General features: G+C 71.5%; 56 protein-coding genes and 2 pseudogenes. 27 read left to right on the top strand and 31 right to left on the bottom strand.

The window, feature by feature from the left end:
• Positions 1 to 77 precede the first annotated feature (77 nt).
• The gene (locus ACZ6ZT_RS22905) at positions 78 to 500 is read left to right on the top strand and encodes a nuclear transport factor 2 family protein (RefSeq protein WP_469721654.1); all 423 of its coding nucleotides are present in this window, start codon (positions 78 to 80) and stop codon (positions 498 to 500) included.
• Positions 501 to 517: 17 nt separating this feature from the next.
• Here ACZ6ZT_RS22905 and ACZ6ZT_RS22900 read toward each other — a convergent pair whose 3' ends face one another.
• Entirely contained in the window at positions 518 to 715 is a 198-nt protein-coding gene (locus ACZ6ZT_RS22900; RefSeq protein ID WP_469721653.1) for a hypothetical protein, read from the bottom strand.
• Positions 716 to 726: 11 nt separating this feature from the next.
• Positions 727 to 1,575, bottom strand: coding sequence for a helix-turn-helix domain-containing protein (locus ACZ6ZT_RS22895; RefSeq protein ID WP_469721651.1), 849 nt, complete (start codon positions 1,573 to 1,575; stop codon positions 727 to 729).
• A 219-nt stretch (positions 1,576 to 1,794) separates the two neighbouring features.
• Between ACZ6ZT_RS22895 and ACZ6ZT_RS22890 the strand changes: the two genes are divergently transcribed.
• Positions 1,795 to 2,295 carry an ATP-binding protein gene (locus ACZ6ZT_RS22890; protein ID WP_469721650.1) on the top strand — a complete coding sequence of 167 codons (501 nt, stop codon included), beginning with the start codon at positions 1,795 to 1,797 and terminating at the stop codon, positions 2,293 to 2,295.
• A gap of 15 nt (positions 2,296 to 2,310) precedes the next feature.
• On the opposite strand, the gene ACZ6ZT_RS22885 is transcribed toward ACZ6ZT_RS22890, so the two are convergent.
• Positions 2,311 to 2,901, bottom strand: a complete 591-nt coding sequence (locus tag ACZ6ZT_RS22885) for a TetR/AcrR family transcriptional regulator (RefSeq protein WP_469721649.1) — start codon at positions 2,899 to 2,901, stop codon at positions 2,311 to 2,313.
• Between the two features lie 132 nt (positions 2,902 to 3,033).
• Here ACZ6ZT_RS22885 and ACZ6ZT_RS22880 point away from each other — a divergent pair, with 132 nt between their 5' ends.
• From ACZ6ZT_RS22880 to ACZ6ZT_RS22870, 3 genes are all read left to right on the top strand, one after another.
• A complete protein-coding gene (locus tag ACZ6ZT_RS22880; RefSeq protein ID WP_469721648.1) occupies positions 3,034 to 4,614 on the top strand; it encodes an MDR family MFS transporter in 1,581 nt (526 codons plus the stop codon).
• A gap of 289 nt (positions 4,615 to 4,903) precedes the next feature.
• Complete coding sequence (locus ACZ6ZT_RS22875; RefSeq protein WP_469721647.1) at positions 4,904 to 5,737, top strand: polysaccharide deacetylase family protein; 834 nt, start codon at positions 4,904 to 4,906, stop codon at positions 5,735 to 5,737.
• Positions 5,738 to 5,900: 163 nt separating this feature from the next.
• On the top strand, positions 5,901 to 6,224 hold the full coding sequence (locus tag ACZ6ZT_RS22870; protein ID WP_469721646.1) for a nuclear transport factor 2 family protein: 324 nt from the start codon (positions 5,901 to 5,903) through the stop codon (positions 6,222 to 6,224).
• 107 nt (positions 6,225 to 6,331) lie between these two features.
• On the opposite strand, the gene ACZ6ZT_RS22865 is transcribed toward ACZ6ZT_RS22870, so the two are convergent.
• Both ACZ6ZT_RS22865 and ACZ6ZT_RS22860 read right to left on the bottom strand, forming a co-directional pair.
• Positions 6,332 to 6,649 carry a serine hydrolase gene (locus ACZ6ZT_RS22865; RefSeq protein WP_469721645.1) on the bottom strand — a complete coding sequence of 106 codons (318 nt, stop codon included), beginning with the start codon at positions 6,647 to 6,649 and terminating at the stop codon, positions 6,332 to 6,334.
• Positions 6,604 to 6,873: a hypothetical protein gene (locus ACZ6ZT_RS22860; protein ID WP_469721644.1), complete on the bottom strand. Its 270-nt coding sequence runs from the start codon at positions 6,871 to 6,873 to the stop codon at positions 6,604 to 6,606. Before ACZ6ZT_RS22860 ends, ACZ6ZT_RS22865 begins: the two co-directional genes overlap by 46 nt.
• Positions 6,874 to 7,057: 184 nt before the next feature.
• Between ACZ6ZT_RS22860 and ACZ6ZT_RS22855 the strand changes: the two genes are divergently transcribed.
• Entirely contained in the window at positions 7,058 to 7,687 is a 630-nt protein-coding gene (locus ACZ6ZT_RS22855; protein WP_469721642.1) for a hypothetical protein, read from the top strand.
• A gap of 164 nt (positions 7,688 to 7,851) precedes the next feature.
• Here the strand turns inward: ACZ6ZT_RS22855 and ACZ6ZT_RS22850 are convergent, their stop codons facing one another.
• The 3 genes from ACZ6ZT_RS22850 to ACZ6ZT_RS22840 all read right to left on the bottom strand — a co-directional run bounded on the left by ACZ6ZT_RS22850 (position 7,852) and on the right by ACZ6ZT_RS22840 (position 10,494).
• Positions 7,852 to 9,135, bottom strand: coding sequence for an extracellular solute-binding protein (locus ACZ6ZT_RS22850; RefSeq protein WP_469721641.1), 1,284 nt, complete (start codon positions 9,133 to 9,135; stop codon positions 7,852 to 7,854).
• Positions 9,136 to 9,423: 288 nt separating this feature from the next.
• Positions 9,424 to 10,041 carry an SMI1/KNR4 family protein gene (locus ACZ6ZT_RS22845; protein WP_469721640.1) on the bottom strand — a complete coding sequence of 206 codons (618 nt, stop codon included), beginning with the start codon at positions 10,039 to 10,041 and terminating at the stop codon, positions 9,424 to 9,426.
• 99 nt (positions 10,042 to 10,140) lie between these two features.
• The gene (locus ACZ6ZT_RS22840) at positions 10,141 to 10,494 is read right to left on the bottom strand and encodes a DUF192 domain-containing protein (protein ID WP_469721639.1); all 354 of its coding nucleotides are present in this window, start codon (positions 10,492 to 10,494) and stop codon (positions 10,141 to 10,143) included.
• A gap of 98 nt (positions 10,495 to 10,592) precedes the next feature.
• On the opposite strand from ACZ6ZT_RS22840, the gene ACZ6ZT_RS22835 reads away from it, so the two are divergent.
• A complete protein-coding gene (locus ACZ6ZT_RS22835) occupies positions 10,593 to 11,309 on the top strand; it encodes a prepilin peptidase (RefSeq protein WP_469721638.1) in 717 nt (238 codons plus the stop codon).
• A 131-nt stretch (positions 11,310 to 11,440) separates the two neighbouring features.
• Here the strand turns inward: ACZ6ZT_RS22835 and mgrA are convergent, their stop codons facing one another.
• The gene (gene mgrA, locus ACZ6ZT_RS22830; RefSeq protein WP_469721637.1) at positions 11,441 to 12,478 is read right to left on the bottom strand and encodes an L-glyceraldehyde 3-phosphate reductase; all 1,038 of its coding nucleotides are present in this window, start codon (positions 12,476 to 12,478) and stop codon (positions 11,441 to 11,443) included.
• A gap of 127 nt (positions 12,479 to 12,605) precedes the next feature.
• Here mgrA and ACZ6ZT_RS22825 point away from each other — a divergent pair, with 127 nt between their 5' ends.
• The 5 genes from ACZ6ZT_RS22825 to ACZ6ZT_RS22805 all read left to right on the top strand — a co-directional run bounded on the left by ACZ6ZT_RS22825 (position 12,606) and on the right by ACZ6ZT_RS22805 (position 18,318).
• Entirely contained in the window at positions 12,606 to 13,367 is a 762-nt protein-coding gene (locus ACZ6ZT_RS22825; protein WP_469721635.1) for an isoprenyl transferase, read from the top strand.
• Between the two features lie 327 nt (positions 13,368 to 13,694).
• Complete coding sequence (locus tag ACZ6ZT_RS22820; protein ID WP_469721634.1) at positions 13,695 to 15,011, top strand: PhoH family protein; 1,317 nt, start codon at positions 13,695 to 13,697, stop codon at positions 15,009 to 15,011.
• Between the two features lie 461 nt (positions 15,012 to 15,472).
• Positions 15,473 to 16,195: an aggregation-promoting factor C-terminal-like domain-containing protein gene (locus ACZ6ZT_RS22815; RefSeq protein ID WP_469721633.1), complete on the top strand. Its 723-nt coding sequence runs from the start codon at positions 15,473 to 15,475 to the stop codon at positions 16,193 to 16,195.
• Positions 16,196 to 16,316: 121 nt separating this feature from the next.
• Complete coding sequence (locus ACZ6ZT_RS22810) at positions 16,317 to 17,654, top strand: AI-2E family transporter (RefSeq protein WP_469721631.1); 1,338 nt, start codon at positions 16,317 to 16,319, stop codon at positions 17,652 to 17,654.
• A complete protein-coding gene (locus tag ACZ6ZT_RS22805; protein ID WP_469721629.1) occupies positions 17,638 to 18,318 on the top strand; it encodes a hypothetical protein in 681 nt (226 codons plus the stop codon). The genes ACZ6ZT_RS22810 and ACZ6ZT_RS22805 overlap by 17 nt, the downstream gene beginning before the upstream one ends.
• A 210-nt stretch (positions 18,319 to 18,528) precedes the next feature.
• On the opposite strand, the gene ACZ6ZT_RS22800 is transcribed toward ACZ6ZT_RS22805, so the two are convergent.
• Positions 18,529 to 19,068, bottom strand: coding sequence for an alkyl hydroperoxide reductase (locus tag ACZ6ZT_RS22800; RefSeq protein WP_469721628.1), 540 nt, complete (start codon positions 19,066 to 19,068; stop codon positions 18,529 to 18,531).
• 3 nt (positions 19,069 to 19,071) lie between these two features.
• Positions 19,072 to 19,626 carry a peroxiredoxin gene (locus tag ACZ6ZT_RS22795; protein WP_469721627.1) on the bottom strand — a complete coding sequence of 185 codons (555 nt, stop codon included), beginning with the start codon at positions 19,624 to 19,626 and terminating at the stop codon, positions 19,072 to 19,074.
• Between the two features lie 159 nt (positions 19,627 to 19,785).
• On the opposite strand from ACZ6ZT_RS22795, the gene ACZ6ZT_RS22790 reads away from it, so the two are divergent.
• Positions 19,786 to 20,736: a hydrogen peroxide-inducible genes activator gene (locus ACZ6ZT_RS22790; protein WP_469721625.1), complete on the top strand. Its 951-nt coding sequence runs from the start codon at positions 19,786 to 19,788 to the stop codon at positions 20,734 to 20,736.
• A gap of 63 nt (positions 20,737 to 20,799) precedes the next feature.
• On the opposite strand, the gene ACZ6ZT_RS22785 is transcribed toward ACZ6ZT_RS22790, so the two are convergent.
• Both ACZ6ZT_RS22785 and ACZ6ZT_RS22780 read right to left on the bottom strand, forming a co-directional pair.
• Positions 20,800 to 21,063 carry a type II toxin-antitoxin system antitoxin gene (locus tag ACZ6ZT_RS22785; RefSeq protein ID WP_469721623.1) on the bottom strand — a complete coding sequence of 88 codons (264 nt, stop codon included), beginning with the start codon at positions 21,061 to 21,063 and terminating at the stop codon, positions 20,800 to 20,802.
• The gene (locus ACZ6ZT_RS22780) at positions 21,060 to 21,971 is read right to left on the bottom strand and encodes an SPFH domain-containing protein (protein WP_469721622.1); all 912 of its coding nucleotides are present in this window, start codon (positions 21,969 to 21,971) and stop codon (positions 21,060 to 21,062) included. Before ACZ6ZT_RS22780 ends, ACZ6ZT_RS22785 begins: the two co-directional genes overlap by 4 nt.
• 243 nt (positions 21,972 to 22,214) lie before the next feature.
• Between ACZ6ZT_RS22780 and ACZ6ZT_RS22775 the strand changes: the two genes are divergently transcribed.
• Positions 22,215 to 24,488 (top strand): transglycosylase domain-containing protein, encoded by a 2,274-nt coding sequence (locus tag ACZ6ZT_RS22775; protein WP_469721620.1) that lies wholly within the window; start codon positions 22,215 to 22,217, stop codon positions 24,486 to 24,488.
• Between the two features lie 76 nt (positions 24,489 to 24,564).
• Here ACZ6ZT_RS22775 and ACZ6ZT_RS22770 read toward each other — a convergent pair whose 3' ends face one another.
• The 3 genes from ACZ6ZT_RS22770 to ACZ6ZT_RS22760 form a co-directional block, all read right to left on the bottom strand.
• Positions 24,565 to 26,787: a SpoIIE family protein phosphatase gene (locus ACZ6ZT_RS22770; protein ID WP_469721619.1), complete on the bottom strand. Its 2,223-nt coding sequence runs from the start codon at positions 26,785 to 26,787 to the stop codon at positions 24,565 to 24,567.
• A 254-nt stretch (positions 26,788 to 27,041) separates the two neighbouring features.
• Positions 27,042 to 27,749 carry a cytidylyl-2-hydroxypropylphosphonate hydrolase gene (fomD, locus tag ACZ6ZT_RS22765; protein ID WP_469721617.1) on the bottom strand — a complete coding sequence of 236 codons (708 nt, stop codon included), beginning with the start codon at positions 27,747 to 27,749 and terminating at the stop codon, positions 27,042 to 27,044.
• A gap of 102 nt (positions 27,750 to 27,851) precedes the next feature.
• On the bottom strand, positions 27,852 to 29,255 hold the full coding sequence (locus ACZ6ZT_RS22760) for a class II fumarate hydratase (RefSeq protein ID WP_469721616.1): 1,404 nt from the start codon (positions 29,253 to 29,255) through the stop codon (positions 27,852 to 27,854).
• Between the two features lie 107 nt (positions 29,256 to 29,362).
• Here ACZ6ZT_RS22760 and ACZ6ZT_RS22755 point away from each other — a divergent pair, with 107 nt between their 5' ends.
• Complete coding sequence (locus ACZ6ZT_RS22755) at positions 29,363 to 30,910, top strand: ricin-type beta-trefoil lectin domain protein (RefSeq protein WP_469721614.1); 1,548 nt, start codon at positions 29,363 to 29,365, stop codon at positions 30,908 to 30,910.
• Between the two features lie 53 nt (positions 30,911 to 30,963).
• On the opposite strand, the gene ACZ6ZT_RS22750 is transcribed toward ACZ6ZT_RS22755, so the two are convergent.
• Together ACZ6ZT_RS22750 and ACZ6ZT_RS22745 are read right to left on the bottom strand one after the other, a co-directional pair.
• Positions 30,964 to 31,731, bottom strand: coding sequence for a glycerophosphodiester phosphodiesterase (locus tag ACZ6ZT_RS22750; protein WP_469721612.1), 768 nt, complete (start codon positions 31,729 to 31,731; stop codon positions 30,964 to 30,966).
• Between the two features lie 85 nt (positions 31,732 to 31,816).
• Complete coding sequence (locus tag ACZ6ZT_RS22745) at positions 31,817 to 33,484, bottom strand: fumarate hydratase (protein ID WP_469721611.1); 1,668 nt, start codon at positions 33,482 to 33,484, stop codon at positions 31,817 to 31,819.
• A 251-nt stretch (positions 33,485 to 33,735) separates the two neighbouring features.
• Between ACZ6ZT_RS22745 and ACZ6ZT_RS22740 the strand changes: the two genes are divergently transcribed.
• Together ACZ6ZT_RS22740 and ACZ6ZT_RS22735 are read left to right on the top strand one after the other, a co-directional pair.
• Positions 33,736 to 34,413, top strand: a complete 678-nt coding sequence (locus ACZ6ZT_RS22740) for a DUF1707 SHOCT-like domain-containing protein (RefSeq protein WP_469721610.1) — start codon at positions 33,736 to 33,738, stop codon at positions 34,411 to 34,413.
• 197 nt (positions 34,414 to 34,610) lie between these two features.
• Complete coding sequence (locus ACZ6ZT_RS22735; RefSeq protein WP_469721609.1) at positions 34,611 to 35,003, top strand: WhiB family transcriptional regulator; 393 nt, start codon at positions 34,611 to 34,613, stop codon at positions 35,001 to 35,003.
• Between the two features lie 179 nt (positions 35,004 to 35,182).
• On the opposite strand, the gene glpX is transcribed toward ACZ6ZT_RS22735, so the two are convergent.
• The gene (glpX, locus tag ACZ6ZT_RS22730; protein WP_469721608.1) at positions 35,183 to 36,214 is read right to left on the bottom strand and encodes a class II fructose-bisphosphatase; all 1,032 of its coding nucleotides are present in this window, start codon (positions 36,212 to 36,214) and stop codon (positions 35,183 to 35,185) included.
• A 237-nt stretch (positions 36,215 to 36,451) separates the two neighbouring features.
• Here glpX and ACZ6ZT_RS22725 point away from each other — a divergent pair, with 237 nt between their 5' ends.
• Positions 36,452 to 36,979, top strand: coding sequence for a DUF4245 domain-containing protein (locus ACZ6ZT_RS22725; protein ID WP_469721815.1), 528 nt, complete (start codon positions 36,452 to 36,454; stop codon positions 36,977 to 36,979).
• Between the two features lie 109 nt (positions 36,980 to 37,088).
• Here ACZ6ZT_RS22725 and ACZ6ZT_RS22720 read toward each other — a convergent pair whose 3' ends face one another.
• The 4 genes from ACZ6ZT_RS22720 to ACZ6ZT_RS22705 all read right to left on the bottom strand — a co-directional run bounded on the left by ACZ6ZT_RS22720 (position 37,089) and on the right by ACZ6ZT_RS22705 (position 40,824).
• The gene (locus ACZ6ZT_RS22720) at positions 37,089 to 37,679 is read right to left on the bottom strand and encodes a malonic semialdehyde reductase (protein ID WP_469721607.1); all 591 of its coding nucleotides are present in this window, start codon (positions 37,677 to 37,679) and stop codon (positions 37,089 to 37,091) included.
• Positions 37,680 to 37,776: 97 nt separating this feature from the next.
• Positions 37,777 to 38,013, bottom strand: a complete 237-nt coding sequence (locus ACZ6ZT_RS22715) for an exodeoxyribonuclease VII small subunit (protein WP_469721606.1) — start codon at positions 38,011 to 38,013, stop codon at positions 37,777 to 37,779.
• A 99-nt stretch (positions 38,014 to 38,112) separates the two neighbouring features.
• Positions 38,113 to 39,417: an exodeoxyribonuclease VII large subunit gene (gene xseA / locus ACZ6ZT_RS22710; RefSeq protein WP_469721605.1), complete on the bottom strand. Its 1,305-nt coding sequence runs from the start codon at positions 39,415 to 39,417 to the stop codon at positions 38,113 to 38,115.
• A gap of 9 nt (positions 39,418 to 39,426) precedes the next feature.
• The gene (locus ACZ6ZT_RS22705) at positions 39,427 to 40,824 is read right to left on the bottom strand and encodes an APC family permease (RefSeq protein WP_469721603.1); all 1,398 of its coding nucleotides are present in this window, start codon (positions 40,822 to 40,824) and stop codon (positions 39,427 to 39,429) included.
• 86 nt (positions 40,825 to 40,910) lie between these two features.
• On the opposite strand from ACZ6ZT_RS22705, the gene ACZ6ZT_RS22700 reads away from it, so the two are divergent.
• Positions 40,911 to 41,924: a 4-hydroxy-3-methylbut-2-enyl diphosphate reductase gene (locus tag ACZ6ZT_RS22700; protein ID WP_469721602.1), complete on the top strand. Its 1,014-nt coding sequence runs from the start codon at positions 40,911 to 40,913 to the stop codon at positions 41,922 to 41,924.
• A 32-nt stretch (positions 41,925 to 41,956) separates the two neighbouring features.
• Positions 41,957 to 42,706, top strand: a complete 750-nt coding sequence (ppgK, locus tag ACZ6ZT_RS22695) for a polyphosphate--glucose phosphotransferase (RefSeq protein ID WP_469721601.1) — start codon at positions 41,957 to 41,959, stop codon at positions 42,704 to 42,706.
• Between the two features lie 38 nt (positions 42,707 to 42,744).
• On the opposite strand, the gene ACZ6ZT_RS22690 is transcribed toward ppgK, so the two are convergent.
• Positions 42,745 to 43,206 (bottom strand): DUF6542 domain-containing protein, encoded by a 462-nt coding sequence (locus ACZ6ZT_RS22690; RefSeq protein WP_469721600.1) that lies wholly within the window; start codon positions 43,204 to 43,206, stop codon positions 42,745 to 42,747.
• Positions 43,207 to 43,355: 149 nt separating this feature from the next.
• Between ACZ6ZT_RS22690 and ychF the strand changes: the two genes are divergently transcribed.
• The 3 genes from ychF (at position 43,356) to ACZ6ZT_RS22675 (ending at position 45,132) form a co-directional block, all read left to right on the top strand.
• Positions 43,356 to 44,444 (top strand): redox-regulated ATPase YchF, encoded by a 1,089-nt coding sequence (gene ychF / locus ACZ6ZT_RS22685; RefSeq protein WP_469721599.1) that lies wholly within the window; start codon positions 43,356 to 43,358, stop codon positions 44,442 to 44,444.
• 155 nt (positions 44,445 to 44,599) lie between these two features.
• On the top strand, positions 44,600 to 44,881 hold the full coding sequence (locus tag ACZ6ZT_RS22680; RefSeq protein ID WP_073443651.1) for a type II toxin-antitoxin system Phd/YefM family antitoxin: 282 nt from the start codon (positions 44,600 to 44,602) through the stop codon (positions 44,879 to 44,881).
• Positions 44,878 to 45,132 (top strand): Txe/YoeB family addiction module toxin, encoded by a 255-nt coding sequence (locus ACZ6ZT_RS22675; RefSeq protein ID WP_469721597.1) that lies wholly within the window; start codon positions 44,878 to 44,880, stop codon positions 45,130 to 45,132. The genes ACZ6ZT_RS22680 and ACZ6ZT_RS22675 overlap by 4 nt, the downstream gene beginning before the upstream one ends.
• A 72-nt stretch (positions 45,133 to 45,204) precedes the next feature.
• Here the strand turns inward: ACZ6ZT_RS22675 and ACZ6ZT_RS22670 are convergent.
• From ACZ6ZT_RS22670 to ACZ6ZT_RS22650, 5 genes and pseudogenes are all read right to left on the bottom strand, one after another.
• Positions 45,205 to 45,476: pseudogene (locus ACZ6ZT_RS22670) on the bottom strand (type II toxin-antitoxin system RelE family toxin).
• Positions 45,469 to 45,738, bottom strand: a complete 270-nt coding sequence (locus tag ACZ6ZT_RS22665; RefSeq protein WP_030744248.1) for a type II toxin-antitoxin system Phd/YefM family antitoxin — start codon at positions 45,736 to 45,738, stop codon at positions 45,469 to 45,471. Before ACZ6ZT_RS22665 ends, ACZ6ZT_RS22670 begins: the two are co-directional and overlap by 8 nt.
• Positions 45,739 to 45,893: 155 nt before the next feature.
• Positions 45,894 to 46,604, bottom strand: coding sequence for a hypothetical protein (locus ACZ6ZT_RS22660; RefSeq protein WP_469721596.1), 711 nt, complete (start codon positions 46,602 to 46,604; stop codon positions 45,894 to 45,896).
• Positions 46,605 to 46,793: 189 nt separating this feature from the next.
• Entirely contained in the window at positions 46,794 to 47,375 is a 582-nt protein-coding gene (locus ACZ6ZT_RS22655) for a Uma2 family endonuclease (protein WP_469721595.1), read from the bottom strand.
• Between the two features lie 17 nt (positions 47,376 to 47,392).
• The gene (locus tag ACZ6ZT_RS22650) at positions 47,393 to 48,367 is read right to left on the bottom strand and encodes an SMP-30/gluconolactonase/LRE family protein (RefSeq protein ID WP_469721593.1); all 975 of its coding nucleotides are present in this window, start codon (positions 48,365 to 48,367) and stop codon (positions 47,393 to 47,395) included.
• A gap of 77 nt (positions 48,368 to 48,444) precedes the next feature.
• On the opposite strand from ACZ6ZT_RS22650, the gene ACZ6ZT_RS22645 reads away from it, so the two are divergent.
• From ACZ6ZT_RS22645 to ACZ6ZT_RS22630, 4 genes are all read left to right on the top strand, one after another.
• Positions 48,445 to 48,882 carry a MarR family winged helix-turn-helix transcriptional regulator gene (locus ACZ6ZT_RS22645; protein WP_469721591.1) on the top strand — a complete coding sequence of 146 codons (438 nt, stop codon included), beginning with the start codon at positions 48,445 to 48,447 and terminating at the stop codon, positions 48,880 to 48,882.
• Positions 48,883 to 48,998: 116 nt separating this feature from the next.
• Positions 48,999 to 50,147, top strand: coding sequence for an alpha/beta hydrolase (locus ACZ6ZT_RS22640; RefSeq protein ID WP_469721589.1), 1,149 nt, complete (start codon positions 48,999 to 49,001; stop codon positions 50,145 to 50,147).
• Between the two features lie 167 nt (positions 50,148 to 50,314).
• Positions 50,315 to 51,397 (top strand): alpha/beta hydrolase, encoded by a 1,083-nt coding sequence (locus tag ACZ6ZT_RS22635; protein WP_469721587.1) that lies wholly within the window; start codon positions 50,315 to 50,317, stop codon positions 51,395 to 51,397.
• Positions 51,398 to 51,405: 8 nt separating this feature from the next.
• Complete coding sequence (locus tag ACZ6ZT_RS22630; RefSeq protein ID WP_469721586.1) at positions 51,406 to 52,182, top strand: trypsin-like serine peptidase; 777 nt, start codon at positions 51,406 to 51,408, stop codon at positions 52,180 to 52,182.
• A gap of 52 nt (positions 52,183 to 52,234) precedes the next feature.
• Here the strand turns inward: ACZ6ZT_RS22630 and ACZ6ZT_RS22625 are convergent, their stop codons facing one another.
• The gene (locus tag ACZ6ZT_RS22625) at positions 52,235 to 53,173 is read right to left on the bottom strand and encodes an EamA family transporter (protein ID WP_469721584.1); all 939 of its coding nucleotides are present in this window, start codon (positions 53,171 to 53,173) and stop codon (positions 52,235 to 52,237) included.
• Between the two features lie 44 nt (positions 53,174 to 53,217).
• Positions 53,218 to 53,424, bottom strand: a pseudogene (locus ACZ6ZT_RS22620) (hypothetical protein); the annotation flags it as partial.

Genomic DNA, 53,424 nt, shown 5'->3' with positions numbered 1-53,424 from the left:
TTGCCGTGAGAACGGTCGTTCTCTAGGGTGGAGAACGACCGTTCTCTGCACCCGCCGACCCCGACGATGGGACGCGCATGCCCGCCACCGAACTCCGCCCGCCCCTGCCCCCCTTCACCGAGGAGTCCGCCCGCGCCAAGGTGCGGGCGGCCGAGGACGCCTGGAACAGCCGCGACCCCGACCGGGTCGCCCTCGCGTACACGGAGGATTCCGTCTGGCGCAACCGCGACCAGTTCCTCACCGGCCGCGCCGAGATCCGCGCCTTCCTCGCCGAAAAGTGGCGCCGCGAGCTGGACTACCGGCTCCGCAAGGAACTCTGGGCGTACACCGGCAACCGCATCTCCGTACGCTTCGAGTACGAGTGGCACGACGCCGCCGGCCAGTGGTGGCGCAGCCACGGCAACGAACAGTGGGAGTTCGACGCGGCCGGCCTGATGCGGCGCCGTGAGGCCAGCATCAACGACGTGCCGATCACCCCCGGGGAGCGCCGGCTCACCTGACCCCGGCCGCGGGTGCCTCAGCCCTCCAGGAGGTGGTCGGCCTTGCCGGCCTTGATGTCGCGGATCAGCTGACGCAGCGATTCCGCCGAGTCGGTGAGGTGGGCCGCCTCTGCTCCCGCGAGGGCGATGTAGCTGTTGCCGTCCCCGTCCATCCCGATCCGGTAGCAGGAGTTTCCTTCACCGCAGAACGGCTCTTCCCAGGTCACGTCCGGCATGGTGCCCTCCCTCACAGCTGGCTTGCGATGGTGTGGATGAATCCCCTGGATTCCCCGGGGGACAGGGCCATTTTCTCCAGCAGCTCGAAGTGGGCCCGGTATTTTTCCAGTTGCCCTTCCGCGTACAGGAAGTCAGGGCCGTGCGAGTTGTCCACCTGTACGGTGTCGAGCTGCCTGGTCGGGCCCTCCGCGTAGAGCACGGTCTGACCGGCCCCCGGGAAGCCGCCGCCGTCGAACGGCAGAACCCGCACGGTCACGTTCTCCTGCTGCGACCGGTCCAGCAGGTGTTCGAGCTGGGCGCGAAGGACCGCGGGTCCGCCGAACTGCATGTGCAGGGCCGCCTCATGCACGATGGCCACGAACTCTCCCGCGCCCGGGCCGTCCAGGACCTGCTGGCGAGCGGCCCGGAAGGCCAGGCGCAGGGCGACCTCGTCTTCCGGCAGAGCGGGGATGACCATGCGGAACACGGCGAGCGCGTGGTCGGAGGTCTGGAGCAGCCCCGGCATGTGGACCGAGAACGCACCGCGCATGCGCGTGCTGTACGCCTCCAGCTCCGCGATGTCCAGGAATCCCTGCGGAAGCTGGCCGCGGTAGCGGTCCCACCAGCCCCGGCGCGCGGCGGCCAGCTCCATGAGGCCCGCGATGTGCTTCTCGTCGGTGACCGAACAGTTGCAGGCCAGGGTGCGCAGTCGCTCGCTGGAAATGGCGCGGGTGCCCGACTCCATCGCCGAGATGGCGCCCCGGTCCACGCCCAGGAGTCCGGCGGCGTATTCGGCCGAGACCCCGGCCGACGTGCGCATTCGGCGCAGTTCGTAGCCCAGTCTCTTCTGGCGTTCCGTCGGTGTGGTCCTCGCGGTCATGGCCAGCAGTCTGGCCTGTCGCGGCCCGCATGACCACGGACGGGTGAATTCGTCCGCGACGCGGGCCAAATTTGGCCCGGCGCCCCTAAGTTGGAGAACGAACCGCTTACGCAACGGAGTTGAAGTGCATCGCCGCAGCATGCCTCGGCCTCGGCGACGAGCCACGCTCCCCGGACCGCGTAAGTCGTCGCTATCCGTGCCGACTTCAGGGAGCCCGTCATGCCCGTCCCCCATTCCTCCTGCCCGCCGCCCCGGGTCGCCACCGGTCCGGCCGAGCCGCCGCCGTACGACGCGCTCGCGTGCAGCCTCACCGTGCCCGGGGCCCCGTACAGCGCGCAGATCGCGCGCGGCGCCGTACGGTCCGTGCTGCACGCCTACCGGCTCGACCCCCTCTGGCCCGCCGCCGTCCAGCTGGTCGGGGAACTCGTCGCCGCAACCTGGCACCTGGAGCCCGGGCGGAGTCTCTACCTCTGCCTGCGCTACCGCGACGACGCGCTGCGGATCAGCGTCTACGACGGCCATGCCGCGCACTCCCACCCCCGGCTGGCGGCCCACTGTGAGGCCCGGCGGCGGTCGGGGCTGCGGGTGATGGCGGCCGTGGTGCGGGACTGCGTCGGATCGTGGGGCTTCGCGGAGTCGCGGGAGCCCGGGGGCGGGACGCGGACCTGGGCGCACCTGCCCCACGCCGGAGCCCTCCGATACCTCCCGGGCCGGGGGTGACGGCGCCCCTGACGCTTACGCCGTCTGGTGGGCCCGGGTGATGAGGTCGGTGGCGACCTCCAGGGCGGCCTGCCGGGTCTCCTCCGGGTTGCCCTCGACGTGCTGGAGGAACATCATCCCCGCGTGCAGCGTGAACAGCGCGCTCACGCACCGCACCTGGTCCGCGAGCGGCCCCTCCTCCGTACGCAGGAGTTCCACCAGGGTGAAGAGCCGCTTCTTGACGGTCTCGCCGATGCTGAGCTCCCGCATCGTCGCCTGGTTCTCCTGCATGAAGCGGTACAGCTGGGCGCCGCCCGCCATCGCCTCGCTGTAGCGGCGCAGCACCTCGCGCTTGGTGTCCAGCGTCCGGGGCTGCCCCTGCGCCCACTCGATCAGCTCGTCGATCGGCCGCGTCGAGTCCTCGAAGACGCTGATGATGATGTCTTCCTTGGTCTTGAAGTGGTAGTAGAGCGCCGCCTTCGTGACGTCCAGCCGTTCCGCGATCTCACGCAGCGACGTCTTCTCGTATCCCTGCTCGGCGAAGAGCTCCAGCGCGACCTCCTGAATGCGCTGGCGCGTGTTTCCGCGCTTGGCCTGCGGGCCGCTGCCGCTGGAGTTGCTGGACATGACTCTCCCCACAAGAACTTACTTGACGCCCGGCTAGTGGCAGGGCTACCTTCCCCAGTGTAGTGAACTAGCCGGGCGGCAAGTAAGTGCCCGGCCGGATGAAGATGAATGGCCGGTGCCAGGGGAGTGGACATGAGCGACACAGTCAAGCAGGACAGGACGTCGGGGGAGGTGAAGCCGCGCAGCGTGCGCGTCGTCCTCATGGCCCTCATGATCGCCATGCTGCTGGCCATGCTCGACAACATGATCATCGGCACCGCGATGCCCACCATCGTCGGCGAGCTCGGTGGTCTGGAGCACCTGTCCTGGGTGGTCACCGCCTACACGCTGGCGACCGCGGCCTCCACCCCGATCTGGGGCAAGATCGGTGACATGTACGGGCGCAAGGGCTCGTTCCTCACCTCGATCGTCATCTTCCTCATCGGCTCCGTCCTCAGCGGCATGGCCCAGGACATGGGCCAGCTCATCGGCTTCCGCGCGATCCAGGGCCTGGGCGCCGGCGGTCTGATGGTCGGCGTCATGGCGATCATCGGCGACCTGATCCCGCCCCGCGAGCGCGGCAAGTACCAGGGCATGATGGCCGGCGTGATGGCCCTCGCCATGATCGGCGGCCCGCTCGTCGGCGGCACCATCACCGACCACCTCGGCTGGCGCTGGGCCTTCTACATCAACCTCCCGCTCGGCGCCGTCGCCCTCGCGATGGTCACCGCGGTGCTGCACCTGCCCAAGAAGAAGGCACAGGGGAAGATCGACTACCTGGGCGCCGCCCTGCTCACCGTCGCGATCATCTCGACCGTCCTCGTCACCACCTGGGGCGGCACCGAGTACGCCTGGGGCTCCGGCGAGGTCATCGGCCTGATCGTCCTCGGCGTGGTCTCCCTCGCCGCCTTCCTCTACGTGGAGACCAAGGCCGCCGAGCCGGTCATGCCGCTGCACATCTTCCGCAGCCGCAACTTCACCCTGATGTCCGTGATCGGCTTCCTCGTCGGCTTCGCGATGTTCGGCGGCGTGCTCTACCTGCCGCTCTTCCAGCAGTCGGTGCAGGGCGCCTCCGCCACCAACTCGGGTCTGCTGCTCCTGCCGATGCTGCTCTCGATGATGGTCGTCTCGCTCATCGCGGGCCGCATCACCACCAGCACCGGCAAGTACAAGATGTTCCCGATCCTCGGCGGCGCGCTGATGGTCATCGGACTCTTCCTGCTCGCCTCCATGGACACCGGCACCACCCGCCTGGTCTCCGGCCTCTACATGGCCGTCCTCGGCGCCGGTCTCGGCTTCCTGATGCAGATCACCATGCTCGTCGCGCAGAACAGCGTCGAGATGCGGGACATGGGCGTCGCCTCCTCCTCGGCCACCCTCTTCCGGACCCTCGGCGGTTCCTTCGGCGTGGCCCTGATGGGTTCGCTGTTCACCTCCCAGGTGACGGACACCATGTCGGACCGGCTCGGTCCGCAGGCCGCCAAGGCCGCCGGTTCCGCCCAGCTGGACGCGGCGAGCCTGGAGAAGCTGCCCGAGGCCGTCCGCGACGCCTACCAGCACGCGGTGGCCGCCGGTACGCACTCGGCGTTCCTGCTCGGCGCGTCCATCGCCGTCCTGGGCTTCGTACTCGCCTGGTTCGTCAAGGAGGTCCCGCTGCGGGGCGCCGGACCGGCCCCGGCCGGCGGCGAGGGCGCCAAGGCCGCCCCGGCGGTGGCGGACTCGCTCGCGCACTGAGTTCCGTACCGTACGAGGTCGTAGGAAGTCGTACGGGGACAGCGGAAGGGCCCGGCCCGGGGAGAGATCCCCGGCCGGGCCCTTCTCGTGTGTCCGCACCCCCGAGGTGCGTGCGGGGTGGGGGAGCCGAGGGGGATGAGGCACCGCGCATGGGGTACGCGGGGCCATTAGGGACCAAAGTCCTTAATCCTTCATGCCCGGCGCATGCGGGGCAATTCAGCGGAACTTCACCCGGCCCGAAGGCGTCCTGTCCGTCAGAGGGCCGCACAACGGGATGGGGAGTGGACACATGACGCGTACGCAGAAGCAGAGCCTGCGGGGCCGGTTGGCGGTCGGCGCCTCGGCCGTGGCGGTCGCGGCGACGCTCTGGGGGGCGACGGCCCTGGTGGCGGCGGACGACGGCCGCGGCCCCGGGCAGGAGAACGCGGCCCTCGGGGCGGAGGGGGAGGGCGGCACCGGGAGCGACACCAAGGGCGACGACGGGAAGCCCGGCGCCGCTCCGGCGGGACTGCCCGACACCATCGCCCACGCCTCCGAGGCCGGCGGGACCGCCGTCGACATCACCATCGACGACGGCCCCGACCCCCGCTGGACCCCCAGGGTCCTCGGCGTCCTGGCCCGGCACGACGTGAAGGCCACCTTCTGCATGATCGGCCCGCAGGCCGCCGCCCACCCCGACCTGGTCAAGCAGGTCGTCGCGGCCGGACACCGGCTCTGCGACCACACCGCCGCCCACGACACGGCCATGGACAAGAAGCCCGTCGCGTACCAGGAGGCGCAGATACTCGACGCGCAACGGCAGATAGAGGAGGCGGCGGGCGGGGGCGCGAAGGTCGCGTACTACCGGGCGCCCGGCGGAGCGTTCACCCCGGACAGCCGCCGGGTCGCCGCCGCCCACGGCATGCGCCCGCTCGGCTGGAACGTCGACACCAAGGACTTCACCAAGCCGGGCACCGCCGCCATCGTCGCCGCCGTCAAGCGCGAGATCGGCAACGGCCCGACGGTGCTCTTCCACGACGGGGGCGGCGACCGCACCCAGACCGTCGCCGCCCTCGACCAGGTGCTGTCCTGGCTGAAGGACCAGGGCCGCCCGACCGGCTTCCCGGTCCGCACGGCCCCCTGACGACCCGTCCGCCGACCGGCGGGGCCGGTGCGGGGGTGGAGTCCGGGGCGGTCCGGTGCGGTCCGGTGCGGGCGAACGGGTGAAGGCCGGTTGCCGCGGCCCGGCCCCCGGTGTTCGCTGGTCGCGCACGCAGCACCGTACGCACGCCTCCCGAGGAGCCCCCGTGATCGACCCGGCCCAGCTCGCCGACCCAGCCGTCCGCGCCTTCGTCACCGCCGTCAACGCCGGGGACCAGGCCGCCTTCCAGGCGGTCCTGGCTCCCGGCGCGACCATGTCCGACGACGGCTCCGACCGCGACGTCGCCCAGTGGGCCGACCGGGAGATCTTCTCCTCCGGCGGCCACATGGCGGTCGCCTCCGAGGCCGACGGGGGCCGCTCCCTGGTCGTCGACTACCGCAACGACACTTGGGGCGAGATGCGCACCGCCTGGCGCTTCGACGTCACCCCCGACGGCCACGTCAGCCGCTTCGAAACCGGCCAGGCCTGAGCCGCCCCCCGGCCCGGCCCGCGCACCGACCCGGCCGGGCCGAGCCGTCGACCCGGCCGGGCCGGAGCCCCGCTACAGCCCCCGCGCGACCTTCAGCACCGCCGCCGTCAGGCGGCCGTTCTCCGGGGCCGTGCCGCCCGGGAAGCCGAAGCGGCGGCGGGTATAGCCGTACGCGATCCCCGTGACCGGGTCCGCGAAGCCCAGCGCGCCCGCCGCCCCGCAGTGCCCGAACGCCTCCGGACCGACCGCGTGCGGCTGGCCCAGGGCTCCGCCTGCGCCAGCCGCGCCGCGATGAGGGCGTCGTCCGCGATCTCCTCGTAGGAGAAGCCCTCCGGCACGTTGACGAGGCCGGAGCCGTGGGCGACCAGCTGCCGCACCGTCAGCCGCTCCTTGCCGTGGCCCGTGAACCGGGGCCAGTACTCCACCACCGGGCGGTCCAGCTCCAGCAGCCCGTCCTGCGCCAGCTCAGCGTGTCCCCTTCGGTGTCCTCGCCGCCCCACAGGTCGACCACCGTCCGGCCGTGGTGACGTACCGCCAGCTGGGCCTCCGGCGGGTTGGGTTCGGCGGCCACGAAGGCCTCGAACTCGTCCCGGACCGTCTCCCAGCCCGCCGCCACGGTGCCGTTCACCCGCACGTCCATGCCGCCCATGTCATGTCCCCCGTCGTCATATCCGTCGGTCGTGCTCTGCTTCGTGGAGAACGAACCCGCCGTGCGGGAGCCGTATTCCTGCCCCTCCGCGCGTTCGTCACCTGGGCGCGCCGGGTGCCTCCCGTACGGGTGAACGCGCGCGCGACGTCGTTCCGGTGCGCCGTGGGGGCCCGTTGGGCCGGGCATGAACCGCACCCGTACCCTCACGCTCGCCCTCGGCCTCGCCGCCGCGGCCCTCGCCCCGGCCCTCGGACAGACGGCCGCCACCGCCGCCCAGGGCACGGCGTACCTCCAGGACCCGTCCGGGGACGAGAAGGCCATGAAGTCGATGTGGACCAAGGACGACATGCACAAGGTGCAGGGGCAGCTCCGCTTCCACCCGGGCATCCAGTACAAGACGGTGACCCGGCCCGGTCCGCAGGGTGCCCCCGAGTGGGAGCGGCAGGCTCCCGATCCGAAGACGCTGGCGTGGGAGCCCTCGTACGAGTTCGCCTGGGCGGTCTCCGACTCGACGCTGGTGAAGAAGGCCCTGACCACCAAGGACGGGCAGCACCCGATCGTCGTGCACGCGGTGCTGCGCGACCGCAGGGGGGCCAAGGCGGGGGAGGTGCGCGAGGAGCTGTCCGGGCAGCCGGCGACGGGACGCCAGAAGGTCGCGGGCGGCAAGCGGATCGCGTGTGACACCGGTGCTTACACGGTGGAGTGGTCGCTCACCCGGACCGGTTACGGGACGCTGACGGGCTCGCTGCGCTGGGACTCCAGCTGCGAGGAGTACCGGACGGCGTTCTCCTCCGACCACGGCAAGCAGGGCTAGCCGGGGGAGGTCAGGGAGGGGGGAGGGAGGCCTGTCGCCGGCGGGCACCTTGTGGGTGCTCGGCGGGCGACCGGGCCGGGGCCTCGGATCGAGGCCGTCACGGTCATTCTGCCGTACGGGATGGGGCGCGGCAGGGAGGTGAAGGTCCCGGAACGGGAGGGCCTTCAGTGCTTTTTCTTGGCGGCGCCGGCCTTCTCGGCGATGTCCTCCAGGACGGCCTTCGGGTCGCCGCCCGGCTCCACCGCCCGGCCGATGCCGCGCTTGATGGTGTCGCTGACCGTCACCCACGACGGGTCGTTGACGGGGTAGAGCTGGGCGCCGCGCAAGGCCGTCAGGAACAGCTCGTCGTTCCGGTCGATGCCGCCGCCCGACGGGGAGCGGGTGGCCGAGACCGTCGCGGGCAGCAGGTGGTAGCGGCTCGCGAAGTCCGACAGGTTCTTGTCCGAGTAGACGAAGTCGAGGAACGTGCCGATCTCGGCGCGCTTGCCGTTCTGCCTGAAGGCCATCATCCAGTCGGCGACGCCCACGGTCGGCGGCACGTCGCCCGCGCCGAGGTCGTCGGAGACCGGCATCGACACGGTGCCGACCGGTATGCCCTTGGCGCGCGCCTCGTGGGCGAGCGAGGGGTAGCCGTTGAGCATGCCGACCTCGCCGCGCAGGAAGGCGGCGAAGGCGTCCGCGCGGTTGAACCGCGAGGGCGGTGTCGGGCCCGTCAGGCCGGGGGCGACCAGCTGGTCCTTGAGCCAGCGGAAGGTCGCGATGTTCTGGTCGGAGGCCAGGGCGTAGTTGCCGCTGCTGTCGGCGTAGCCGCCGCCGTTGCTGAGCTCCCAGATCAGCGCCTCCGCGTGCGCCTCCTCCGGGCCCAGCGGCAGGGCGTAGGGGTACTTGACGCCCTTGTCCTTGAGGGCTTTGGCGGCGGTCTTCAGGTCGGACCAGGTCTTCGGGGCGCCGACGCCGGCCTGCTTGAGGAGGTTCTCGTTGTAGAAGAGGAGGCGGCTGCTGGCCACGAAGGGCAGCCCGTACAACGTGTTGCCGACGGAACCGGCCTCCGCGAGGGGCTGGAGGAAGTTCGACTCGGCGGTGATGGTGAGCAGCTCGTCCGCGGAATACAACTCGCCCCGTGCCGCGAAGTCGGAGTAGGAGCCCATGAGGGCCATGTCGGGCGCTTTGCCGTCCTTCACCATGCGGGAGACCTCACGGTCGATGTCGGCCCACGGGAGCAGCTGGACCTCGACCTTGATGCCGGGATGGGCGGCGGTGAAATCCTTCGTCACCTTGTCCCAGAAAGCCTTGGAGCTGTTGCCCGCACTGTCCCCGTATTCGGCCGCGACCAGGCGCAGCGTGCCGCTGTCGGCCGACGCCGCCCCGGAACTGCCGCAGCCGGACAGTGGTATCAGCAGGCCGAACGCGGCAGCCGCGGCGGCCGCGCCGAACATTCTTCGTCGCACGGGTGGATACCCCTGATTTTCTTTTGAGACCGGATATTACTTATGGGTTGCTCCGGGCCGGGGTGTCCCACCGTGGGCCCGTTGGCCGGAATTCTCTCCTGACCGGGACGGGTTTGACGGCATGGGGGTGGAAGGTGTGTTCAATGCTCCAAGTGCGGCTTTTCGGACTGGTGTTTTCCGATATGCGGTCCGTGTGCCGGACGCGCGTAGACATGCCGGAAAACCCGTTTCCGGGCAGGAAACGGGCTGACGGGACGTGCGCGTTCCGGGGGAGTCCCGCAGGGTTTTTCAGTCGGCGAACTCGCCCGCGTAGGGGTCGGGCTCGCCCGTCTCGGGGTTGCGGCCCTCCTGCCAGCGGCGCTGGGCCTTGCGCCAGTGCACGAAGCTGAGGTGGCCGCCGTCCCAGAAGGTGATGCCGACCGGGCTCACGTCGAACTCGTCGGAGCACAGCAGCAGCAGGAATTCGGCCATGCCGTACGGGTACACCGCGAAGGAGTCGGCGGTGTGCCGCCCGACGACCAGGACGGGCCAGCGGTCGGGGTCCGGGTCGGTGGTGAGCCAGCACAGGATGTCGGAGCCGCCGGTGACGCCCCAGGCGACGATGGCCTCCGGGTCCACGTCGAAGGCGGCCCGGCCGCCCTCGGCCTCCCACACCTGGCGGGCATTGGCCGTCTCCTCGGCCATCTCCGCCGGGTCCCACTGGAGCCCGGGCTTCGGCAGCGGCAGCAGGATGCTGGCCTCGCCGTTGATGGACCCGGCGCCGAAGCGCCCCATGAACGCCACGAAGTCGGCCGGGAAGCGGGTGCCCCAGACGGCCTCGGCCGCCTGCCAGTCGATGTCCTCGTCGGCGCCGTGCGTCGCCGGCATGATCTGCTCCAGCGCCTTGACCCGCGCGTTCTCCGTCATGCCGCTCCCCTGCGCGCCCCAGCTCAACCGCCCCAACCTACCGCCCGCGCGCTCCGGTACCTAGGCGGAGCCGAGACGCTCTGCGGACGGCGGCCCCCGCTACGGCCCGGCCCGGACCTCGACGCGGATCCCCGGGCGCAGCCCCCAGCCGGCCATCGCGCCCGCCTCCGCCTCCAGGACGTGCCGGGACAGCGGGCGGGGCAGCCCCAGCCGGCCCGGGGGCATCGTCACCACGGCGCGCACCCGCAGCCCCCGGTCCAGGTAGGCCACGTCGATCGGGAAGCGCATCCGGAAGGTGTGCACGCTCGCCGCAGGGGTCAGCAGCAGCGCCCCCTCGATGCCGTCCCGCCCGAGGAGGCCGCGCGTACGGGCCCGGTAGGAGGCGGCGACCTCCAGCGGCACCGCCAGCGCGCCGACCCCGAGGATCCCGTGCCCGTCCTGCCACCGCGTCATGGCGGCCACCCTAGGGCGCGCTCCCGGCCCGCCGTAACCCCGGCGCAGCCCCGCCGGAACCCCGGCGGGCGCCGGGTCGCGGGGTCTACCTTCGGCGGATGGGCCACGCCGTGATCGTCCTCCTCGCCGTCGCGTACGGCGCCGCCGCCGGGCTGCTCGGGCTGCCGCGCGCCGCGTACCGGCTGTCCGTGGCGCCGGGGGAGCCGTGGCGGGAGCGGTGTCCCGAGGGTCATCCGCTCGCCGGGTGGTTCGGGCCCGCCCGCTGCCGGGGCCGCCGCTACGGGCCCGCCGGGGTCTGGGCGGCCTCGGGGGCCGTCTGCGGGGCCCTCGCCGCCGCCGTCGGACCGCGCCCGGAGGCGGCGGCGTACGTCGTGCTCGCCCCGGCCCTGGTGCTGCTGGCCCTCGTCGACCTCGCGGTGCACCGGCTGCCCGACGTGGTGACCCTGCCGCTGGCCGCCGCCACCGCCGCGCTCCTCGGCGCGGCCGCGCTGCTGCCGGGCGCCGCCGGGTCCTGGCGGGCCGCGCTGCTGGGCGGCGGCGCGCTCGGGGCGGCGTACCTGGTGCTGTTCCTCGTCAACCCCGCCGGGATGGGCCTCGGCGACGTCAAGCTGGCGCTTCCGCTCGGGGTCGCTCTTGGGTGGTACGGGTGGGGGGTATGGGCGGCCGGGGCCTTCCTGGGCCTGCTCTACGGGGCCCTGTACGGCCTCGGCCTGCTGCTTCGAGGCCGCGCGACCCGCACGACGGGCTTCGCGTTCGGCCCCTTCATGGCCGCCGGCGCCCTCACCGGAGTGCTGCTGGGCGGATTCGGAGCGTAATCGTTTCGCGGCGATGCACGCAGCACGCTTTACGAAGGGTTATGGTGGAACCCCCCCCTCGGGCCGGTCCGTATCCCCCCCACGGACCGGCCCGTTTTTTGCTTTCCGCCCCCCTCGGCCAAAAGCGCAGGTCAGTCGCGCTGGGCCCAGATGTTGGTGCCGGGGGTGGAGACGGCGAAGGAGTCGATCTCCTTCAGCTCCTCCGCGGACAGCGGCGCTCCGGCCAGCGCGGCCACGTTCTCCTCCAGCTGCTTCACGCTCGACGCGCCGACCAGCGCCGACGTCATCCGCTCGTCGCGCAGCACCCAGGTCAGCGCCAGCTGCGCCAGCGACTGCCCGCGCCGGGCGGCGATCTCGTTCAGGCCGGCCAGCCGGCGCAGCACGTCGTCGGAGAGCAGACCGGGGTCGAGGGACTTGCCCTGGCTGGCCCGCGAGCCCTCCGGGATGCCCTTGAGGTACTTGCCGGTCAGCAGGCCCTGCGCGAGCGGCGCGAAGGAGATGCAGCCCATGCCGGCCTCCTCCAGGGTGTCCAGCAGCCCGTCCTCCTCCGTCCAGCGGTTGATCATGGAGTACGAGGGCTGGTGGATCAGCGGCCGTACGCCCATCTCCCGCAGGATCCGCACCGCCTCGGCCGTCTGCTCGGCGGTGTACGAGGACACGCCGACGTACAGCGCCTTGCCCTGCCGGACCGCGGACGCCAGCGCGCCCATGGTCTCCTCCAGCGGGGTGTGCGGGTCGAAGCGGTGCGAGTAGAAGATGTCGACGTAGTCCACGCCCATCCGCTTCAGCGAGGCGTCGAGCGAGCCGAGCAGGTACTTGCGGCTGCCCCATTCGCCGTACGGGCCGGGGTGCATGAAGTAGCCGGCCTTCGTGGAGAGCACCAGCTCCTCGCGGTACGGCGCGAAGTCCTGGGCGAAGAGCTTGCCGAAGTTGAGCTCGGCCGAGCCGGGCGGCGGGCCGTAGTTGTTGGCCAGGTCGAAGTGGGTCACGCCGAGGTCGAAGGCGCGGCGCAGGATCGACCGCTGGGACTCCAGGGACTTGTCGTCACCGAAGTTGTGCCAGAGGCCGAGGGAGATGGCCGGAAGCTTGAGGCCGCTGTGGCCGGTGCGGCGGTACGGCATGGAGTCGTAGCGCGAGGTCTCTGCCCGATAGGGATTGTTATCAGTCACGATGTCCTCCCTATCACGGACTTGTGACCGGCCGAGTTGGGTACCGGATCCCGCCGCGCAGTAATGTGGCGGCGTCGGGGGAGACCGCGATTCGCACGGGGGCATTGCACGGAGGGGCTGGAAGATCGTGAAGCTGCGCGACCTGGTGTACAGGCTCTACGCACGCCGGGTGGAAGGCCGCCTCGACCATGACGCGTCGCCCAAGCACATCGGCGTCATCCTGGACGGGAACCGGCGCTGGGCCAAGGCGTCCGGAGGCACCACGGAGCAGGGCCACCAGGCCGGCGCCGACAAGATCTCCGAGATGCTGGGCTGGTGCACCGAGACGGACGTCGAGGTCGTCACCCTGTGGATGCTCTCCACGGACAACCTGGACCGGCCGGAGGTCGAGCTGCGGCCGCTGCTCAACATCATCGAGAACACCGTCCGGGGTCTCGCCGAGGACGGCCGCTGGCGCGTCCACCACGTCGGCAACCTGGACATCCTGCCCACGCGGACCCAGACCGTGCTGAAGGAGGCCGAGCAGGCCACGCACGACGTCGACGGGATACTGGTCAACGTGGCCGTGGGCTACGGCGGCCGCCAGGAGATCGCGGACGCGGTCCGCTCGCTGCTCCTGGAGCACGCCGAGAAGGGCACCTCCTTCGAGGAGCTCGCCGAGGTCCTGGACATCGACCACATCGCCGAGCACCTCTACACCCGCGGCCAGCCCGACCCCGACCTGGTGATCCGCACCAGCGGTGAGCAGCGGCTGTCCGGATTCATGCTCTGGCAGAGCGCGCACTCCGAGTACTACTTCTGCGAGGTCTTCTGGCCGGCCTTCCGCAAGGTCGACTTCCTCCGGGCGCTGCGCGACTACGCCGCCCGGCACCGGCGCTACGGCACCTGACCCGTCCGGCTGACACCCCCTCGGCCCCCTTCCGTCCCCTCGCGCGCCCCTCGCGAAGCCTTCACCAGGGATTCACCGAGCGTCCGTCATATGCCAAGGCATGGCGGCGCTTGTTCGAGGGCATAACCCTGGCAGGTCGACGCCCGGTCCACGGGCGTCGAATCTCAGCGGACGGCACAGGGCCGTCCGCCCGGGAGGCCCTTTGCACCAGGACGCGCGTGCGGTTCGCACGGACGGATTGGAGGGCCGGAATTCGGCCCTGGCATGGGTGCCGTTGACCGGTCCGGTCTTCATGGCCCGACCTCTTCCGAGGGGGTACGTCCTTCCGTGGTGACCAGCACAAAGCGCCGCCTGCCCGACAGGCGGACCTATGTCCTCGACACCAGCGTCCTGCTGGCAGACCCCAACGCGTTCTCCCGCTTCGACGAGCACGAGGTCGTGCTCCCGATCGTGGTGATCACCGAGCTGGAGGCAAAGAGGCACCATCCCGAACTCGGCTACTTCGCGCGCCAGGCCCTGCGCCTGCTCGACGACTTCCGGGTCCGCTACGGTCGCCTCGACGCCCCCATCCCGTTGGGCGATCTCGGTGGCACGCTGCGCGTCGAGCTCAACCACTCCGACCCGGGCGTCCTGCCCGCCGGCTTCCGGCTGGGGGACAACGACTCGCGGATCCTCGCGGTGGCCCGCAACCTCCAGGCCGAGGGCTACGACGTCACGGTCGTGTCGAAGGACCTCCCCCTGCGCATCAAGGCCTCCTCCGTGGGGCTGCTCGCGGAGGAGTACCGCGCGGAGCTCGCGATCACCGGGGCCGGCTGGACCGGCATGAGCGAGCTGTCCCTCTCCGGGGAGCAGGTGGACCTCCTCTACTCCGAGGAGCGCCTCTACGTACCGGAGGCCGCGGAACTGCCCGTGCACACCGGACTGGTCATCCAGTCCGAACGGGGCAAGGCCCTCGGCCGGGTCACCGCCGACGGGAACGTACGGCTCGTCAAGGGCGACCGGGAGGCCTTCGGGCTGCACGGCCGCAGCGCCGAGCAGCGCATCGCCCTCGACCTGCTGCTCGACCCGGACATCGGGATCCTCTCGATGGGCGGCCGGGCCGGCACCGGCAAGTCGGCACTGGCCCTGTGTGCGGGCCTGGAGGCGGTCCTGGAGCGCAGGCAGCACCAGAAGGTGATGGTCTTCCGGCCGCTGTACGCGGTGGGCGGGCAGGACCTCGGCTACCTGCCGGGCGACGCCGCCGAGAAGATGAGCCCCTGGGCGCAGGCGGTCTTCGACACCCTCTCGGCGGTCGCCGGACGCGAGGTCATCGAGGAGGTGCTGGGCCGCGGGATGCTGGAGGTCCTGCCGCTCACCCACATCCGGGGACGTTCGCTGCACGACGCCTTCGTGATCGTGGACGAGGCCCAGTCGCTGGAGCGCAACGTCCTGCTGACGGTGCTGTCCCGGATCGGGGCCAACTCGCGGGTGGTCCTCACCCACGACGTGGCCCAGCGGGACAACCTGCGCGTCGGCCGGTACGACGGAGTGGTCGCCGTCGTGGAGAAGCTGAAGGGGCATCCGCTCTTCGCCCACGTCACCCTGACGCGCTCCGAGCGCTCCCCGATCGCCGCCCTGGTGACCGAGATGCTCGAAACGCTCTGATCGGAACCGATCGCCCAACGGGTCCCAAAGGGACCAAAAACCTCATAGCGGGAAGGTGAGTTGACGCCGCCCGGCGAAGGCGCAGGAGCCTAGCCGGGCGGCGTCGTGCTGCACAGGGGTTTGCCGGAAACAGCGGTGACGTACCAGGTGTGACCTTTCCCACGCAACGGGGAATTGCCCTGCGGCGTCGAGGTCCGGCAGAGTCTGTTTTCCGTCAGGCCCCGCATACGGCACACTCTCCCGGACCTCGTCCGGGGGGCCCGGTATCTCCCGTTGGGATACGAGCGGCACCACAACTCCACAGCCGATGTCCGTATGCCGCCCGGTTTTCACCCGGCAGCCCCCGCAGGGGAGTTGCCCACGGGCCCGTGTCTCCAGTGACCGCACCACCACGGAGACCAGTGTCGAGGGGCACTCTTGCGCCCGCGCGGTCACTGCGGACGCTGCTGGAAGGACACCGTGTGAGCCGGATTTCGGTCCGGGGGTTCGCAGTGGCTTCGGCCACCGCGGTCACCACCGTCGGCGCAGTCGTCGGCGTCGCCACTGGCGACCCCGCCTCCTCGAACGATCTGGAGACCACCGCGTCCGGTGCGACTCTGCTCACCGAGATCCCGGTCGGCGAGCAGGCGCAGGTCCAGAGCGCGTCCCTGACGCAGCAGGCCGACGCGATCGCCCACGCCGCCGACACCGACGCGAAGCGTTCGGCGGAAGAGGCGGCGCGCATCCAGGCCGCCGAGGACGCCAAGTCCAAGAAGGCCGACGCCGAGAAGGCGGAGAAGGCCAAGAAGGACGAGGCCGACGCCAAGCTCAAGAAGGAGCGGGACGAGAAGGAAGAGGTCGCCAGCCGGTCCGCGACCCGCGACGCCGGCGACTTCCCCGTCCAGGGCTCCTACACGGTCGCCCAGGTCAAGGCCATCGCGCAGCAGCTCGTCCCCTCGGGCCAGTTCCAGTGCTTCTCCAACATCATCAACGAGGAATCCACCTGGAACTACCAGGCGGTCAACTCCTCTTCGGGCGCCTACGGCCTGGTCCAGGCGCTCCCCGGTTCCAAGATGGCCTCGGCCGGCTCGGACTGGCGCACCAACCCGGCCACCCAGATCAAGTGGGGCCTGGGCTACATGAACGAGCGTTACGGCAGCGCGTGCAGCGCCTGGAGCTTCCACCAGGCCAACGGCTGGTACTAGCGGCGAGGGAACCGGCCCGTGCCGGTTCAACCTCCGGGAGCCCCGCACCGTCCTACGGTGGGGGGCTCCTCGCGTGTACGGTCGTGCGAGGTGTGACCGTACGGCGGGGGAAGGGAACGACATGGTGAAGACGGCAGGCTGGCTCGGCCGGCTCGGCAGCAGACTGAGCCGGATGGAGGCCCGCCTCGACGAACGGCGGGCCGAGGTCGAGGCCGAGGCCACCGGGCAGGAGCCCGCGGCCGCCGCCGACGGCCCCGCCCCCGCACCGGCGCACGGCCCGCCGCACGCGCCCGCCCGGCCCGATCCGGTGAGCGTCATCCCGTGGGGCATGCGGGTCGCCGCCGAGGCCAGCTGGCGGCTGCTGCTGCTCGCCGGGATGCTCTGGGTGCTGATGAGGGTGATCAGCGAAGTCCGCCTGGTCGTCCTCGCCTTCGCCGCCGCGCTGCTGGTGACCGCGCTGCTCCAGCCCTTCGTGGTGCGGCTGCGCCGGCTCGGGCTGCCGCGCGGGCTGGCCACCGCCGTCACCGCGATCCTCGGCTTCGTCGTCATCGGACTCGTCGGCTGGTTCGTGGTCTGGCAGGTCATGGAGAACCTCGACGACCTCTCCAACCGGCTGCGCGAGGGCATCAACGAACTCAAGAGCTGGGCACTGGACAGTCCGTTCCACGTGACCGAGAAGCAGATCAACGACATCGCGAAGAACCTCAGCGAGACGATCGGCACCAACACCGAGGAGATCACCTCCGCCGGGCTCCAGGGCGTGACGGTCCTCGTCGAGGTGCTGACGGGCATGCTGCTCGCGATGTTCTCGACGCTCTTCCTGCTCTACGACGGCAAGCGCATCTGGCACTGGGTGCTCGGCCTGGTCCCGGCCGCCGCCCGGCCGGGCCTGGCCGGGGCCGGCCCGCGTGCCTGGCGGACGCTGACCGCGTACGTGCGCGGGACGGTGCTCGTCGCGCTCATCGACGCCGTCTTCATCGGCCTCGGGCTGTACTTCCTCGACGTGCCGATGGCCGTCCCGCTGGCCGTGTTCATCTTCCTGTTCGCCTTCATCCCGCTGGTCGGCGCCGTCGTCTCGGGCGCCCTCGCGGTGGTGGTGGCGCTGGTGACGCAGGGGCCGTTCACCGCGCTGATGGTGCTCGTGGTGGTGCTCGCGGTGCAGCAGATCGAGGGGCACGTCCTCCAGCCCTTCATCCTGGGCCGTGCGGTACGGGTCCACCCGCTCGCGGTGGTGCTGTCGGTGGCGGCCGGCGGGATGATCGCCGGCATCGGCGGCGCGGTGGTGGCGGTGCCGCTGGTCGCCGTCACCAACACGGTGGTCGGCTACCTGCGGGCGCACGCCCGCGAACTGCACCCCGGCGGTCCCGTCGGGAGCGGCCCCGCGCCGCACGGGGCCAGCGCACTGACGGTCGCCGACCCGGAGGACGGGCCGGAGGCCGGGGATGATCAGCGAGCCTGAGCTCGAAGGGGAGTGGGCCGGGCGGCCCGCGGACCTCGCGGGGGACGCGGAGCCCGCCCCGCGGGCGCAGGCCGGCGGGCGGGGCGCGCGGGCGCCGTGGTGGTGGGCGCTGGGCGGGGCGGTGGCGGCTTCCGCGGTGTGGGCCGGGGCGCTGGCGGTGCAGGAACGTTTCGGCGAGGCCGCGCCCCCGGTTGCGTACCGGCAGGCCGAGAACCTCTGCCGGGAGGCGCCGCTGAACACGCTCGGCAAGCTCGTCGGCACCTTCGACTCCGGCCACCCCTCACATGCCGAGAGTCCCGCGCTGGACTGGTCGTACTGCGGGACCGGCACGGAGTGGAGCGACCGGGCCGGCTCCGTCCAGGGCCGGCTGATGGTCGAGCTGCACCGCCGCGACGACCCGGAGCCGGAGTTCGGGGCGGACGCCGGGATGGACCCGGAGCTGCGCGCGGGCGGCGCCGCCGAGGTGCAGGAGGTGCCCGGGCTCGGAGAACGGGCGCTGTTCACCCGGCACGTGGTGGCGCCCCAGCTGCGGGTGCTCGACGGCGGGGCGGTCTTCACGCTGAGCGTGCAGTCCTTCGGCGGCGAGCCCTGGGACGAGGACGCCGTCGCGGCGGCCATGATCGAGGACATGCGGACGCTGATGGGCCGGCTGCGTACGCCGTGAACGGAGGCGCGCAAGCCCTCAACGACGCTGCGCAAGTCGTGAACAACCCTGCGTCAGGCGTGAACAACGCTGCGTCAGCCGTGAGCGGCGCCGCGCACCCCGTGAACGGTCGGGTCGCGTACGGGAACCGCCCGGCCGCGCACTGAACGGGCAGGGCCCCCGCGGCCGGTGAGGCTGCGGGGGCCCTGAGGTCCGTCATCCGTACGGGGACTACTCGGCGGCCAGGACCGCTTCGGCGTCGAGGGTGACGGCGACGGCCTGGATCACCGAAGCGATCTTGAAGGCCTCCTGGACCGTCTCGCGGTCGACGCCGGCCTTGCGCAGGACCTGCTCGTGCGAGTCCAGGCACTGGCCGCAGCCGTTGACGGCCGAGACCGCGAGCGACCACAGCTCGAAGTCGACCTTCTCCACGCCCGGGTTGCCGATGACGTTCATCCGCAGGCCCGCGCGCAGCGTGCCGTACTCCGGGTCGGAGAGCAGGTGACGGGTGCGGTAGAAGACGTTGTTCATCGCCATGATCGCGGCCGCGGACTTCGCAGCGGCGTACGCCTCCGGCGACAGGTTCGCCTTGGCCTCCGGCTCCAGCTCACGCAGGACGCGCGGGGAGCGGGCGGCGATCGCGCAGGACAGGACGGTGCCCCACAGCTGCTGCTGCGAGAGCTTGTCCTGGTTGCCGATGACCGAGCCGAGGTTCAGCTTCAGGTCCTTGGCGAAGTCCGGGACCGCGGACTTCAGGGAGTCGAGGGACATGCGTCACTCACCGGCCAGCAGGGAGCCCGCGTCCAGGGTGTCCTCGCCCTTGGTCCAGTTGCAGGGGCACAGCTCGTCGGTCTGCAGGGCGTCGAGGACCCGCAGGACCTCCTTGGGGTTACGGCCCACGGAACCGGCGGTCACCATCGAGAACTGGATCTCGTTGTTCTGGTCGACGATGAAGACGGCGCGCTGCGCGAAGCCGTCCTCGCCCTGCACGCCACAGGCCTGCATGAGCTCGTGCTTGGAGTCGGCCAGCATCGGGAAGGGCAGGTCACGCAGGTCGGCGTGGTCCTTGCGCCAGGCGTGGTGGACGAACTCGGAGTCGCCGGAGACGCCGAGGATCTGGGCGTCACGGTCGAGGAACTCGTCGTTCAGCTTGCCGAAGGCGGCGATCTCGGTCGGGCAGACGAACGTGAAGTCCTTCGGCCAGAAGAACACCACGCGCCACTTGCCCTCGTAGGCCTTGTGGTCGATCTGGGCGAACTCGCTGCCGGCTTCGAGCGAGACGCAAGCGGTCAGATCGTAGCTGGGGAACTTGTCACCGACAGTGAGCACGTGCTCTCCTTGCAAACCGGAAAGTGACCCTTTTGGGGGCTTTCCTCGGGTGTTGGACGGATCTCACATGCTGGCACAGCTGCATTGATTACGGAAATAGCTACTCTGGTTCAGGGTGATCGGAGGTACCTATCAGTGGCTGTCGGTAATAGAGGACCGATGCAGGCGAAGCAGCCGAGGCAGGCCAAGCAGCCGACGCTGGCGCAGCTGCGGGCCTTCGCGGCCGTCGCGGAGCACCTGCACTTCCGCGACGCCGCCGCGGCGATCGGCATGAGCCAGCCCGCGCTCTCGGGGGCCGTCTCGGCGCTGGAGGAGGCGCTCGGCGTGCAGTTGCTGGAGCGCACCACCCGCAAGGTGCTGCTCTCCCCGGCGGGCGAGCGGATCGCCGTCCGGGCGCGGGGCGTGCTCGACGCGATGGGCGGGCTGCTGGAGGAGGCCGAGGCGGTACGGGCCCCCTTCACCGGGATGCTGCGGCTCGGGGTGATCCCCACCGTGGCCCCGTACCTGCTGCCGACCGTGCTCGGGCTCTTCCACCGGCGCTACCCGCGCATGGACCTCCAGGTGCACGAGGAGCAGACGGCCTCGCTGCTGGAGGGGCTCTCCGGCGGGCGCCTGGACCTGCTGCTGCTCGCCGTGCCGCTGGGGATGCCCGGGGTCACCGAACTGCCGGTCTTCGACGAGGACTTCGTACTCCTGGCCCCCCGCGAGCACCCGCTGGCCGGGCGCCGGGACATCCCGCGCGACGAACTGCGCGGCCTGCAACTGCTGTTGCTCGACGAGGGGCACTGCCTGCGCGACCAGGCCCTGGACATCTGCCGGGAGGCCGGCCGCGGCGCCGGGGCGGACGTCACCACCACCGCCGCCGGGCTCTCCACGCTGGTCCAGCTGGTGGCCGGGGGGCTCGGGGTGACACTGCTGCCGCGCACCGCGCTGCGTCTGGAGACCGCCCGCAACGAGTACCTCGCCACCGGGTACTTCGCCGAGCCGGCCCCCTCGCGGCGGATCGCCCTGGCCATGCGGACCGGGACGGCGCGGGCGCAGGAGTTCCGGGCCATCGCCGCCGCCCTGCGCGAGGCCGTACGCCCGCTCCCGGTGTGGCCGACCGACTAGGCCGGCGCGGCTGAAGGGCCCGGTCGCTGGGCCGGGCGTCCGGTCGCGGGTCCGGGCGTCCGGTCAGGGGTCCTGGCGGGCGCCGCGCGGGCGGCCGCGCGGCGGGATGGGGGCGGCGCCGCCCGGGAGGCGGCCCGTCTCCGACAGGGCCCGGCGCAGCAGGAACTCGATCTGCGCGTTGGCGCTGCGCAGGTCCTCGCCGGCCCAGCGGGCGAGGGCGTCGTACACCTGGGGATCCAGTCGCAGCAGCACCTGCTTGCGCGCCTGTCGGGCCGGCCGGCCGGCCGCCGCCCGGTCGGTGCCCGCGTCCTCGCCGCCGGGGCTCACTGGTAGAGGGTGCCCGTGTTGATGACCGGCTGGGCCGCGCGGTCGCCGCAGAGGACCACCATCAGGTTGGAGACCATGGAGGCCTTGCGCTCCGGGTCCAGGTCCACGATGTCCTCCTCCGCCAGTCGGGTCAGGGCCAGCTCCACCATGCCCACCGCACCTTCGACGATCTGCTTGCGGGCCGCCACGACCGCGCCCGCCTGCTGGCGCTGGAGCATCGCGGAGGCGATCTCCGGAGCGTACGCGAGATGCGTGAACCGGGACTCGATGATCTGCACGCCCGCCTTCTCGACCCGGCTGGCGAGTTCCACCGCGAGCTCCTCGGTGATCTCCTCGGCGTTGCCGCGCAGCGAGAGGCCGCCCTCCTCGTGGGCGTCGTAGGGGTACTCGATCGCGATGTGCCGCACGGCCGTCTCGGTCTGCGTCTCCACGAACTCCGTGAAGTCCTCCACGTCGAACACCGCGCGTGCGGTGTCGGAGACCCGCCAGACCACGACCGCCGCCAGTTCGATCGGGTTGCCGTACGCGTCGTTGACCTTCAGGACGGCCGTCTCGTGGTTGCGCACGCGGGTGGAGATCTTCTCGCGGGAGGTCAGCGGGTTCACCCAGCGCAGTCCGTCCGTGCGGATCGTGCCCCGGTAGCGGCCGAAGAGCTGGACCACGCGGGCCTCGCCCGGCGCGACCGTGTTCAGTCCGCACAGCCCGATCAGCGAGACGAGGGAGAGCAGGACGCCGAGGGCGATCAGCGCCGTCTTGACCCCCGCCGAGGAGGACACCGCGCCCACGGCGATCAGAGCCGCGCCGGCCGCGATGCCCGCGAGCCCCAGCAGCAGGGCCGGTCCGCCCCCGACGCTGCGCGCCGGGAACTCCCGTACGCCGTCCGGCTGCCTGTCCACTGGCGTTGTCATGGATTACCCCCGTTTGGTGTGGGACGTCTGGTCGCGGTCGACCGGAGCGCCTAGCAAAGTGATATCACTTTTTGCGTTAACCGCAACCCATCGGGTCTCATGGGCGTCGGTTCCCTTGGCGTGGGTGCTGATTCTCACGTCCGAATTGACCGGTATTGATCAGGGTTAGCCAACCTTTGTCACAGCCTGCGGTGTTAGTTTTCTGAGCTGACGTCGGGGGGGTAATCGAGCGGAGCGGGAGCGATGGGCCGAGCAGAGGCGCGACGGGCGCAGCAGCAGCGCGGTGCGCGAAAAGCGCCACGCGGGCGTGCGGGCAAGTCGACCGGGAAGAAGCGCAGCGGCATACGCCGCTTCCTCAACTGGAAGACGATCCTGGGGACCTTCCTCGGAGGCGCCCTGCTCCTGATCCTCGGAGCGGTGATCCTCTACTTCTCGGTGGACCCGCCGGACCCGAACAAGAACGCCACGCTCCAGAGCAACACCTACCGGTACGCCGACGGCTCGATCATGGCCCGCACGGGCGCGATGAACCGTGAGATCCTCCCGATCGAGAAGATCCCCGAGGACGTCCGCACCGCGTTCATCGCCATCGAGAACAAGTCCTTCTACAAGGACAGCGGCGTCGACCTGATCGGTGTGGCCCGCGGCCTCTTCAACACGGCCACCGGCCGCGGCACGGCCGGCGGCTCGACCATCACCCAGCAGTACGTCAAGAACTACTACCTCACGCAGGACCAGTCGGCGACCCGCAAGCTCCGCGAGCTGGTGATCTCGGTCAAGGTCGACCGGAGCATGCAGAAGAACGAGATCCTCGCCGGGTACCTCAACACCAACTTCTACGGCCGCAACGCCTACGGCATCCAGGCCGCCGCCCAGGCCTACTACGGCGTCGACGCCGAGAAGCTCACCCTGGAGCAGGCCGCCTACCTCGCCGCCGTCATCCAGGCCCCCAGCCAGTACGACTGGGCGACCGCCGGCCCCAACGGCAAGCGGCTGGTCATGATCCGCTTCAACGCCGTCCTCGACAACATGGTCGAGATGGGCAAGCTGGACAAGGCCAAGCGCGACACCCTGAAGTTCCAGGAGCCCATCAAGCCCAAGCCGCTGCCGGGCATGGACGGCCAGAAGGGCTACCTCGTCCAGGCCGCCAAGCAGGAGCTGAGCAGGCAGAACATCAAGGACGCCGACATCACCGCCGGCGGCTGGAACATCACGCTCAACATCGACAAGAAGAAGCAGGCCGCGCTGGAGAAGGCGGTCCAGGACGAGCTGGAGTCCAAGCTCGAACGCAAGAACGTCAAGGACCGCCCCCAGGACCAGAGCGTCCAGGCCGGCGCCACCTCCGTGGACGCCAAGACCGGCGCGATCGTCGCGATGTACGGCGGCGTGGGCCTAGCGGAGAAGGCCGAGAGCAACGCCCTGCGCACGGACTACCAGCCGGGCTCGACCTTCAAGCCGGTCGTACTGGCCACCGCCCTGGAGACGGGCGCGAAGACCCAGGACGGCCGCCCGATCACCCCGAACGCCCTCTACGACGGCACCAGCAAGCGCCCCGTCGTCGGCAGCGCGACCGCCTTCGCCCCGCAGAACCAGGACGACATCAACTACGGCGACCCGATGCTCACGGTCCAGGAGGCCACCAACTCCTCCGTGAACTCCGTGTACGCGCAGATGATCGTGGACGCCAAGCCGGAGAAGGTGAAGTCGACCGCGCTCTCCCTCGGCATGACGGACCGCGAGGGCTGGCCGGCCGACAGGCCCGCCATGTCGCTCGGCACGATGAGCGCCAACACCGTCGAGATGGCCGGGGTCTACGCCACCTTCGGCCACCACGGCAAGAAGGTCACCCCGACCATCGTGAAGAGCGCCGAGCACGCGGAGGCGACGTTCAAGGCGGTCAGCCCGGTCGGGTCCCAGGTCCTGACGTCCACGACCGCCGACACCGTCACCAAGGTCCTCGCCGGCGTGGTCGAGGACGGTTCCGGCAAGGCCGTCCGCGACTCCGCCTACGAGGCCGCGGGCAAGACCGGCACCACCGAGTCCAACGTGGCCGCCTGGTTCACCGGCTACACGCCGGAACTGGTCACCGTCGTCGCGATGTTCGGCGAGGACCCCACCACGCACAAGCAGGTCACCCTGACCGGTACGGCCGGCAAGGGCCGCGCGGGCGGTTCCAGCTTCCCCGCGCAGATCTGGCACGCGTACACCCTGGCCGCGCTGAAGGGCCAGAGCACCGGCCAGTTCGACCTCTCGGACGCCGAGATGGGCACGCCGCCGACGCCGACCCGCTCCCCGTCCCCGACGGCGACCCAGAGCATCACCCCGTCGCCGACCAGCTCCGGAACCCGCCCCTCGGGCACCCCGGACCCCTCGGCCAGCTCCGGCAAGCCGGACCCGACCCCGCCGACGAAGAACCCGACCCCGACGACGAAGAACCCCACGCCGCCGACGAAGGACCCGACTCCGCCGACGAAGGACCCGACGCCGCCGGACCGGCCGGACTTCCCGCACCTGTAGGCGGGGGGCCCGTACACACAGCACCGCCCCGCGGCGATCACGCCGCGGGGCGGTGGTGCGTTCGGGGCCGGGGCCGTCAGCGGCGGTCGGGCGCCCCCGGCAGCGCGAGCTCGAACCAGACGACCTTGCCGCTGCTCAGCCGGGTGGCGCCCCAGCGGCGCGCCAGCCGGTTCACCAGGAACAGGCCGCGCCCGCCCTCGTCGGTCTCCCGGGCCCGGCGCTGGCGCGGCAGCTGCGGGGAGTCGTCGCCGACCTCGCAGCGCAGCACGTCGGTCCGCAGCAGCCGCAGGGTCACGGGCCGCTCCGCGTACCGCACGGCATTGGTGACCACCTCGCTGACCAGCAGCTCCAGCGAGTCGCTCAGCTCCTCCAGCCCCCAGCGGGCCAGCGCGCGCCGGGCGAAGCGGCGGGCCCGGCCCGGGGCGGTCTCCTCCGGGTCCAGGAACCAGTACGCGACGTCGCTGGGCGCGATCCCCTCGAAGCGGGCCGCGAGCAGGGCGATGTCGTCGTCCCGGTCACCGGGGCCCAGCATGTCCAGCACGTCGTCGCACAGGGCCTCCAGCGGCGGCGAGTGGTCCAGCCCGGTCAGCTGCGCGGTGGTCGCCAGGCGCTCCCGCAGCTGTTCGATGCCGGTCCACACGTCCCGCAGCCGGGACTCCACCAGCCCGTCCGTGTACAGCAGCAGGGTGGCCCCGGCGGGGGCGTCCAGCTCCACGGCCTCGAAGTCGACGCCGCCGACGCCGATGGGCGCGCCCGGCGGGACGCGCAGGACCTCGGCGCGCCCGCCCAGGTGCAGCAGCACGGGCGGCGGGTGGCCGGCGTTGGCGATGGTGATCCGGTGCGAGACGGGGTCGTAGACGGCGTACAGGCAGGTGGCCATGCGGTCGGAGCCGAGGCGCTGCGCCTGCTCGTCCAGGTGGTGCAGCACCTCCGCCGGGGGCAGGTCGAGCTGCGCCAGGGTCTGCGCGGTGGTGCGCAGCTGTCCCATGATCGCGGCGGAGGTCATGGAGTGCCCCATGACGTCGCCGACGACCAGCGCGACCCGGCTGCCGGGCAGCGGTATGGCGTCGTACCAGTCACCGCCCACCCGGGCCGTCTCGGCGGCGGGCAGGTAGCGGGAGGCGAGCCGTACCCCGGTGGGCTGGGGGAGGCTGTCGGGCAGCATCGTGCGCTGCAACTCGTCGGCGATGTAGGCCTCGCGGCCGTAGAGCACGGCCTTGTCGATGCCGAGCGCGGTGTGCGTGGCCAGCTGGGCGGCGACGAGCAGGTCGTTCTGCTCGAAGGCGTCCCGGTCGGGGGTGCGCAGGAACACGGCCGCGCCGATCACGCGCCGGCGGCCCCGCAGCGGTGCCAGGATGGCTCGCTGGCCGCGCGGTACCGGGTGGTCGTCCCCCAGCAGCTCGGGGAGCGCGTCGCGGGCCCCGGCGGCCGAGCCGAAGACGGGGCGTACGCCGCGCAGCACCTCGGCGAGGGCCCCGCCGGGGCGGATCTCGCACAACTCGGCGGCGGGCAGGTCGCCCTGCGGGCCGACCAGCGGGAGCTGGCTGAAGTCGAGCTCGCCCGCGGCTGTGGTGGCTCCCGTGGCCCCGGTGGTGCCCGTGGCCGCGGCGCCCTCGCCGCTCTCGCCCAGGGCCAGGTCGTCGATCGGCCGGAGCCGGTCGGTGCGCCGCAGCCTCAGCACGACCGGTCCGACGGGCCGCTCGTCGCCGACGGGCAGCGGGTCGCGCAGGTAGACGAGGATGGCGTCGGAGAAGGTCGGCACGGTCGCCCGGCACAGGCCCAGCACGATCTCGTCGAGGTCGATGCCGCGCGCGATCCGCCGGGTGGCGGCGCCGACGAAGCGCAGCCGGTCGCCCTCGCGGCGGGCCACGCCCACCTCGCCGGGAGCGCCCGCGCCGCCCGCGCCAGGGCCCGGTACGAGGACGCCGCCGGCGGCGAGGGGCTGCGCGACGGGCAGGCCGGAGCCGGCGGGCGGGCCGGCCGCCGGGGCGGACGGGAGCGGGCCGTCGCCGCCGGTGTCATCGCGCCGGCCGGCGTTGCGCGCGGCCTCACCGTCGCGGATGTGCGCCCCGGGCGGGCCGGGGTCCGCCGCGCCGTGTCCGGAGCTCCGGGCACCCTGCGGTCCGCCGCCCGCGGCGGCCGCGCGGGGGCGCGGGAGGTCGGCGGGCGGATTCTGCGCATGCGTGCGCACGGCCTCGGCGGCCGCGATGGGGGCCTTGCCGTGGCCGGGCTCGTCCGTACCTCCGCCGGGGGCGACGGCGGGCTGCGGGCCCTCCTGGGAGGTGGGGTACTCCGTCACGCGTGGAATTCCGTCCGTCTGCGCTCGATGTGCGCTGCACTCAACTCGGTCAGTCGCGGTATACCCGCTCAGCGGCGGAGGCACCATCACCCCCGGGTTCCGCGTCCCGCTCGTTACCTCTCTCGCTCGGCGCCGACCTCCGGTCAAGTCCCGCCCGCCACAGGTCATTTGCGGCTACGGAGACCCGAGGGGCTCCGGCGCGCGACCAGCGGAGGACGATCCTACGTTTGAACCCCGGGGGCGCATCAAGGGTCTCATGAGGTCATATGCGCCGGGGTGCGGTCCCAGTCCTCCGGCAGGGCCGGAACCGGCCAGGCCGGATCGGGCCGCCAGTCCTGCCAGCCGTCGCGGAACGGCGGCCCCCAGGCCTCGATCAGCGCGACCGCCGCGCGCCCGGCCGCCTCGACCCCGCGCGCCTGGCCGGCGTCCAGCAGCCCGATCCGCCGGGCCTGGTCGAACTCGTCCTCGTCGCGCCAGCTCCAGCTGCGGTCCGGATGCACGGAGATGTCGAGGAAGTGGTCCACGGAATCCACTCCGCCGGACCAGCGCGAGCGTGGCTCCTCCAGGTTCACGTACCAGTTCTTGAAGCGCCAGCCGTGCTCCCAGAACAGCCAGACCGACCACGGCTCCCCGGGCCGGGCCAGCTTCAGCACGCCCGCCCCGAACCAGCGCGACCGTACGGTGGTCCGCGGCGCGGTGTAGCGGGTGGCGAGCGGTTCCTCGTGCACGGGAGTGCCATCGGCGAGCACCGGCTTGACGCATTCGGTGCCGGGGGCCATCCACACGGCGAGCAGCTCGTCGGTGTCGCGCACCACGGTGACCGGGCGGGCGATGTGCACCTGGCCCTTGAGGCCCGGCGCGTGGTCGCGGTAGCGCCAGAGGATCCGGTCCCCGGGCGCCCAGTGCGCACCGTCGGCGCGGTCCGGCCCCGCACCGCTCCCGGACCTGTGGGTACCTGTCATGCGCAGATCTTAGGGCGGCCGCTCCCGAACTGGCTGCGTTGCAGGTCACGGAGGGGTGCGGGGACGGTAAACGACCGGATTCGGTCCCTGTGCGGGGGCTCCTCAGGGGCGGGTCATCCGCAGCACGTCGAGGGCCTCGTCCAGCTGTTCGAGGGTGAGCGCGCCCCGGTCGACGTAGCCGGACTCCAGGACCACCTCGCGGATCGTCTTGCGTTCGGCGAGGGCCTTCTTGGCGACCTTGGCGGCCTCCTCGTAGCCGATGTAGCGGTTGAGGGGGGTGACGACGGAGGGCGAGGATTCGGCGTACTCCCTGGCCCGCTCCGCGTTGGCGGTGATTCCGTCCACCGTGCGGTCGGCCAGGAGCCGGCTCCCGTTGCCGAGCAGCCGGACCGATTCCAGCAGGTTCCTGGCCATCACCGGGAGCATCACGTTGAGCTCGAAATTGCCGGCGGCGCCCGCCACGGCGACCGTCGTGTCGTTGCCGAGCACCTGGGCGGCGATCATCAGTACGGCCTCGGGGACGACCGGATTGACCTTTCCGGGCATGATCGAGGACCCCGGTTGCAGATCCGGCAGATTGATTTCGGCCAATCCGGTGCGCGGTCCGGAGGCCATCCAGCGCAGATCGTTGCAGATCTTGGTGAGCGAGACGGCGATCGTGCGCAGCGCCCCGGAGGTCTCGACCAGCGCGTCCCGCGCGCCCTGGGCCTCGAAGTGGTTGCGGGCCTCGGTCAGCGGAAGCCCGGTGGCCGACGCGATCTCGGCGATGACGGCGGCGGAGAAGCCGGGCGGGGTGTTGATGCCGGTGCCGACCGCGGTGCCGCCCAGGGGCAGTTCGGCCAGCCGCGGCAGCGCCGCGCGCAGCCGCTCGACGCCGTAGCGGACCTGGGCCGCGTACCCGCCGAACTCCTGGCCCAGGGTGACGGGGGTGGCGTCCATCAGGTGGGTGCGGCCGGCCTTGACCACGTCGGCGAACTCGGCCGCCTTGCGCTCCAGGGCGGCGGCGAGGTGCTCCAGGGCCGGGACCAGCTCGCCGGAGACGGCGGCGGTGGCGGCGATGTGGATGGAGGAGGGGAAGACGTCGTTGGAGCTCTGCGAGGCGTTGACGTGGTCGTTGGGGTGCACGTCGCGGCCGAGCCGCTCGGTGGCCAGGGTGGCGATCACCTCGTTGGCGTTCATGTTGGACGAGGTCCCCGACCCGGTCTGGAACACGTCGACGGGGAAGTGCGCGTCCCAGCGCCCCTCGGCGACCTCGGCCGCGGCGGAGCGGATCGCCCCGGCGGTGTCCTCGTCCAGCACCCCCAGCTTCGCGTTCACCACGGCCGCGGCCGCCTTGACGCGGGCCAGGGCCTCGATGTGGGCGCGCTCCAGGCGCTGTCCCGAGAGGGGGAAGTTCTCCACGGCGCGCTGGGTCTGGGCACGCCATTTGGCGTGCGCCGGGACCCGTACCTCGCCCATGGAGTCGTGCTCGGTGCGGAACTCTTCGGCCCGCTGGTCATCCGTCATGTTCGTGGCCTCCTCAAAAAGTTGAGCAATTGTCTTGTTCGAAGTGTTCCCAACTCCCCTACCGACCAGTAAATACCGTGGGTAACACTGACATCGGGGAGGCGTTCATGGCTCGTGCGCGTACGAAGCCCAGACTTGCGAAGCCCAGGCTCAGATCTACCTTCGCCGCGGTCGCGGCGATCGCGGCCGCCCTCGGGGGCGTCACCGCCATCACCCCCATGGCCCAGGCGGCCCCGGCCGCCGGCTCCGCCACCGCCACCCCGCTCCCGCCGGAGCTGGAGGCCGTCCGGGCCGCCGAGGCCACCACGATCTACGGCGACCCGGCGATCCGCCCGCTGAACGAGCGCAAGACCGGGCTCATCTCGCTCGGCGACAGCGAGATCTCGGGGGAAGGCATCGGCAACTACGACCCCGCCACCAACACCCCCGACAACCAGTGCCACCGCTCGCCGGACTCGGCGATCCACCGCACCGGCATCCCGGCGGACTACACCTTCAACGTGGCCTGCTCCGGCGGTTACACCGGCAACATCAGGATCGGCGGCAGCAAGCAGTACGCCGACGAGCTGGTGCAGAGCGACAGCCTCGCCGTCAAGGCCCGCAACACGAAGATCAAGATGGTGCTGCTGGTCGCCGGGGCCAACGACGACCTCCAGTTCGGCCCCGTCATGACCGACTGCGTGACCCGCTGGGTGCTCAGCCAGGGCACCTGCGAGCCCAAGTACGGGCCCGGCTGGCAGGCCCGCGTCGACGGCCTGAAGCCCAAGGTGGAGGCCACCGTCGCCGACCTCAAGACGGTCATGCGCGACGCGGGCTACGCCGACTCCGACTACAAGCTCGTCGTGATGGGCTACCCCAGCCCCATCGGCCCCGACTTCAACGACAACCCGTCCTTCCCCGGCAAGCTCCCCGGCGGCTGCGCCGGCTACGACTCCGACGCGAGCTGGGGCCGTAACTACGCCGTGCCCACCTTCGAGAAGGGCATGCGCGAGGCCGCCCGCGAATCCGGCGCCCTCTACCTGGACAACTCGCGGCTCTTCCACGGCCACGAGGTGTGCATGGAGGACACCTGGGCCCGCGGGCTCTACCTCGACCTCGGGGACCACTTCCCGTGGGACGAGAACACCGCCCGGCAGTCCTTCCACCCCAACTACCGCGGCCACGGCGCCTTCGCGTCCTGCCTGACCCAGCTCTACGACTCCGGCCTGCGTGAGGGCTCCTGCGCCGACCCGTCCTCCACCGGCACCCCCGTCCTGCAGGCCGGCGCCTGGGACGACCTGTACCGGCCGCTGAAGAACGAGGCGACCGGCAACTGCCTCGACGACTTCGGCGGCTCCAGCGCCAACAACACCAAGGTCGTCGCCTGGGACTGCCACGGCGGCCGCAACCAGGGCTGGTGGTTCGACCCCGCGCGCGGGGCCGTCCACACCGAACTGACCCAGGACCGCTGCCTGGACGTCCCCGGCGGGAACTACACGGCCGGCACCGGCCTGGTCCTGTGGAACTGCCACGGCGGCGCCAACCAGAAGTTCGTCCGCGACGGCGCCACCCTGCGCCCCGCCTCCGCCACCGGCCAGTGCCTGACCGTCTCCGCCGCCCACGACCAGCTGCGCCTGCGGCCCTGCGACGGCTCGGCCGCCCAGCGCTTCGCGTAACCCCGTCGCCCCCACGCACCCCCACACCCGGCCGGCCCACCCCGGCCGGGTGCTCACATGCCGCGCAGCAGCTCGCGTACCTCGCGCGGCCGGTTGGTGATGAGCGTGTCCACCCCGAGCCGCACGCACAGCCGGACGTCCTCCGGCTCGTCCACGGTCCACACCCGCACCGCCAGCCCCTTGGCCTTCAGCCGCCCCACCAGACCCGGGTCCGCGCGTACGAGGTCGATGCCCGGCCCCGCCTGCGTCGCGAACGGCGGACGCACGGGCCGCAGCCGGCGCTCCATCAGGTACACCGCCGGCAGCCCGGGCGCCAGCCGGTGCAGCCGGGCCAGCGCGGTCCGGGAGAAGCTCATCACCTCGACGCGCCCCGACGCCCCGTCGGCCAGCCCGTTCTCCCGCAGCACCCGCACCAGCTCCGCCTCCAGCCGGCCCCCGGCCCGGGTGGGGTGCTTGGTCTCGACGGCCAGCCCCACGGGCCGGTCCGCGGCCAGCGCCTCCTTGAGCAGGTCCTCGAAGAGCAGCACCTGCGCCCCGCGGTGCTCCTCGCCCTTCCACCGGCCGAAGTCGAGCGCGGACAGCTCCTCGTACGTCATCGCGGAGACGATCCCGCGCCCGTCGGAGGTCCGCTCCACGGTCCGGTCGTGTACGCACACCAGCCGCCCGTCGGCGCTGAGCCGCACATCGCACTCCAGCGCGTCCGCGCCGTCGGCGATGGCCTGCCGGTAGGCCTCGACGGTGTGCTCGGGGTAGGCGTACGAGGCCCCCCGATGAGCGACGACCCGTACGTCGCGGGGCCCGGGGGAGGACGGTTCGGTCATGCCCCGGACGTTACCGGCACGCGGCGCCCGGCCCGGTACCGGACGCCGCACGGACGGCTGAACAGCGGGTGTCGCTCCGGAGCGGCTACGCCAGGCCCGGACCGCGGACCGGGATGTGGGTGAACGTGGGCTCCGGGGCCGGGTTCTGGAAGAAGTCGTTGCCCTTGTCGTCCACCACGATGAACGCCGGGAAGTCCTCGACCTCGATCTTCCAGACCGCCTCCATGCCGAGCTCCTCGTACTCCAGGACCTCGACCTTCTTGATGCAGTCCTGTGCCAGCCGGGCCGCCGGGCCGCCGATCGAGCCCAGGTAGAAGCCGCCGTGCGCACCGCACGCGTCCGTCACCTGCTGGGAGCGGTTGCCCTTGGCCAGCATGACCTTGGAGCCGCCCGCCGCCTGGAACTGCTCGACGTAGGAGTCCATGCGGCCGGCCGTGGTCGGGCCGAAGGAGCCGGAGGCGTAGCCCTCGGGGGTCTTCGCGGGACCGGCGTAGTACACCGGGTGGTCCTTGAGGTACTGCGGCATGCCCTCGCCCGCGTCCAGCCGCTCCTTGATCTTGGCGTGGGCGATGTCGCGGGCCACGACCAGCGGACCGGTCAGGCTCAGACGGGTCTTGACCGGGTGCTTGGTCAGGGTCGCCAGGATCTCGTCCATCGGCTGGTTCAGGTCGATGGAGACGACGTCCGCGGTCTCCGTCAGGTGCTCGTCGGTGGTCTCCGGCAGGAACCGCGCGGGGTCCGTCTCCAGCTGCTCCAGGAAGACGCCCTCGGCGGTGATCTTCGCCGTCGCCTGGCGGTCCGCCGAGCAGGACACCGCGATGGCGACCGGCAGCGACGCGCCGTGGCGCGGCAGGCGGACGACGCGCACGTCGTGGCAGAAGTACTTGCCGCCGAACTGGGCGCCGATGCCGATCTTCTGGGTCAGCTCGAAGACCTGCTGCTCCAGGGCCTCGTCGCGGAAGCCGTGACCCAGCGGCGAACCCTCGCGCGGCAGCTCGTCCAGGTAGTGCGCGGAGGCGTACTTCGCGGTCTTCAGCGCGTGCTCCGCCGAGGTGCCGCCGACCACGATCGCCAGGTGGTAGGGCGGGCAGGCCGCCGTGCCGAGCGAGCGGATCTTCTCCTCCAGGAACTTCATCATGGAGGCCTCGTTGAGGACCGCCTTGGTCTCCTGGTAGAGGAAGGACTTGTTGGCCGAGCCGCCGCCCTTGGCCATGAAGAGGAACTTGTACGCGCCGCCGTCGGTCGCGTACAGCTCGATCTGCGCGGGCAGGTTCGAGCCGGTGTTCTTCTCCTCCCACATGGTGAGGGGGGCCATCTGCGAGTAGCGCAGGTTCAGCCGGGTGTACGCGTCGTAGATGCCTCGGGAGAGGGCCGCCTCGTCGCCGCCCTCGGTCAGCACGTTCTGGCCGCGCTTGCCCATGACGATCGCCGTGCCCGTGTCCTGGCACATCGGCAGGACGCCGGCCGCCGCGATGTTCGCGTTCTTCAGCAGGTCCAGGGCCACGAACTTGTCGTTCGCGCTCGCCTCCGGGTCGTCGATGATGCGGCGCAGCTGCGCGAGGTGCGCGGGGCGCAGGAAGTGCTGGATGTCGTGGATGGCCTCTTCGGCGAGCTTGCGCAGCGCCTCGGGCTCGACCTTGAGGAACGTACGGCCGTCGGCCTCGAAGGTCGAGACGCCCTCCGAGGTCACCAGCCGGTAGGGGGTGGTGTCCTCGCCCAGGGGGAGCAGATCGGTGTACGCAAACTCTGGCATGACGGCAGTCATTCCTCACTCGGCAGACGGCGCTGGCGACCATTTGGCAGCGCGGTTGTCCAGCGTAGGACCTCGCGCGGGCGGCGGGGGAGTGAGGTAAGGCTCACTCGGCTCCCGGTGCGGCTCGGGCGGGGTCTGTATGGGCTCCGGGCGGGGTGCGGGCGGCGGCCCGGGCGGGGTCTGGCGGAGGTCCGGGCCGGGACCCGTGCGGGGGAGTATCGCGATCTATCGTGTCTCGCTATGCTGGGGCCGTGGACCTGGAAAAGCACCCCGCCGCCCCCGCCCCCGTGGCCGCCGCCCCCGTCGCCCTGCGCGCCTCCGACGCCGACCGGGACCGGATCGCGGAGATCCTCTCGCACGCCCTCGCCGAGGGCCGGCTGACCGCCGAGGAGCACTCCGAGCGCCTGGACTCCCTCTACGCCCTGAAGACCGTGGGGGAGCTGGAGGTCCTGGTACGCGACCTCCCGGCCGGCGCTGCGGCCGCCCACGCCCCGCGGCCGGCCGCCCCGGCCCCCGTACCGGCGGCCCCGGACGGCGGCCCCGTCGAGACGGTCGTCGCCGTCTTCAGCAGCTCCGCCCGCAAGGGCCGCTGGCGTCCCGGGGCCCGCACGCGCGCCGTCTCCGTCTTCGGCGACATCACCATCGACCTCACCGAGGCGGTCTTCGAACAGCAGGTCACCGAGATCAACGCGACCGCCGTCCTCGGCAACGTCGAGGTGCTGGTGCCGGAGAACGTCACCCTGCGCGGCTACGGCAGCGGCGTCCTCGGCAACTTCGAGGTGCGCGGGGAGGGCGCCTCGACCGACCCGCAGGCGCCGGTGGTCATCGTCCGCGGCTTCGCGCTGCTCGGCAACATCGAGGCCCGCCCCAAGCTCGGCTCCCGCCTCGTCGACCTCGCCCTCAAGCTCCGCAAGCGGCTCGACGGCTGAGTGCGTAGGGCCCGTCCGCGCGGCCCCCGGCGGCCCCCCGGCGCCCGTGCGGGGAGCCGTACGCGGGCGTCCCGTGCCTGCGGCGTATTTCGGTCGAACCTCTCCCCGCCGCCACTACGCGGGGCTTAGGGACACGTACAGCGGGTAGGGACTGGTGCATCGTCTCTCGCTCGCGTATACGTCGTCAGGAGTAGACCGTGCCGCTTCCGCCGCATCAGTCCCTGCAGGCAGCCGCCGTCCAGAGTCTTCAGACGCGCCCGGCCGCCGTGCCGAAGCCGCGGGTGCCGGCCAGGGAAGAGGACGGCCCATGGCACGCGGAGGCGGTGTGCCGCAGGGACGAGGCGGGCCTCTTCTTCGCGCCCTCCAAGGAGCCCACCGCGGCCCGGCTCGCCCGCGAGGAGGCCGCCAAGCGGGTCTGCGCCCGCTGCCCGGTGATGGTCGCCTGCCGCGAGCACGCGCTGCTCCAGCCCGAGCCGTACGGCGTCTGGGGCGGCCTCACCGCCGCCGAGCGCCGGGTCGTCCTCGGCCGCAGGCGCCGCCGCGCCGCCGAGCTGCTCCCCGGCACGCCCCCGATCGCCGCCGCGGGCTGACCCGCGGGCCGGCCTGGTGCGCTGACCTCGCGGGCCGACGCCGGGAGGAGACGCCGCGGACCGGCGCCGTGGGACGGACGGTCGTGGGACGGACGAAGGGGCGGTCCCCCGCACCGGGACCGCCCCTTCGCCGTGCCGTTTCCGGCCGAACCGTTCCTGCTCCGCGTACCCGCCCGGTACTACTTCGCCCGGTCGAAGTCGATCGCGCTGTAGGCGCGCAGCTTCGAGAGGCGGTGGGTGGAGTCGATCTGCCGGATCGTGCCCGACTTCGAGCGCATGACCAGCGAGGACGTCGTCGCCGTCTCCGAGCGGTAGTGGACGCCGCGCAGCAGCTCGCCGTCCGTGATGCCGGTGGCGACGAAGAAGACGTTCTCGCCGGACACCAGGTCGTTGGTGTGCAGCACGCGGTCCAGGTCGTGGCCGGCGTCGAGGGCCTTCTGGCGCTCGGCGTCGTCCTTCGGCCACAGCTTGCCCTGGATGGTGCCGCCGAGGCACTTGATGGCGCAGGCCGAGATGATGCCCTCGGGAGTGCCGCCGATGCCGAGGAGCAGGTCCACGCCGGTGCCCTCGCGCACCGCCATGACCGAGCCCGCGACGTCGCCGTCGGAGATGAACTTGATGCGGGCGCCGGTCTCCCGGATCTCCTTGACGATGCCCTCGTGGCGGGGGCGGTCCAGGATGACGACCGTGACGTCCTCGACGGCCATGCCCTTGGACTTGGCGACCCGGCGGATGTTGACCGAAACCGGGGCGTTGATGTCCACGAAGTCGGCCGCTTCGGGGCCGGTGACGAGCTTGTCCATGTAGAAGACCGCGGACGGGTCGAACATGGTGCCGCGGTCGGCGGCCGCCAGGACGGCGATGGCGTTCGGCATGCCCTTGGCGTTGAGCGTGGTGCCGTCGATCGGGTCCACGGCGATGTCGACCTCGGCACCGGTGCCGTCGCCGACCTGCTCGCCGTTGAAGAGCATGGGGGCTTCGTCCTTCTCCCCCTCGCCGATGACGACGACGCCGTTCATCGAGACGGTGGAGATCAGCGTCCGCATCGCGTTGACCGCGGCGCCGTCCGCGCCGATCTTGTCGCCGCGGCCGACCCACCGGCCCGCGGCGAGGGCCGCGGCCTCGGTGACCCGTACGAGTTCCAGGGCGAGGTTGCGGTCGGGGGCTTCGGGAGAGACTTCGAGCTGGGGCGGCAGGTTGTGCTCGGTCATCGGAGCGCACCTTTCTGTACGACGACGGCCGGGATGTGAGGGTGCCCGAACTCTATCGGTACGTCGACATATTGAGCAGAGCGGGTCACGTATGAGCGCCATATCGGTCAGCGATGTCGCCTGAGCGGACACTCTGGCACCTACCCCGCCTCCCGTGCGGCACGCGCGCCGCGCCCGCGAGGGCGACCCCGGCGGTGATCGCCCCCGGCGATGCGCGACGATGGGGGCGTGGCAGGTATGAAAGGCAAGCAGACGGTCTGGGACATGGTCCGGTCGCTGGCGGTGATCGGCATCGTCGTGGCGGGGATCTACCTCTTCCTTCCCCATGACGACCAGGCCGACCCGACGCGGACGGTGGACTACCGGGTGGAGACCATCACGGCGCGGCGCGCGGCGCCGTACCCGGTGGGCGTCCCGGTGGGGCTGCCGCAGGAGTGGCGGGCGACCTCGGTGACGTACGAGCGCAAGGAGTCCAACGCCTGGCACCTCGGCTTCCAGGACCCGGAGCGGCAGTACGTGGCGGTGGAGCAGTCCAGCGACACCTCGGTGAAGTACCTGGAGCGCGTCACCCAGAAGGCGAAGGCCAGCGGGCGGACCCAGCAGGTCGGCGACCGGGCCTGGGAGCGCTGGGAGGGCGAGAAGTACGACGCCCTCGTCCGCCAGGAGCAGGGGTACGTGACCGTGGTGACCGGTACGGCCTCCTTCGACCAGCTCGCGAAGATGGCGGGCGCCCTGGAGTTCAAGCAGGGGCCGGAGACTCCGTAACGCCGCGGTCGCGGGGCGCTCTCCCGTGCGACTGCGACGAAAGACCGCGACGAAAAAAGGCCGCCCGCCCCGGGGAAACCGGGGCGGGCGGCCTTTTCGCTCAGGCTGCTCAGACGGTGGTGATGACCTGGTCGATGTCCAGGCGCGGGGAGCGCGGGAACCAGGCGTTCTCGCCCGGCTTGCCGATGTTGACGACCATCAGCGGGGTGTGGTCGGCGTCCAGGAACTCCTTCTGGACGCCGGCGAAGTCCAGGCCGGTCATCGGGCCGGCGGCCAGGCCGGCGGCGCGGACGCCGACGATGAAGTAGCCGGCCTGCAGGGCGGCGTTCAGCAGGGCGGCCTGCTCGCGGACCGGGCGCTCCGAGAAGAAGGCGTCCTTGGCCTGCGGGAAGTGCGGGAGCAGCTGCGGGAGCTCCTCGTGGAACTCGTTGTCCGCGGAGAGGATCGCGACCAGCGGCGCGGCGGCGGTCTTGGCCTGGTTGCCCTCGGCCATGTGCTTCACGAGGCGCTCGCGGGCCTCGGGGGAGCGGACCAGGGTGATGCGCAGCGGGCTCTGGTTGAAGGCGGTGGGGCCGAACTTCACGAGGTCGTAGATCGCCTGGACCTGCTCCTCGGTGACCGGCTCGTCGGTGAACGAGTTGGCGGTACGGGCCTCGCGGAACAGCAGGTCCTGAGCGGCGGCGTCGAGAACGAGAGACATCGGAAAGCCTTCTTCGGTACGGAGGTGAAGTGCGATGCCCCGACTCTACGACGAAAGTAGATGAAATTTCAACTACTTTGGTACGGGGTGACGTGGATCACTCCTCGCGGCCCTCGTCGGCGCCCTCCGCCGCCTCGCGGGCCGCCAGCGCCGAGTCCAGCCGGGCGCGAGCGCCTTCCAGCCAGTGCCGGCAGACCCTGGCCAGCTCCTCGCCGCGCTCCCAGAGAGCCAGGGACTCCTCCAGGGAGGTGCCGCCCGCCTCCAGCTTGCGGACCACTTCGACGAGTTCGTCGCGGGCCTGCTCGTAGCCCAGCGCCGTATCGGTTCCAGTCATTCCCGTTCCCATCGTATGGAGTGCACTGCAAGAGAAGTGTTGCCGGAGCGTTTCGGCCGGCGCCGCGCGCCGTACGCCGTACGCCGTGCGCGCCGCGCGTCAGACGGCTTCGGAGGCCGTGTCGGAGGTCGTGTCGGCGGTCGTGTCGGAGGTCGCTTCGGGGTCCGCTTCGGGGTCCGCGTCCGGGGCCGGCCCCGAGGGAGCGACCTCCACCCGGAACTCGCCCGCCGCCACCCGGGCCCGCAGCACCTGGCCCGGCCCGACCTCGTCCGGCGAGCGCACCACGTGCCCGTCCGCCCGCTGGAGCACCGCGTACCCGCGCTCCAGGGTGGCCGCCGGGGACAGCGCCACCACCCGCGCCCGGGTGTGCTCCAGCTCGGAATCGGCCCGGTCCAGCAGGTGCCCCAGTGTGCGCCGGGTGCGTCCCAGCAGCGCCTCCAGCTCGGCCTCCCGGGTCTCCACCATCCGCTGCGGGTGGACGAAGACCGGCCGGGCCAGGGCGTGCGCGAGGCCCCGTTCCTCCCGGTCGAGCAGGCCGCGCAGGGCCCGCAGCCCGCGGCCCCGGAGCTGGTCCACCCGCTCCAGCTCCTCCCCGACGTCCGGGACGACCTTCTTCGCCGCGTCCGTGGGCGTCGAGGCCCGCAGGTCCGCCACCAGGTCCAGCAGCGGGGAGTCCGGCTCGTGCCCGATGGCCGAGACCACCGGCGTACGGGCGTCCGCGACGGCCCGTACGAGCTCCTCGTCGGAGAAGGGCAGCAGGTCCTCCACGCTGCCCCCGCCCCGCGCCACGATGATCACGTCCACGTCCGGCCGGGCGTCCAGCTCCCGCACCGCCCGCACCACCTGCGGCACCGCGTGCACCCCCTGCACGGCCACGTTGCGGACCTCGAAGCGCACCGCCGGCCAGCGCCGCCGGGCATTCTCCAGGACGTCCCGCTCGGCCGCCGAGGCCCGCCCCACCACCAGCCCGATCAGCTGCGGCAGGAACGGCAGCGGCTTCTTGCGGTCCAGCGCGAACAGGCCCTCCGAGGCCAGCGACCGCTTCAGCCGCTCCAGCCGGGCCAGCAGCTCCCCGATGCCGACCGGGCGGATCTCCGTCACCCGCAGGGACAGCTGCCCGCGCGGGGCGTACCACTCCGGTTTGGCCAGGACGACGACCCGCGCGCCCTCCGTCACGGAGTCCGCGACCTCCTCGTAGACCTGCCGGAAGCAGGTCACGCTGACGGAGATGTCGTGCGAGGGGTCGCGCAGCGTCAGGAACACCACCCCCGCCCCCGGCCGCCGGGACAGCTGCGTGATCTGCCCCTCCACCCACACCTGGCCCAGCCGGTCGATCCAGCCCCCGATGAGCCGGGACACCTGACCGACCGGCAGCGGCGCATCAGCCGACGTATTCAGACCCATGCACGCAGGCTAACCGCCGGGACCGACACCGGTACCGGGCCCGTCGGACGGGATCCCGGCGCGTCGGCCGCGCTGGACCACCAGGACGCACAGCCCCACCAGCAGCCACACCGCCCCCACGAGCTGCGCCGTCCAGGACGCCTCGACGATCACGGCGACGGTCACCGCCGCGCCCAGCACCGGCACCACCAGGTGCCTGCCCCAGTGCGGCGGCCCCGCCATCCGCCGCACCACGAACCAGGCCACCACCGAGGCGTGCAGCAGCGTGAAGGCCGTCAGCGCCCCGATGTCCACGACGGAGACCAGGTGGTCGAGCCCGTCGTCGCGCCGGGCCGCCCACACCGCGGCCACCAGCGTCACCGTGGCCGCCACCAGCAGCGCGGGCCGCGGCGTGCCGTCCGAGGTGCGCGCCAGGGCGCCCGGCAGCCGTCGCTCCCGGGCCATCGCGAAGAGCAGCCGCCCGGCCGCGGCCTGCCCGGCCAGCGCCGCGAAGGCCGCCCCGACCGCCTTGCTCACCGCCACCAGGTCGTGCAGCCACCCCCCGACCGAGGAGTCCACGGCGTCGTAGAAGGCCGGCCCCTGGAGCGCCGGGTCCGAGGCCAGCTCCGCCGAGGAGACCGCCGTCAGCAGCGCCGCGAGGTAGGTCTGGGCGAGGAAGAGCACCCCGGTCAGCGCCAGGCAGAACAGCACCGCCCGGGCCACCCGCGCCGAGGCCCCGGTGACCTCCTCGGCGAAGGAGGCGATGGCGTCGAAGCCCAGGTACGACAGGACCGCGACGGACACCGCGCCCAGGACGGCGGCCGCCGAGAAGCCCAGCGAGCCGTCGCCGGTCAGCGGGGACAGCCAGCCGCGCCGGGCCCCGTCGCGCAGCAGCACCGTCACCGCCGAGACCAGGAAGACCAGCAGCACCAGCACCTCCAGGCCGAGCACCGCGAAGCCCACCCGCGCCGCGGCCCGTACGCCCCACAGGTTCAGCGCGGTGGTGACCACCACCGCCAGCGCCGTCCACACCCACCGGGACACGCCGGGCACCAGCGCGTTCATCGCGATCCCGGAGAAGAGGTACGCGACCGCCGGGATCAGCAGGTAGTCCAGCATCGCCATCCACCCGGCGATCAGCCCCGGCCCCTCGCCCAGCGCCTTGCGGGCGTAGGTGAAGACCGAGCCGGCCTGCGGGGCCACCCGCACCATCTGCGCGTACGAGAAGGCCGTGAAGGCCATCGCGACGGTCGCGACGAGGTAGACGAGCGCGACCGCGCCGTGCGACTTCGCGTCGAGCGTGCCGAAGACCCCCACCGGGGCCATGGGGGCGATGAAGAGCAGCCCGTAGACGACCAGATCCCGGAAACCGAGGCTCCGCCGCAGCGCGGTGGGCGGGGCCGTGGTGGAATCCGTAGCGGATGCCATCGTTCCTCCGAAGGATCGCCGGGACGGACGTTCGACCAAGTGTGGGCAGGGCCGGGGACGTCCGGCCTGCTGGAGGCCCCCGTACGATGGAGCGTATGACTGCTCCCGCCCCCGCTCCCGCATCCCGCCGCGTCCTGCTCGCCGCCCCGCGCGGCTACTGCGCGGGCGTGGACCGTGCCGTGATCGCCGTCGAGAAGGCCCTCGCGCAGTACGGCGCGCCGGTCTACGTCCGCCACGAGATCGTGCACAACAAGTACGTCGTGCAGACGCTGGAGAAGAAGGGCGCCATCTTCGTCGAGCGGACGGAGGAGGTCCCGCCGGGCTCCATCGTGATGTTCTCCGCCCACGGCGTGGCACCGGTGGTGCACGAGGAGGCGGCGCGCGGCCGGCTCGCGACGATCGACGCGACCTGCCCGCTGGTCACCAAGGTCCACAAGGAAGCCGTCCGCTACGCGAACGAGGACTTCGACATCCTCCTCATCGGCCACGAGGGCCACGAGGAGGTCATCGGCACCTCCGGCGAGGCCCCGGACCACATCACCATCGTGGACGGCCCGGACGACGTGGCGAACGTCGAGGTGCGCGACGAGTCGAAGGTCGTCTGGCTCTCCCAGACCACCCTCTCCGTGGACGAGACCATGGAGACGGTCGACGCCCTCAAGACGAAGTTCCCGCTGCTCCTCTCGCCGCCGAGCGACGACATCTGCTACGCCACCTCCAACCGGCAGGCCGCGGTGAAGGTCATGGGCGCCGACTCCGACCTGGTCATCGTGGTCGGCTCGAAGAACTCCTCGAACTCCATCCGGCTGGTCGAGGTCGCCCTCGACGCGGGCGCGCGCGCCGCCCACCTGGTCGACTTCGCGAGCGAGATCGACGAGGCGTGGCTGGAGGGCGTCACCACCGTCGGCCTGACCTCGGGCGCCTCGGTGCCGGAGGTGCTGGTCGAGGAGGTGCTGGAGTGGCTGGCCCAGCGCGGCTATGCCGACGTGGAGATCGTCAAGACCGCCGAGGAGTCGATCACCTTCTCCCTGCCCAAGGAACTCCGTCGCGACCTGCGCGCGGAGGCGGCCCGGCTGGTCGCGGGCGGCGCGGAGGAGTAGCCTGCGCGGCTTCGTATTCGTACGGTGAGTCCATGCAGATCTTCGGTGTGGACATCGGCGGTTCCGGGATCAAGGGCGCTCCCGTGGACCTTGAGCGCGGCGAGCTGGCGCAGGAGCGCCACAAGGTGGTGACACCCCATCCGGCCACCCCCGAGGCGGTGGCCGGATGTGTGGCCGAGGTGATCGACGCCTTCTCGTGGAAGGGCCCGGTCGGGGTCACCTATCCCGGCGTCGTCACCGGCGGGGTGACCCGCTCGGCGGCCAACGTCGACGCGGCCTGGATCGACACGGACGCAGCCGCCCTCCTCTCGCGGGAGCTCGGCGGCCTGCCCGTCACCGTCCTGAACGACGCGGACGCGGCGGGCGTCGCGGAGATGACGTACGGGGCCGGGCGCGGCCGGGGCGGCACCGTCATCCTGCTCACCCTGGGCACCGGCATCGGCAGCGCCCTCTTCATGGACGGGCGCCTGTTCCCGAACTCCGAACTGGGCCACCTGGAGCTCAAGGGCCACGACGCGGAGACGCGCGCCTCGGTCAAGGCCAAGGAGGACGGCGACCTCAGCTGGGAGCACTGGGCGCACCGGCTGCAGAAGTACCTGGCCCACGTGGAGATGCTCTTCTCCCCGGACCTCTTCATCCTCGGCGGCGGCGTCAGCCGCAAGCCGGACAAGTTCCTGCCGCTGATCGAGGGCATCCGCGCGGAGATCGTCCCGGCGAAGCTGCAGAACAACGCGGGCATCGTCGGCGCGGCGATGGCGGCGCGGGACCTCGCCGCCGGTTAGGCGCCGCCGGTTGGGCGCCGCCGGTCGGGCGCCGCCGGTTAGGCGGTGCTACGGCGGGCGGCGCGGCGGCGTCCGCTCAGCGCGGCCCGCCGCGCCAGCGCGATGAGGCCCGCGACCAGCGTGCCCGCGTAGAGCCACCCGGCGTGCAGCGACAGCGCCGACACCACCCCCATCAGCTGGCCGCCGACGCCGCCGGAGGCGCCCGAGACGGGCCACACTCCGGCGGCGAAGGCGATCGGCACCGAGACGGGCGCGGTGATCAGGTCGGCCGGCCGCACCCACGCGGCGGTCACTGCGGCCACGGGCAGGAAGAGCAGCCCGTACGCGAAGAGCGAGGCGTCGAACAGCAGCCAGCTGACCCCGGCGGCCAGGAGCATCGCGGCACACGCGAACAGCCCGCCGCCGAGCCCGGTCAGCCGGGGCCGCGGCAGCCGCCGCCCGCTCCGGGCCGCCGCGGGGGGCCGGGGGCCGCGCGCCTGAGGGTGACGTACCGAACGCATCCTGTATTGCTCCACCCCACCAAACTAGGCGGGAGAGCCCCCGGACCGCCCCCCGGACACGCGTACATCCAGCGCCGCTCATCGGAAAGTAAACTGTCCGGTGGCCCACTCCGGGCCGCCGCCCCCTCCAGCTACGGGAAGTCGCCAACGTGTCGCTCACGATCGGAATCGTCGGCCTGCCGAATGTCGGCAAGTCGACCCTGTTCAACGCCCTGACCAAGAACGACGTGCTGGCGGCCAACTACCCGTTCGCCACCATCGAGCCGAACGTCGGCGTCGTCGGCGTCCCGGACCCGCGCCTCGCGGTACTGGCCGGCATCTTCGGCTCGGCCAAGGTCCTCCCGGCGACGGTCGACTTCGTCGACATCGCCGGCATCGTGCGGGGCGCCTCGGAGGGCGAGGGCCTCGGCAACAAGTTCCTCGCGAACATCCGCGAGTCGGACGCGATCTGCCAGGTCATCCGTGCCTTCAAGGACGAGAACGTCGTCCACGTCGACGGCAAGGTCTCGCCCAAGGACGACATCGAGACGATCAACACCGAGCTGATCCTCGCCGACCTCCAGTCCATCGAGAAGGCGGAGCCGCGCCTGACGAAGGAGTCCCGCCTCCAGAAGGAGAAGGTCGCGGTCCTGGCCGCGGTCGTCGAGGCGAAGAAGATCCTCGAAGCGGGCGACACCCTCTTCTCGAAGGGCATCACCAAGGGCACCGAGCAGGGCGACCTCCTGCACGAGCTGCACCTGCTCACCACGAAGCCCTTCCTCTACGTCTTCAACGTGGACGAGGACGAGCTGACGGACGACGCCTTCAAGGCGGAGCAGTCCGCCCTGGTCGCCCCGGCCGAGGCCATCTTCCTGAACGCGAAGCTGGAGCAGGACCTCTCGGAGCTGGACGACGACGAAGCCCTGGAGCTCCTCCAGTCGGTCGGCCAGGACGAGCCCGGCCTCGCCACCCTCGGCCGCGTCGGCTTCGCCACCCTGGGCCTCCAGACCTACCTGACGGCCGGCCCGAAGGAAACCCGCGCCTGGACCATCAAGCAGGGCGCCACCGCCCCGGAGGCCGCCGGCGTCATCCACACCGACTTCCAGCGCGGCTTCATCAAGGCCGAGGTCATCTCCTTCGCCGACCTGGTCGAATGCGGCTCGGTCACCGAAGCCCGCGCAAAGGGCAAGGCCCGCATGGAAGGCAAGGACTACGTGATGCAGGACGGCGACGTGGTGGAGTTCCGCTTCAACGTCTGAGCGGATGAAATAACACCACGTCGGTGACGTGGCAGACAGACATGCAGGTCGGAAGGGGTCGACTCCGTCGGGAGTCGGCCCCTTGCCGTTTCCGACCCGGCTGGCGGGTGAGACTGGTACGTTATTAGGTACCACTTGAGGGATGAGGTCAGGTCATGTCCATCACCGCGAGCGAAGCCCGCAAGGAACTCTTTCCGCTGATCAAGAAGGTCAACGAGAACCACGAGGCCATCGAGATCGTCTCCAAACACGGCAATGCCGTGCTCGTCTCGGCCGAGGACTACGCGGCGCTGCGCGAGGGCTCGTACCTGCTGCGCTCTCCGGCGAATGCCCGGCGGCTGCTCAAGGCGTACGAGAACGCCCTGTCGCACATCAACGTGTCGGAGCGTGAGCTGATCGATCCGGAGTCACCGGACGCGGGTGCGGGTGCCGCGTGAGGCTTGTCTTCGAGGATCAGGGCTGGGAGGACTACACGTCCTGGCTCAAGAACGACCGCAAGATGCTCGCTCGGATCAACAAGCTCATCCAGGACGTCAAGCGTGACCCCTTCACGGGGATCGGCAAGCCGGAGCCGCTGAAGTACCACTTGCCCGGCGCATGGTCGCGGCGAATCGACGACGAGCACCGCCTCGTCTACTTGGTTACGGACAAGCAGATTGTCATCCTTGCGGCTCGGTACCACTACTGACCGCTTCCATGGGGCTGATGTGCTGGGATGCCCCTCCCGTGCTGGATCGGTGCTGGATATTCTGATCTGACGTCAGGAGTGTTTCGGTGCCGTAGGCGTGGAGCGATGCCCGACGTGCACCACCACACCACCAGCTCGCCGTTGTCGATCGTGTAGATCAGGCGATAATCGCCCACCCGTAGACGGCGGCGGTCGGGCTGGGAGACGAGGGATGTGGTGTTGAACCCCAGCGGGTCGGTCTCCAGCTCGGTCAGCTTGGCCAGGATGCGCAGCGCCATGTCACGAGGAATCTTCCGAAGCTCGGCCTGCGCCTCGGGTCGGAAGACGGTCCGATACTCACTCACCGCGAGCCAGCGTCTCCCTCATGATGTCCTCGATCGGGATACCGGGTGCCGGGTTGGCCATGCGCTCGTCGATGATCCGGTTGATCTCGCGTTCTTCCCACTCCTGGTACTTGCGCAGCACCTCGATGGAGACCACGGCGGCGACCTGCTTGCCGCGTCGCGTGATCACGGTGGGTACGTCATCCCGGTCAGCTCGCTCCACGACCTCGGCGAGGTGCGCCCGCACGTCGCGGATGGACTCTATGGGTAGTGGCTGCGTCATGCGCCCAAGCGTACTGAGTGTGCCATGTGTACACAACGCAACGTACGGTCGGCTCCTCGCGTGGCCCGGGTGGTCTTCGAGGTAGTGGGCGATGGGAGTGGGGAGACGGAAGCCGGTCAGGGCGTCGGGCCGGGACGGCAGGACGACGGCGAGGGTCAGGGGTTCGGCGAGGGACTCGGCGATGAGGGAGGCGCGGCCTCGGGATGTGCGGCGATCCTGCTGAGCAGGGTGTCGTCCGAGAGGGCGGTCGGGTTGAGGGCTCTGGCCATTGCGGGGGTGAGGGGGTGGCCGGCGAGGGCGTGGCGGATGGCGTTGAGGGGGACGGGGCGCTCGTAGTAGTCCTCGAAGTGGGCCTGGACGGTCTCGGGGGAGCGGTCGGTGAGGAGGCGGAAGAGGTAGCCGGAGCCGTCCGGATCCGGGCTGCCGGTGGGGAAGGTGATGTCCGAGCCGGTGCGCCAGGTGGTGTCGCCGGGCCCCCACCACAGGCAGGCGGTGACGCGGGGGGCGTCAAGGAGCTCGTCGTGGAAGGCGGGCTGGTCGAGGAGCGGTCGGAGGGCCGCGGGCACCTCGTCGATGACGCCGGGCCAGACCTGCTCGTCGTCCGTTCCGTACGGGCTCATCTCCGATTCGTGGTCGAAGCCGCGTATCAGCACCCCGTCCGGGGTGAAGAGGACGGAGAAGTCGTCCCCCGAGCCGTTGTCCATCAGGGCCGCCTCCATGCCCGGGCCCCAGGTGGGGGCGTAGGTGTACGGGCAGAAGCGCGGATCGCGGGCTATCGCCGTGTCCAGGGTGGCCAGTGCGCGTAGATGGGCGCGGAGTTGGGCGGGCTCGGGGAGGAGGGAGGCGGTCTCGTACACGGTGCTCATGGCGCCATGGAAGCATCCCCGGCTGACAGGCGGCCGCCGCCCGGATGTGGTGTCCTGCCGCTTGTTTCGGCCGTGAGCCCCGGTGAGCCCGCCGTCCCCCGCCGGGGTGTGGTGTGGCGGCTTTCTGTCTCGGTGTGTGATCACCGCAGGCGGGGGTCGTGGCCGGTCGCCGGGTGTTCCGGGTGGCCTTCAGGTGGTGCGGGGTGGGGTGAGCTGGGTGAGGTCGAGGGTGAGGTCGAACGGGACCGGGCGTTGGAGGGTGCCGCGGAAGATGCCGGCGGGGGCGTAGGCGCCGGTGGGTTCGTCGAGTTCGTAGACGTGGACGACGGGCGCCCCGTCCTCGTCCTCGATGCACCAGTAGTGCGGGATGCCCGCCTCCGCGTACTTGCGGAGTTTGACTGTGCGATCGCGGTGGGCGGACTCGGGGGAGGCGACTTCGATGACGAGCCGGACCTCATCCGGTGCGAACCAGGTGCGGTCGGCGTCGTACGGGGCCGTGGTCACCAGGAGGTCCGGCTCCGGGCGGTTGCGCGGGTCGAGCTTGATGGTCATTTCGCGGCCGACTCTGGCATCTGCGGGCAGCTGCTCCATGAGTGCGACCGTGAGCAGGGTGACGAGGTGGCCGTGCCACCACCGCTGGGGCCACATCATGAAGACGAGGGCTCCGTCGATCAGCTCGGTGTGGCGGGGTGCCTCGGGGAGGTGGTCCAGGTCCTCCGCGAACCAGCCTTCCGGGCGCGGCGGGCGCATCCAGTCGGGCAGTGCGGTCATGGCTTCACGGTAGCGGGTCAGAGGCCGCGGACGGCGGCGATGGTGAAGGGGGTGGGGGTGCCCTCGGGGTTCAGGGGGCCGCCCTTGTCGAACTGGGAGCGGACCACCAGGGTGCGGGTCGGGGTGTGGGTGAGGGTGAGGGTGGTGGGGATCTGGAGGGACGGGTCGGTGAGGGTGCGGGTCAGGCGGGCGCGGGTGCCGTTCTCGGTGAGCTGCCAGCGGGTCAGGGTGTTCGGGGTGTTCTGGGCCACCCGGAGGGTGCCGTCGGGGGAGAGGTCGAGGCCGTCGGCGGCTTTGAGGTCGCCGCCGTTCAGGGCGACGCGGCTGATCGCGCCGGTGCCGAGGGCGATGCGGTACAGCTCGCCCCCGGCCATGTCGACGGCCAGGAGGTAGTGGCCCGCCGGGTCGGAGACGATGCCGTTCAGGGCGACGCCGCCGGCCGCGGTGGTCAGGTCGTAGGCCGGGGTCAGGTCGCCGGAGCCGGCGTGGAGCTGGGCCGGGGTGACCCGGTAGATCACCGGGCGGACGCTGTCGGTGAGGTAGGCCGTGCCGTCCGGGGTGATCGTGAGGTCGTTGATGAAGCGCGGGCCGGTGCCGGGGACCTCGAAGTGGGCCAGGCGCGTTCCGGTGCGGGTGTCGTACACCGCCACCCCGGTGGTGGAGTCGGTGACCCACAGCCGGCCGTGGCCGTCGACGCGCAGGCCGTTCGCGGTGTGGCGGCCGTCGGTGCCGGAGGGGAGGAAGACCTCGGCGGTACGGGCTCCCGGGCGGGCCCGGTAGATGGTGCCGTCCGCGTACGAGCCGACGTAGACCGTGCCCGTACGCGCGTCGGAGGCGATGCCCTCCGGGTAGACCTTCGCGCCAGGGAGGGTGAACGCCGTCGTGATCCGGGGGGTGGCGGTGGACGGGGCCGCCGCCGTGAGGGTGAGGGCCGCCGTGGCGGCGAGAGCGAGGGTGAGGGAGAGGGGGAGTTGCTTCGAGGGCTTTCGCATGAGTGACTTCTTTCTATCGCGGGTGGTCGAATCGTAGTTAGAGGTCTAATGGTTCGCAAGGGTCGTAGGATTCCCGCATGACCTCCATGGCCCCCGAGGAGCGCATCGGTTCGCACATCAAGCGCGCCGAGCAGGCACTTCTCGCGGCGAAGAACACCGCATGCAAACCGGCCGCCGTCACGGTCCCGCAGTACGCGGCGCTGCTCTGGCTCGCCGAGAAGCCCGGGATCTCCGCCGCCGCCCTCTCCCGGCTCTGCGGGGTCACCCCCCCGACGATGAACACCGTCCTGAAGAACCTCCAGGAGCGCGGGCTCATCGAGCGCACCCCGCACGAGTGGCACCGCAACGTGCTGGAGACCCGGCTGACCGCGGAGGGCCGCGTCGCGATGGAACGGGCGGACGCCGGTGCCGTGGGGGTGGAGCGGGCGCTGGCCGCGGCCCTCTCCGCCGAGGAACGCGAGCAGCTCATCGCGCTGCTCGGCCGCTGCGCCGAGGTGCTCGACGCCCTCAAGTAAGGCGCCCTCACGCAGGGCGCGCTTACGTCAGGCCGGAACCTTCGCGGACAATCGCTCGTCTGGACCGGTGAGTCCAGGTGTCCAGCCACTCTGCCCCGCTTCCGCCCGGGGCGGTCATGACGTTCGGAGCGAAGTCCGTGCACGAGTACCCGCAGCAGTCCTCCGGACGTGAGCCCGAGCCGGGGCGGGGGCGGGGCAGGTCCCGGCGCGCGGTCTGGATCGGCGCGGGCGTCGCCGTCGCGCTGCTCCTCGGCGGGGGTGGCTTCGCCGCCTGGAAGAACGAGTGGTTCGCCGGGAACGGGGAGGCCGTTTCGTTCGGTGCCGACATGCGGCGGGAGAGCGCCCCCGCGCCGAAGGGGACCGCCGCCGCGCCCGTCGCCCCGCCCAAGCCCACTGGCGACCCCGACGTGCTGCTGCCCTCGGGGCCGAAGTCCGACTTCAAGCAGACCGCCAAGCTCGACGACGGCACCGTCATCGCCAAGACCCGGCTGGCCGGCGCCAAGTCCGGTTTCGAGGGGGACGTATGGGTGTGGGCGCCCAAGGAGTACGACGACCCCAAGTACGCCAGGAGCGCCTTCCCGGTCCTCATCGCCCTGCCCGGCGGCAACGGCTTCCCGGCGAACTACTGGTCCGACCGCAGCCTCGGCCTCCAGAAGGCGATATCCGACGGCGTCCAGGCCGGCACCAGCCTGCCGTTCATCGTGGTCATGCCGGTGCTCAACCCGGACAACAAGTATTACTACGACGGCGCCGACATACCCGGCCGGCCCAAGATGGGCACCTGGATCGCCGAGGACGTCCCCGACTTCGCCCGCGCCAATTTCCGTACGTACAAGTCCCGCGACGGCTGGGCCTTCATGGGCTCCTCCTCCGGCGCCTTCGTCGGTATGAAGACCGTCCTGCAGTACCCGGACCGCTTCAAGGCCGTCATAGCCAGCGGCGGTGAGATCGTCCCCGACTCCCCGCTCTGGAAGGGCCACCAGGCGGAGATGGACGCGAACAACCCCGAGAGGCTCGCGCGGAAGCTGATCGAGGCAAACGGCCCGGAGGTGTACATCAACTTCCAGGTCGGCACCAAGGAGACCGGCAAGGACCGCATGACGCAGTTCGTGCGCGACTACGGCAAGGGGCCGGTCAAGACCACCATCCGCGACATCCAGAACGGCGAGCACAACGGCTGGCACTACGTGCGCGGCATGAAGGAGGGCTCGCTGGAGTGGATCAGCAAGGTGTTGAAGGGCCCCAAGCCCGACGACGCCGGCTGACCCGCTGAGCGCGCGCCGCATCCCTTCCGCCACGTGGCCCCCGCCACGTCGCACCGGTCCCAGGCAACCCCTACGGTCGTTCACACCTCTGTACAGGTGTGCAAGGGGGACCAATCGGTCCGACCCGCGCCCAACCAGGGCGCCGGAGAAGGAACGGGAACAAATCGGTGCGGTATGACCAGCAAGGCGACGACGGCCCCACGACCGAGCAGCGCCGTCGCCCACGGCGTCTGGGCAGGGGCCTGATCGGCGGCGCGGTCGCGCTCGTCCTCGCCGCCGGAGGCGGCGCGGCGTACGCGTTCGGCCTCTTCTCGGACCTCGGCGGCCCGGTGTCCTTCGGGAAGACCCAGGAGTCGGCGGCGGCCGCGCAGGACATCCGGCCGGGGGTGCTGATGCCGACCGGCCCCAAGGCCCACTTCGTCCGCACCAGCCGGCTGCCGGACGGCACGCAGATCGCGATGACCACGCTGAGCGGGCCGAAGTCGGGATTCACCGGCGACGTATGGGTGTGGGCGCCCAAGGAGTACGACGACCCGAGGTACGCCAAGAGCGGCTTCCCGGTGATGATCGCCCTGCCGGGCGGACGCGGGTACCCCAAGAACTACTGGGGCACCGGACCGGGGCTCGGCCTCCAGCAGGCCGTGATCGACGGGGTCAAGGCCGGCACCAGCCTGCCCTTCGTCCTCGTCATGCCGGTGATCAACGCCGACACCAAGCACCACTTCGACGGCTCGGACATCCCCGGCCAGCCCAAGATGGGCACCTGGATGGCCGAGGACGTGCCCGATTTCGCGAAGGCCAATTTCCGCACCTTCACCTCCCGCGACGGCTGGGCCTTCATGGGTTCCTCCTCGGGCGGTTTCGGCGCCTTCAAGGACGTGCTGAAGTTCCCCGACCGCTTCAAGGCGGTCATCGCCAGCGGGGTCGACATCGTCCCGGATTCCCCGCTGTGGAAGGGGAACCGGCAGGCCATGGACGAGAACAACCCCGAGAAGCTCGCCGCCAAGCTGATCGCGAAGGGCGGTCCGGACGTGTACGTGAACTTCCAGATCGGCACCAAGGAGAGCGGCCGGGAACTGGCCGAGGGCTTCATGCGCGCGTACGGGAAGGGTCCCGTGCACACCCGCCTCCAGGTGATCCAGGATGGTGAGCACAATGGGAAGTCGTACGTACGTGGCATGAGGGAGGGCTCCCTGGAGTGGATCAGCAAGGTGATGCAGGGACCGACGCCCGACCCCGGCGCGGGATGAGCCCGGTGGTGAAGGGGGCCTCCGCCGCGGCCGCCGCCGGGATCGCGGCGGTGTGCGCCGTCGTGTTTCTCAGGGCGTCCGGCGACCAGTCGGTGCACCCCTTCCCCACCGTCGGCGTGCTCATGGCGAACGGCGAGCACTGGTGCACGGCGAGCGTGGTCGACAGCCCGCGCGGCAACGTCGTCGCGACCGCCGCGCACTGCGTCGCCCCCGCCGGCGAGGACGGGCAGCCGGGCGAGGTCGCCCACGACGGCCTCGCGATCGGCGAGCTCTCCTTCGCCCCCGCCTTCAGCGGAGAGGGCTCCGGCATCCAGCCGCTCGGGGTGTGGAAGGTCCGCTCGATCCATGTGGACGAACGCTGGACGAAGTGGGGCGACGAGACCGCCGACTTCGCCTTCCTCACCATCGAGCCGGACGCGGAAGGCCACAGCGTGCAGCAGCGGGTCGGGCCGGGCGAGGCACCGAAGCCCGACTGGGCCTCCGGGTACGAACGGGACGTCACCGTCATCGGCTACCCGGAGTCCGAGCACAACCCGCAGAACAAGCCGGTCTCCTGCACGACCCAGACCCGCCACGACAACGACGATCCCGACATGCTCTACATCAGCTGCGCGGGCTTCTGGACGGGCACCAGCGGCAGCCCCTGGATCGCCGACCGGGGCGGCCCGGACGCGCCGGGCCGGCTGATCGGCGTGCTCAGCGGCGGTGACACGGACGTGGACTCCACGGCCGCGGTCTTCGACGGGAAGGCGAAGGCGCTGTACGAGCGGGCGGCCCGGGGCTGACGGCGGCTGCAAGCCCTTGCGCGCCCGATGCTGGTATTTGCGGGGGAGGCGTCTACTTCTTGCGCTCCGTGCCCACGATCATGCCGACCGCCACCACCACGACGGCTCCGCCCACCAGGATCGGCCAGGTCAGCTCCTCGTCCAGGATCAGCGCGCCGAGCGCGACCGCGACGACCGGATTGACGTAGGCGTACGTGGACACCAGCGACAGCGGCGCCGACGACCGGAGCAGCCACGCGTACGCGGTGAAGCCGACCACCGACCCGATCAGGACCAGGTACGCCAGCGCCAGCCAGGAGGCGGTGGAGAACGAGCCGGGGTCCAGGCCCCGCTGTTCGCCGCGCAGCAGCCCGACGAGGATCCCGCCCACCCCGCCCGCGAGCATCTGGTAGACGCTGCCGGTGAAGGGGTTCGCGGGCAGCGACAGCTTCGAGCCCGAGAACGTGCCCAGTGACCAGAGCACCGCCGCCGCCAGCACCAGCAGCACCCCCGACAGCCGGACCTCGCCGGTCAGCCCCGGACTGGTCAGTACCGCGAGCCCCGCCAGCCCCACCAGCACCCCGGCCAGGGTGCGGGCCGGCGGCCGGTCCCCGCTGAGCGCCCGCAGCACCACCACCCACATCGGCACCGACGCCACCAGCAGCGCGGCCAGCCCCGAGGGCACCGAGGTCTCGGCGAGGACGACGAGGCCGTTGCCGCCGAGCACCAGCAGCAGCCCCACCAGCACGGCCGAGCCGAGCTGCGCCCGGGTGGCCCGCAGCGCGCCGGGACCGTACCGGCAGGCCACGATCGCGGCCAGTACCAGGGCGGCCGTGATGAACCGGGTCCCGGCCGAGAGGAAGGGCGGCATGGTGCGCACCACGATCCGGATGCCGAGGTAGGTCGAGCCCCAGACGACGTACACGAGGCCGAGGGCCAGCCACACCGCCCCGGTGACCTTGGGTTGCGGGGCGGTCGCGGTGGTTTTCTCCAGGGGGGTCGGGGTGCTCATGGCCGGATCCTATGGTCGTTGGCCCCTGCACGCTTCCCGGTATCTCAGCCCGTGAGCAGGGCGTTCAGCTCGCCGTACGGGAGGGAGTGCGCGACGGCCGTGTAGCCGCCGCCGGAGTACAGCTCCTCGGCGGCGCGGCGGGCGACGGCGTACGCAGCCTCGGCCACCCAGGAGCCCAGGCTCACCCGGGCGACTCCTAGGGCCTGTGTGAGGTTGCGATCAGTCGGCGGCTTTGAGGAGGTCGTCGATCC

This window comes from Streptomyces sp. NPDC102258, from assembly GCF_055584685.1.
Note: the sequence above shows the minus strand (reverse complement) of the source record. Positions and strands in the feature narration are given on the sequence as shown.

Bases quoted from the DNA above. Each gene is read 5' to 3' on its own strand.
- ACZ6ZT_RS22900 (WP_469721653.1), bottom strand. From the start codon at position 715: ATGCCGGACGTGACCTGGGAAGAGCCGTTCTGCGGTGAAGGAAACTCC.
- ACZ6ZT_RS22715 (WP_469721606.1), bottom strand. From the start codon at position 38,013: ATGACTGGAACCGATACGGCGCTGGGCTACGAGCAGGCCCGCGACGAA.
- ACZ6ZT_RS22650 (WP_469721593.1), bottom strand. From the start codon at position 48,367: ATGCGAAAGCCCTCGAAGCAACTCCCCCTCTCCCTCACCCTCGCTCTC.
- ACZ6ZT_RS22845 (WP_469721640.1), bottom strand. From the start codon at position 10,041: ATGACGGAGAACGCGCGGGTCAAGGCGCTGGAGCAGATCATGCCGGCG.
- ACZ6ZT_RS22885 (WP_469721649.1), bottom strand. From the start codon at position 2,901: ATGTCCAGCAACTCCAGCGGCAGCGGCCCGCAGGCCAAGCGCGGAAAC.
- ACZ6ZT_RS22760 (WP_469721616.1), bottom strand. From the start codon at position 29,255: ATGACGGATGACCAGCGGGCCGAAGAGTTCCGCACCGAGCACGACTCC.
- ACZ6ZT_RS22875 (WP_469721647.1), top strand. From the start codon at position 4,904: ATGACGCGTACGCAGAAGCAGAGCCTGCGGGGCCGGTTGGCGGTCGGC.
- ACZ6ZT_RS22700 (WP_469721602.1), top strand. From the start codon at position 40,911: ATGGAGCGTATGACTGCTCCCGCCCCCGCTCCCGCATCCCGCCGCGTC.
- ACZ6ZT_RS22625 (WP_469721584.1), bottom strand. From the start codon at position 53,173: ATGAGCACCCCGACCCCCCTGGAGAAAACCACCGCGACCGCCCCGCAA.
- ACZ6ZT_RS22800 (WP_469721628.1), bottom strand. From the start codon at position 19,068: ATGTCCCTCGACTCCCTGAAGTCCGCGGTCCCGGACTTCGCCAAGGAC.
- ACZ6ZT_RS22745 (WP_469721611.1), bottom strand. From the start codon at position 33,484: ATGCCAGAGTTTGCGTACACCGATCTGCTCCCCCTGGGCGAGGACACC.
- ACZ6ZT_RS22655 (WP_469721595.1), bottom strand. From the start codon at position 47,375: ATGACCGCACTGCCCGACTGGATGCGCCCGCCGCGCCCGGAAGGCTGG.
- ACZ6ZT_RS22890 (WP_469721650.1), top strand. From the start codon at position 1,795: ATGCCCGTCCCCCATTCCTCCTGCCCGCCGCCCCGGGTCGCCACCGGT.
- ACZ6ZT_RS22905 (WP_469721654.1), top strand. From the start codon at position 78: ATGCCCGCCACCGAACTCCGCCCGCCCCTGCCCCCCTTCACCGAGGAG.
- ACZ6ZT_RS22780 (WP_469721622.1), bottom strand. From the start codon at position 21,971: ATGACAACGCCAGTGGACAGGCAGCCGGACGGCGTACGGGAGTTCCCG.
- fomD (WP_469721617.1), bottom strand. From the start codon at position 27,749: ATGACAGGTACCCACAGGTCCGGGAGCGGTGCGGGGCCGGACCGCGCC.
- ppgK (WP_469721601.1), top strand. From the start codon at position 41,957: ATGCAGATCTTCGGTGTGGACATCGGCGGTTCCGGGATCAAGGGCGCT.
- ACZ6ZT_RS22805 (WP_469721629.1), top strand. From the start codon at position 17,638: ATGATCAGCGAGCCTGAGCTCGAAGGGGAGTGGGCCGGGCGGCCCGCG.
- ACZ6ZT_RS22690 (WP_469721600.1), bottom strand. From the start codon at position 43,206: ATGCGTTCGGTACGTCACCCTCAGGCGCGCGGCCCCCGGCCCCCCGCG.
- ACZ6ZT_RS22880 (WP_469721648.1), top strand. From the start codon at position 3,034: ATGAGCGACACAGTCAAGCAGGACAGGACGTCGGGGGAGGTGAAGCCG.
- ACZ6ZT_RS22750 (WP_469721612.1), bottom strand. From the start codon at position 31,731: ATGACCGAACCGTCCTCCCCCGGGCCCCGCGACGTACGGGTCGTCGCT.
- ACZ6ZT_RS22755 (WP_469721614.1), top strand. From the start codon at position 29,363: ATGGCTCGTGCGCGTACGAAGCCCAGACTTGCGAAGCCCAGGCTCAGA.
- ACZ6ZT_RS22725 (WP_469721815.1), top strand. From the start codon at position 36,452: ATGAAAGGCAAGCAGACGGTCTGGGACATGGTCCGGTCGCTGGCGGTG.
- ACZ6ZT_RS22660 (WP_469721596.1), bottom strand. From the start codon at position 46,604: ATGAGCACCGTGTACGAGACCGCCTCCCTCCTCCCCGAGCCCGCCCAA.
- ACZ6ZT_RS22895 (WP_469721651.1), bottom strand. From the start codon at position 1,575: ATGACCGCGAGGACCACACCGACGGAACGCCAGAAGAGACTGGGCTAC.
- ACZ6ZT_RS22775 (WP_469721620.1), top strand. From the start codon at position 22,215: ATGGGCCGAGCAGAGGCGCGACGGGCGCAGCAGCAGCGCGGTGCGCGA.
- ACZ6ZT_RS22645 (WP_469721591.1), top strand. From the start codon at position 48,445: ATGACCTCCATGGCCCCCGAGGAGCGCATCGGTTCGCACATCAAGCGC.
- ACZ6ZT_RS22705 (WP_469721603.1), bottom strand. From the start codon at position 40,824: ATGGCATCCGCTACGGATTCCACCACGGCCCCGCCCACCGCGCTGCGG.
- ACZ6ZT_RS22810 (WP_469721631.1), top strand. From the start codon at position 16,317: ATGGTGAAGACGGCAGGCTGGCTCGGCCGGCTCGGCAGCAGACTGAGC.
- ACZ6ZT_RS22720 (WP_469721607.1), bottom strand. From the start codon at position 37,679: ATGTCTCTCGTTCTCGACGCCGCCGCTCAGGACCTGCTGTTCCGCGAG.
- ACZ6ZT_RS22640 (WP_469721589.1), top strand. From the start codon at position 48,999: ATGACGTTCGGAGCGAAGTCCGTGCACGAGTACCCGCAGCAGTCCTCC.
- ACZ6ZT_RS22860 (WP_469721644.1), bottom strand. From the start codon at position 6,873: ATGGGCGGCATGGACGTGCGGGTGAACGGCACCGTGGCGGCGGGCTGG.
- ACZ6ZT_RS22790 (WP_469721625.1), top strand. From the start codon at position 19,786: ATGCAGGCGAAGCAGCCGAGGCAGGCCAAGCAGCCGACGCTGGCGCAG.
- ACZ6ZT_RS22835 (WP_469721638.1), top strand. From the start codon at position 10,593: ATGGGCCACGCCGTGATCGTCCTCCTCGCCGTCGCGTACGGCGCCGCC.
- xseA (WP_469721605.1), bottom strand. From the start codon at position 39,417: ATGGGTCTGAATACGTCGGCTGATGCGCCGCTGCCGGTCGGTCAGGTG.
- ACZ6ZT_RS22840 (WP_469721639.1), bottom strand. From the start codon at position 10,494: ATGACGCGGTGGCAGGACGGGCACGGGATCCTCGGGGTCGGCGCGCTG.
- ACZ6ZT_RS22855 (WP_469721642.1), top strand. From the start codon at position 7,058: ATGAACCGCACCCGTACCCTCACGCTCGCCCTCGGCCTCGCCGCCGCG.
- glpX (WP_469721608.1), bottom strand. From the start codon at position 36,214: ATGACCGAGCACAACCTGCCGCCCCAGCTCGAAGTCTCTCCCGAAGCC.
- ACZ6ZT_RS22665 (WP_030744248.1), bottom strand. From the start codon at position 45,738: ATGACGCAGCCACTACCCATAGAGTCCATCCGCGACGTGCGGGCGCAC.
- ACZ6ZT_RS22680 (WP_073443651.1), top strand. From the start codon at position 44,600: ATGTCCATCACCGCGAGCGAAGCCCGCAAGGAACTCTTTCCGCTGATC.